This is a genomic window from Psychrobacillus sp. NPDC096623 (assembly GCF_044762655.1).
Classification (GTDB): Bacteria; Bacillota; Bacilli; order Bacillales_A; family Planococcaceae; genus Psychrobacillus.
Genome location: NZ_JBIWER010000006.1, coordinates 115,343 through 173,013 on the forward strand (window position 1 = coordinate 115,343; position 57,671 = coordinate 173,013).

General features: G+C 37.3%; 59 protein-coding genes and 1 other annotated feature (2 of these 60 running past the window's edge). Of the genes, 25 read left to right on the forward strand and 34 right to left on the reverse strand.

Annotation, left to right across the window (positions count from 1 at the left end; genetic code table 11):
* The 3 genes from ACIQX2_RS15690 to ACIQX2_RS15700 form a co-directional block, all read right to left on the reverse strand.
* Positions 1-109, reverse strand: the 5' portion of a protein-coding gene (locus tag ACIQX2_RS15690; RefSeq protein ID WP_402852417.1) for a muconate cycloisomerase family protein. Its footprint begins 1,004 nt before the window's first position; only the first 109 of its 1,113 coding nucleotides appear in the window; it begins with the start codon at positions 107-109; its stop codon lies beyond the left edge, outside the window.
* A gap of 71 nt (positions 110-180) precedes the next feature.
* Complete coding sequence (locus tag ACIQX2_RS15695) at positions 181-1,839, reverse strand: SLC13 family permease (RefSeq protein ID WP_402852420.1); 1,659 nt, start codon at positions 1,837-1,839, stop codon at positions 181-183.
* Positions 1,840-2,027: 188 nt separating this feature from the next.
* A complete protein-coding gene (locus tag ACIQX2_RS15700; protein WP_402852421.1) occupies positions 2,028-2,798 on the reverse strand; it encodes a dioxygenase family protein in 771 nt (256 codons plus the stop codon).
* Between the two features lie 195 nt (positions 2,799-2,993).
* On the opposite strand from ACIQX2_RS15700, the gene ACIQX2_RS15705 reads away from it, so the two are divergent.
* The 6 genes from ACIQX2_RS15705 to ACIQX2_RS15730 all read left to right on the forward strand — a co-directional run bounded on the left by ACIQX2_RS15705 (position 2,994) and on the right by ACIQX2_RS15730 (position 8,196).
* Positions 2,994-3,797, forward strand: a complete 804-nt coding sequence (locus ACIQX2_RS15705) for an IclR family transcriptional regulator (RefSeq protein ID WP_402852424.1) — start codon at positions 2,994-2,996, stop codon at positions 3,795-3,797.
* A gap of 121 nt (positions 3,798-3,918) precedes the next feature.
* A complete protein-coding gene (locus ACIQX2_RS15710; RefSeq protein WP_402852427.1) occupies positions 3,919-4,752 on the forward strand; it encodes an alpha/beta fold hydrolase in 834 nt (277 codons plus the stop codon).
* A 192-nt stretch (positions 4,753-4,944) separates the two neighbouring features.
* Positions 4,945-5,661 carry a carboxymuconolactone decarboxylase family protein gene (locus tag ACIQX2_RS15715; RefSeq protein WP_402852430.1) on the forward strand — a complete coding sequence of 239 codons (717 nt, stop codon included), beginning with the start codon at positions 4,945-4,947 and terminating at the stop codon, positions 5,659-5,661.
* A 14-nt stretch (positions 5,662-5,675) separates the two neighbouring features.
* Positions 5,676-6,362 (forward strand): CoA transferase subunit A, encoded by a 687-nt coding sequence (locus ACIQX2_RS15720; protein ID WP_402852433.1) that lies wholly within the window; start codon positions 5,676-5,678, stop codon positions 6,360-6,362.
* Positions 6,355-6,990 carry a 3-oxoacid CoA-transferase subunit B gene (locus ACIQX2_RS15725; RefSeq protein ID WP_402852436.1) on the forward strand — a complete coding sequence of 212 codons (636 nt, stop codon included), beginning with the start codon at positions 6,355-6,357 and terminating at the stop codon, positions 6,988-6,990. The genes ACIQX2_RS15720 and ACIQX2_RS15725 overlap by 8 nt, the downstream gene beginning before the upstream one ends.
* A gap of 12 nt (positions 6,991-7,002) precedes the next feature.
* Positions 7,003-8,196 (forward strand): thiolase family protein, encoded by a 1,194-nt coding sequence (locus ACIQX2_RS15730; RefSeq protein ID WP_402852439.1) that lies wholly within the window; start codon positions 7,003-7,005, stop codon positions 8,194-8,196.
* A gap of 64 nt (positions 8,197-8,260) precedes the next feature.
* Here the strand turns inward: ACIQX2_RS15730 and ACIQX2_RS15735 are convergent, their stop codons facing one another.
* Positions 8,261-8,581 (reverse strand): DUF3870 domain-containing protein, encoded by a 321-nt coding sequence (locus ACIQX2_RS15735; RefSeq protein WP_402852441.1) that lies wholly within the window; start codon positions 8,579-8,581, stop codon positions 8,261-8,263.
* Positions 8,582-8,734: 153 nt separating this feature from the next.
* Between ACIQX2_RS15735 and ACIQX2_RS15740 the strand changes: the two genes are divergently transcribed.
* From ACIQX2_RS15740 to ACIQX2_RS15760, 5 genes are all read left to right on the forward strand, one after another.
* A complete protein-coding gene (locus ACIQX2_RS15740; protein ID WP_402852444.1) occupies positions 8,735-10,069 on the forward strand; it encodes a short-chain fatty acid transporter in 1,335 nt (444 codons plus the stop codon).
* 61 nt (positions 10,070-10,130) lie between these two features.
* Positions 10,131-10,733 (forward strand): carboxymuconolactone decarboxylase family protein, encoded by a 603-nt coding sequence (locus ACIQX2_RS15745; protein ID WP_402852447.1) that lies wholly within the window; start codon positions 10,131-10,133, stop codon positions 10,731-10,733.
* A gap of 13 nt (positions 10,734-10,746) precedes the next feature.
* Positions 10,747-11,634, forward strand: a complete 888-nt coding sequence (locus tag ACIQX2_RS15750) for a 3-hydroxyacyl-CoA dehydrogenase NAD-binding domain-containing protein (protein WP_402852450.1) — start codon at positions 10,747-10,749, stop codon at positions 11,632-11,634.
* Positions 11,635-12,678 carry a zinc-dependent alcohol dehydrogenase gene (locus ACIQX2_RS15755; protein ID WP_402852453.1) on the forward strand — a complete coding sequence of 348 codons (1,044 nt, stop codon included), beginning with the start codon at positions 11,635-11,637 and terminating at the stop codon, positions 12,676-12,678.
* Between the two features lie 12 nt (positions 12,679-12,690).
* Positions 12,691-13,371: a cyclase family protein gene (locus tag ACIQX2_RS15760; protein ID WP_402852456.1), complete on the forward strand. Its 681-nt coding sequence runs from the start codon at positions 12,691-12,693 to the stop codon at positions 13,369-13,371.
* A 124-nt stretch (positions 13,372-13,495) separates the two neighbouring features.
* Here the strand turns inward: ACIQX2_RS15760 and gltS are convergent, their stop codons facing one another.
* Entirely contained in the window at positions 13,496-14,680 is a 1,185-nt protein-coding gene (gene gltS, locus ACIQX2_RS15765) for a sodium/glutamate symporter (protein WP_402852459.1), read from the reverse strand.
* Between the two features lie 10 nt (positions 14,681-14,690).
* Complete coding sequence (gene hutG, locus ACIQX2_RS15770; RefSeq protein WP_402852462.1) at positions 14,691-15,620, reverse strand: formimidoylglutamase; 930 nt, start codon at positions 15,618-15,620, stop codon at positions 14,691-14,693.
* 117 nt (positions 15,621-15,737) lie between these two features.
* Here hutG and ACIQX2_RS15775 point away from each other — a divergent pair, with 117 nt between their 5' ends.
* Positions 15,738-16,616: a LysR family transcriptional regulator gene (locus ACIQX2_RS15775; RefSeq protein ID WP_402852464.1), complete on the forward strand. Its 879-nt coding sequence runs from the start codon at positions 15,738-15,740 to the stop codon at positions 16,614-16,616.
* 79 nt (positions 16,617-16,695) lie between these two features.
* Here the strand turns inward: ACIQX2_RS15775 and ACIQX2_RS15780 are convergent, their stop codons facing one another.
* Positions 16,696-17,400, reverse strand: coding sequence for a DUF421 domain-containing protein (locus ACIQX2_RS15780; protein ID WP_402852466.1), 705 nt, complete (start codon positions 17,398-17,400; stop codon positions 16,696-16,698).
* Between the two features lie 150 nt (positions 17,401-17,550).
* On the opposite strand from ACIQX2_RS15780, the gene ACIQX2_RS15785 reads away from it, so the two are divergent.
* On the forward strand, positions 17,551-17,955 hold the full coding sequence (locus ACIQX2_RS15785; RefSeq protein WP_402852469.1) for a pyrimidine dimer DNA glycosylase/endonuclease V: 405 nt from the start codon (positions 17,551-17,553) through the stop codon (positions 17,953-17,955).
* A gap of 452 nt (positions 17,956-18,407) precedes the next feature.
* On the opposite strand, the gene splB is transcribed toward ACIQX2_RS15785, so the two are convergent.
* From splB to ACIQX2_RS15835, 10 genes are all read right to left on the reverse strand, one after another.
* A complete protein-coding gene (gene splB / locus ACIQX2_RS15790; RefSeq protein WP_402852471.1) occupies positions 18,408-19,436 on the reverse strand; it encodes a spore photoproduct lyase in 1,029 nt (342 codons plus the stop codon).
* A gap of 1,249 nt (positions 19,437-20,685) precedes the next feature.
* Positions 20,686-21,417: an MBL fold metallo-hydrolase gene (locus ACIQX2_RS15795; RefSeq protein ID WP_402852473.1), complete on the reverse strand. Its 732-nt coding sequence runs from the start codon at positions 21,415-21,417 to the stop codon at positions 20,686-20,688.
* A gap of 30 nt (positions 21,418-21,447) precedes the next feature.
* On the reverse strand, positions 21,448-22,122 hold the full coding sequence (locus ACIQX2_RS15800; protein WP_402852475.1) for an ankyrin repeat domain-containing protein: 675 nt from the start codon (positions 22,120-22,122) through the stop codon (positions 21,448-21,450).
* Between the two features lie 128 nt (positions 22,123-22,250).
* The gene (locus tag ACIQX2_RS15805; protein ID WP_402852478.1) at positions 22,251-23,408 is read right to left on the reverse strand and encodes a TerD family protein; all 1,158 of its coding nucleotides are present in this window, start codon (positions 23,406-23,408) and stop codon (positions 22,251-22,253) included.
* 378 nt (positions 23,409-23,786) lie between these two features.
* Positions 23,787-24,710 (reverse strand): NAD(P)-binding domain-containing protein, encoded by a 924-nt coding sequence (locus ACIQX2_RS15810; RefSeq protein ID WP_402852481.1) that lies wholly within the window; start codon positions 24,708-24,710, stop codon positions 23,787-23,789.
* 64 nt (positions 24,711-24,774) lie between these two features.
* Positions 24,775-26,283 carry a tripartite tricarboxylate transporter permease gene (locus tag ACIQX2_RS15815; protein ID WP_402852484.1) on the reverse strand — a complete coding sequence of 503 codons (1,509 nt, stop codon included), beginning with the start codon at positions 26,281-26,283 and terminating at the stop codon, positions 24,775-24,777.
* 9 nt (positions 26,284-26,292) lie between these two features.
* Positions 26,293-26,742: a tripartite tricarboxylate transporter TctB family protein gene (locus tag ACIQX2_RS15820; protein WP_402852487.1), complete on the reverse strand. Its 450-nt coding sequence runs from the start codon at positions 26,740-26,742 to the stop codon at positions 26,293-26,295.
* 74 nt (positions 26,743-26,816) lie between these two features.
* Entirely contained in the window at positions 26,817-27,860 is a 1,044-nt protein-coding gene (locus ACIQX2_RS15825) for a tripartite tricarboxylate transporter substrate binding protein (protein WP_402852490.1), read from the reverse strand.
* A gap of 48 nt (positions 27,861-27,908) precedes the next feature.
* Positions 27,909-28,583 (reverse strand): RraA family protein, encoded by a 675-nt coding sequence (locus ACIQX2_RS15830; RefSeq protein WP_402852492.1) that lies wholly within the window; start codon positions 28,581-28,583, stop codon positions 27,909-27,911.
* A 33-nt stretch (positions 28,584-28,616) separates the two neighbouring features.
* Positions 28,617-29,585 carry a 2-hydroxyacid dehydrogenase gene (locus ACIQX2_RS15835; RefSeq protein ID WP_402852495.1) on the reverse strand — a complete coding sequence of 323 codons (969 nt, stop codon included), beginning with the start codon at positions 29,583-29,585 and terminating at the stop codon, positions 28,617-28,619.
* Positions 29,586-29,715: 130 nt separating this feature from the next.
* Here ACIQX2_RS15835 and ACIQX2_RS15840 point away from each other — a divergent pair, with 130 nt between their 5' ends.
* From ACIQX2_RS15840 to ACIQX2_RS15860, 5 genes are all read left to right on the forward strand, one after another.
* Positions 29,716-30,594: a LysR family transcriptional regulator gene (locus tag ACIQX2_RS15840; protein ID WP_402852498.1), complete on the forward strand. Its 879-nt coding sequence runs from the start codon at positions 29,716-29,718 to the stop codon at positions 30,592-30,594.
* Positions 30,595-30,610: 16 nt separating this feature from the next.
* Positions 30,611-30,775 carry a glycerate kinase gene (locus ACIQX2_RS15845; protein WP_402852764.1) on the forward strand — a complete coding sequence of 55 codons (165 nt, stop codon included), beginning with the start codon at positions 30,611-30,613 and terminating at the stop codon, positions 30,773-30,775.
* Positions 30,776-30,888: 113 nt separating this feature from the next.
* Positions 30,889-31,161 carry a YciI family protein gene (locus tag ACIQX2_RS15850; protein ID WP_402852501.1) on the forward strand — a complete coding sequence of 91 codons (273 nt, stop codon included), beginning with the start codon at positions 30,889-30,891 and terminating at the stop codon, positions 31,159-31,161.
* Positions 31,162-31,728: 567 nt separating this feature from the next.
* On the forward strand, positions 31,729-32,754 hold the full coding sequence (locus ACIQX2_RS15855; protein WP_402852504.1) for a tripartite tricarboxylate transporter substrate binding protein: 1,026 nt from the start codon (positions 31,729-31,731) through the stop codon (positions 32,752-32,754).
* A 113-nt stretch (positions 32,755-32,867) separates the two neighbouring features.
* Positions 32,868-33,650: a class I SAM-dependent methyltransferase gene (locus tag ACIQX2_RS15860; protein ID WP_402852507.1), complete on the forward strand. Its 783-nt coding sequence runs from the start codon at positions 32,868-32,870 to the stop codon at positions 33,648-33,650.
* Between the two features lie 93 nt (positions 33,651-33,743).
* Here the strand turns inward: ACIQX2_RS15860 and ACIQX2_RS15865 are convergent, their stop codons facing one another.
* On the reverse strand, positions 33,744-34,445 hold the full coding sequence (locus ACIQX2_RS15865; protein WP_402852509.1) for a response regulator: 702 nt from the start codon (positions 34,443-34,445) through the stop codon (positions 33,744-33,746).
* Positions 34,446-34,459: 14 nt separating this feature from the next.
* Positions 34,460-36,049 (reverse strand): ATP-binding protein, encoded by a 1,590-nt coding sequence (locus ACIQX2_RS15870; RefSeq protein ID WP_402852512.1) that lies wholly within the window; start codon positions 36,047-36,049, stop codon positions 34,460-34,462.
* Positions 36,050-36,589: 540 nt separating this feature from the next.
* Here ACIQX2_RS15870 and ACIQX2_RS15875 point away from each other — a divergent pair.
* Complete coding sequence (locus ACIQX2_RS15875; RefSeq protein ID WP_402852515.1) at positions 36,590-36,916, forward strand: phosphoribosyl-ATP pyrophosphohydrolase; 327 nt, start codon at positions 36,590-36,592, stop codon at positions 36,914-36,916.
* The gene (locus ACIQX2_RS15880) at positions 36,909-37,067 is read left to right on the forward strand and encodes a phospholipase D-like domain-containing protein (RefSeq protein ID WP_402852518.1); all 159 of its coding nucleotides are present in this window, start codon (positions 36,909-36,911) and stop codon (positions 37,065-37,067) included. The genes ACIQX2_RS15875 and ACIQX2_RS15880 overlap by 8 nt, the downstream gene beginning before the upstream one ends.
* A gap of 121 nt (positions 37,068-37,188) precedes the next feature.
* Here ACIQX2_RS15880 and ACIQX2_RS15885 read toward each other — a convergent pair whose 3' ends face one another.
* The 3 genes from ACIQX2_RS15885 to ACIQX2_RS15895 form a co-directional block, all read right to left on the reverse strand.
* Positions 37,189-38,217, reverse strand: a complete 1,029-nt coding sequence (locus ACIQX2_RS15885; protein ID WP_402852521.1) for an McrC family protein — start codon at positions 38,215-38,217, stop codon at positions 37,189-37,191.
* 1 nt (position 38,218) lies between these two features.
* On the reverse strand, positions 38,219-40,768 hold the full coding sequence (locus tag ACIQX2_RS15890; RefSeq protein WP_402852524.1) for an AAA family ATPase: 2,550 nt from the start codon (positions 40,766-40,768) through the stop codon (positions 38,219-38,221).
* Between the two features lie 181 nt (positions 40,769-40,949).
* Positions 40,950-41,660 carry a nuclease-related domain-containing protein gene (locus tag ACIQX2_RS15895; protein WP_402852527.1) on the reverse strand — a complete coding sequence of 237 codons (711 nt, stop codon included), beginning with the start codon at positions 41,658-41,660 and terminating at the stop codon, positions 40,950-40,952.
* A 437-nt stretch (positions 41,661-42,097) separates the two neighbouring features.
* Here ACIQX2_RS15895 and ACIQX2_RS15900 point away from each other — a divergent pair, with 437 nt between their 5' ends.
* On the forward strand, positions 42,098-42,868 hold the full coding sequence (locus ACIQX2_RS15900; protein ID WP_402852530.1) for an NRDE family protein: 771 nt from the start codon (positions 42,098-42,100) through the stop codon (positions 42,866-42,868).
* Positions 42,869-42,960: 92 nt separating this feature from the next.
* Positions 42,961-43,213: a binding site (T-box leader), on the forward strand.
* A 70-nt stretch (positions 43,214-43,283) separates the two neighbouring features.
* Entirely contained in the window at positions 43,284-44,609 is a 1,326-nt protein-coding gene (brnQ, locus tag ACIQX2_RS15905) for a branched-chain amino acid transport system II carrier protein (protein WP_402852533.1), read from the forward strand.
* 50 nt (positions 44,610-44,659) lie between these two features.
* On the opposite strand, the gene ACIQX2_RS15910 is transcribed toward brnQ, so the two are convergent.
* The 4 genes from ACIQX2_RS15910 to ACIQX2_RS15925 all read right to left on the reverse strand — a co-directional run bounded on the left by ACIQX2_RS15910 (position 44,660) and on the right by ACIQX2_RS15925 (position 47,555).
* Complete coding sequence (locus tag ACIQX2_RS15910) at positions 44,660-45,205, reverse strand: histidine phosphatase family protein (protein WP_402852536.1); 546 nt, start codon at positions 45,203-45,205, stop codon at positions 44,660-44,662.
* Positions 45,206-45,453: 248 nt separating this feature from the next.
* Complete coding sequence (locus ACIQX2_RS15915; RefSeq protein WP_402852539.1) at positions 45,454-45,612, reverse strand: hypothetical protein; 159 nt, start codon at positions 45,610-45,612, stop codon at positions 45,454-45,456.
* A 177-nt stretch (positions 45,613-45,789) separates the two neighbouring features.
* Entirely contained in the window at positions 45,790-46,623 is an 834-nt protein-coding gene (locus tag ACIQX2_RS15920; protein ID WP_402852542.1) for an alpha/beta fold hydrolase, read from the reverse strand.
* A gap of 182 nt (positions 46,624-46,805) precedes the next feature.
* On the reverse strand, positions 46,806-47,555 hold the full coding sequence (locus ACIQX2_RS15925) for an SDR family NAD(P)-dependent oxidoreductase (RefSeq protein ID WP_402852545.1): 750 nt from the start codon (positions 47,553-47,555) through the stop codon (positions 46,806-46,808).
* A gap of 115 nt (positions 47,556-47,670) precedes the next feature.
* Here ACIQX2_RS15925 and ACIQX2_RS15930 point away from each other — a divergent pair, with 115 nt between their 5' ends.
* Entirely contained in the window at positions 47,671-48,303 is a 633-nt protein-coding gene (locus ACIQX2_RS15930; protein ID WP_402852548.1) for a TetR/AcrR family transcriptional regulator, read from the forward strand.
* A 36-nt stretch (positions 48,304-48,339) separates the two neighbouring features.
* Positions 48,340-48,873: a dihydrofolate reductase family protein gene (locus ACIQX2_RS15935; RefSeq protein ID WP_402852551.1), complete on the forward strand. Its 534-nt coding sequence runs from the start codon at positions 48,340-48,342 to the stop codon at positions 48,871-48,873.
* A 51-nt stretch (positions 48,874-48,924) separates the two neighbouring features.
* Here the strand turns inward: ACIQX2_RS15935 and ACIQX2_RS15940 are convergent, their stop codons facing one another.
* From ACIQX2_RS15940 to ACIQX2_RS15975, 8 genes are all read right to left on the reverse strand, one after another.
* Entirely contained in the window at positions 48,925-49,557 is a 633-nt protein-coding gene (locus tag ACIQX2_RS15940) for a LysE/ArgO family amino acid transporter (protein ID WP_402852554.1), read from the reverse strand.
* Positions 49,558-49,568: 11 nt separating this feature from the next.
* The gene (locus ACIQX2_RS15945; protein ID WP_402852557.1) at positions 49,569-50,009 is read right to left on the reverse strand and encodes an Lrp/AsnC family transcriptional regulator; all 441 of its coding nucleotides are present in this window, start codon (positions 50,007-50,009) and stop codon (positions 49,569-49,571) included.
* A gap of 238 nt (positions 50,010-50,247) precedes the next feature.
* Positions 50,248-51,075: a carbohydrate ABC transporter permease gene (locus ACIQX2_RS15950; protein WP_402852559.1), complete on the reverse strand. Its 828-nt coding sequence runs from the start codon at positions 51,073-51,075 to the stop codon at positions 50,248-50,250.
* A 17-nt stretch (positions 51,076-51,092) separates the two neighbouring features.
* On the reverse strand, positions 51,093-51,935 hold the full coding sequence (locus ACIQX2_RS15955; RefSeq protein WP_402852767.1) for a carbohydrate ABC transporter permease: 843 nt from the start codon (positions 51,933-51,935) through the stop codon (positions 51,093-51,095).
* 243 nt (positions 51,936-52,178) lie between these two features.
* On the reverse strand, positions 52,179-53,444 hold the full coding sequence (locus ACIQX2_RS15960; protein WP_402852562.1) for an ABC transporter substrate-binding protein: 1,266 nt from the start codon (positions 53,442-53,444) through the stop codon (positions 52,179-52,181).
* A gap of 63 nt (positions 53,445-53,507) precedes the next feature.
* Positions 53,508-55,592, reverse strand: a complete 2,085-nt coding sequence (locus ACIQX2_RS15965) for an amylo-alpha-1,6-glucosidase (protein ID WP_402852565.1) — start codon at positions 55,590-55,592, stop codon at positions 53,508-53,510.
* Positions 55,593-55,713: 121 nt separating this feature from the next.
* A complete protein-coding gene (locus tag ACIQX2_RS15970; RefSeq protein ID WP_402852568.1) occupies positions 55,714-56,739 on the reverse strand; it encodes a LacI family DNA-binding transcriptional regulator in 1,026 nt (341 codons plus the stop codon).
* Positions 56,740-57,038: 299 nt separating this feature from the next.
* On the reverse strand, positions 57,039-57,281 hold the full coding sequence (locus ACIQX2_RS15975; protein ID WP_402852571.1) for a hypothetical protein: 243 nt from the start codon (positions 57,279-57,281) through the stop codon (positions 57,039-57,041).
* A gap of 247 nt (positions 57,282-57,528) precedes the next feature.
* Here ACIQX2_RS15975 and ACIQX2_RS15980 point away from each other — a divergent pair, with 247 nt between their 5' ends.
* Positions 57,529-57,671 carry the 5' end (the start) of a methyl-accepting chemotaxis protein gene (locus ACIQX2_RS15980; protein ID WP_402852574.1) on the forward strand. The gene runs 1,594 nt beyond the window's last position, so the window shows 143 of its 1,737 coding nt (coding positions 1-143); it begins with the start codon at positions 57,529-57,531; its stop codon lies beyond the right edge, outside the window.

The following is a 57,671-nucleotide window of genomic DNA, read 5'->3' on the forward strand; positions in this document are numbered from 1 at the left end:
TCACACAGCCAACGACAACGGATTGTGAAACAATTGTATGCATTGCCAATTGGTGAGGACGAATTGTCGGTAAATCTAAAATATACACATCAAATGAACGTATTTTCATGTTCAACACTCCTTATTATCTCAATAAAATTAGCTTCTTTTTCACACAAACTTCCTAAATTAAGTTACAAATTATTTTAACGCATCTGGATATTCGAATTGGTTGATGCCAAATACTAACGGAAGTACGAAATACACGAACAACACAATTAAAGCAAAAGCTAGAACTGTAAGTCCTGTGCCTTTTCGCAGCATATCCATCATTGTAATTTTACCAGTAGCAAAAATTATCGCATTTGACGGTGTACCGATAGGCAGCATGAATGCAAATCCAGCACCCATCGCTACTGCAGTCATCAGTGGTAAAGGATGCACGTCAACTGCCAAAGCTAATGCAGCTGTTATTGGAAGAAGAATAGTCACAGTTGCTGTATTAGGTGTCATTTGGGTCATTCCAATACCTAATAACGTTGTAACAGCAAGTATTAGGATATACGAAGTCCCTTCAAGCAATAGCAATTGGCTACCAATCCAACTCGCAAGGTCTGTCCCATTAAAGCCTGCAGCAAGCGCAAGTCCACCACCTACCAAAAGTAGAACGCCCCAAGGCATATTTTTTAGCGATTCACCTCCGAGAAGACGTTCACCCGGTTTATTTGGGGATGGGATAAGATGCAGTAGAACTGTAGCTACCATTGCAATCATCGTGTCACTTAATCCCGGAATGATATCGCTCCAAAGGAATGTTCTCGTCATCCACATAAAGGCTGTAACACAAAAAATCGCTAGTACCACTTTTTCTTCATAAGACCATTTACCTAGTTCTTTTTGTCGGTCAAACACAAACTGACGACCATTTTTTATTTTTTTTACCTTCATCGGATAAGCAATTTTAGTAATATAAAAAATCGAGAACAGCATTAACAATGTTATTAAAGGGAATGCAAATATAAAGAATTGTGCAAAGGAAATTTCTATACCTAATAGTTCTCCTGCAAGGCCCGCTAATACAAGGTTCGTCGGAGTTCCAATTAAGGTCGCACTTCCTCCAATTGTTCCACCAAAACCGATTGCAAAGATAATTGATTTTGTAAATTTTGTTTCTTCATCTATTGAATGCACATTATCTTCTTTCATCAGTGTTACAACTTTAGCAATAATGGCTGTACCAATTGGAAGCATTAGCATAACTGTCGCCATGTTTGATACCCACATCGAAATGAAACCCGTTGCTAGCATAAATCCGAGCACTAGTCCTGATGTACTTGTTCCCACTAAGCTAAGAACAGAAATAGCAATACGCTCATGGAGATTCCAACGTTCCAGTGCCAAGGCAAGCGCAAACCCTCCAATGAATAAGAAAATGAGAGAATTTCCATAACTAGACGCTGCCACACTTTCTGGAAGTGCCCCCATCACTGGTAGTAAAACAAGCGGCATTAGCGATGTAATTCCTAGTGGGATTGACTCTAAGATCCACCATACTGCCATCCATACTGTTATCGCTAGCACAGCTCGCCCTTCTTCACTTAACCCCGGTAGAGGCAATAGATAAAACGTTAATAGAAATAGGAGAGGTCCTAAAAGGAGTCCTACTAACTGTGTTGTACTATAAGAATTCTTTCGTTTATTTTTTACTTGAGTATTAGTTGTCGTTTTTTCAACTGGCATATCACCAACTGCCACCCCAGCATTGCTGTGATTTCGTAGACTAGCCATTGTCACCAAATCTTTTGTTTGTTTATGTGAATTCCACATACTCTGATTTAATTTCTTAAATACCTGTTTCATATTTTCCTCCCAATCCTATGTAACTTTTTAATCTCATTTTTTTATGAAAACTTCATGGATTTTCTTGAATATCCTTACGCTCGCTCTACCAAAAACATTATGTAGCGACTTTTACAAGTCCCCTACAATTTGAGATTCTATAAATATAAAAGCCGTCAAGATAACTCGACAGCTATTAAATGCACGAATTATTTAGTTCGCATGATGAAGTTTAACGTTGCTTCTTTATGGTCACCTTTGTCAATTAATTTTGTTGTAAGTGATGAGCGAACCCCACTTGCAACATCTGTTTCTAACCATTTATCGCCTTCAAAGAAAACTTGCGTGATTAATGTTTCGTGACCCTCGTGCTCAAACTTAATATGAATATGTGCAGGACGGTACGCATGGTAACCCGCTGCAAATGTAAATTCTCCAGTTGGACCATTCGTTGGAATTTGGTATGGAATCGGAACAATTGACTCTACTTCGAAATCTCCATTTTCATCTGTGTAAAATTGACCACGTAGATTGAAGTCAGGTGCAGTAGAATCATAGTTTGAGTACAGTCCATCTGCATCATCTTGCCACCACTCTACTTTTGTCTTTCCAATTGAACCATTAACAGAGCTTACATTACCGAAGAATTTCAGTTTGTCTCCTGGTTCATTTTCACGTTGTGGAATAACAACTTTAGATCCCTCTAGTAAAGGGGAATTCTCTTCATAGTAAGGTCCTAATAACGATGGTTCTGTACCTGGAGAGTTTTTATATTTTGCCTCTAAAACATAGCTTTCTACGAATACATCTAGGAACAAAGGAATTTCTCCGCTTCTGCCTAAGCGATCAGCCCAATGAACAAAATTCGTATACTCTTCATGATTGAATTGTTGCTCATCCAAGAAAGCTTTCATATGTTTCACAAAACCTTCGTACGCTTCTAATACACGTTTGTTCACTACTTTTGTTTCTACTGTCATTTTCATGTCCCCCTCAAATTTAGTAAATAATAACTCCATAACCCAATTTGTAAACGCATACATTTCATACTAAAAAAATATAAACCTATCAAACTTCATGAAAATAATACTTGCTAAAAGAAATTATTTTATGTACGATATACGTACATAAATCCTTTATTCGTACAAATTCATCTTAACAAGGGGGTAATATTTTTGTCAACAGAAAAATTAGACAATTTCAAAGAGTCAGGTGACTATATTCAATCATTAGATCGAGGACTCCAGGTAATTCAAGCCTTCTCCCAAAATAACAAAACTTTAACGATTAGCGATGTTTCTAAAATAACAGGTCTTAGTAGGCCAACTGCTCGCAGAATTTTACTGACACTAGAACATCTTGGCTTTGCGGAAGCAAATAATGGGCTATTCTCCCTTACCGCTCGCACACTTTCACTTGGCTATGCGTATTTATCATCTAATAACAAATGGAGTATCGCACACCCGTTCATGCGAGATTTTGTCCACAAAACTGGAGAATCCTGCTCCATTTCGATATTAGATGGCACTGACATTATTTACGTCGCACGTGTATCCACAAAGCGAATTATGTCCATCAACCTAGATGTTGGATCTAGATTACCAGCGTATGCAACATCGATGGGACATGTATTACTCGCTAATTTATCGAAAGACGAGCTAGAGAAATACCTAAACAATTTAAATCTCGAAAAATTTACAGATAATACGATTCTCGATAAAGACCAATTACGCACGATATTAGAAGACGTTCGCACAAACAACTGGGGTGGTGTAGACCAACAGTTTGAAGAGGGTCTCCGTTCTATCGCAGCTCCAATTCGAGATGCAAATGGTAAAGTAATTGCAGCCATCAACTGCTCGACCCATGCAGGCAGAATTTCAAAAGAAGTACTTATAAAAGAATTTCTCCCTATACTACAAGAAAACGCTACGAGGATTAGCGAAGCAATGAATATTGTTAATAGCTCTAACAACTAAAAAATAGTAACCTGCTAATTTGAAATAAGAAATTTGTTTCCCTTTAGGAAATAATTATTTTGACATTTTTAGAAAGAACGTGTACAACTTACTCTATACTTTGTACAAAAGGAGGATACATATGGAATATCGTTCAATTGAAGTTAATGATGGTACGATGGCTTATGCAGACTATGAAGGAACACAGGGTGTAATCATAGGTATTCATGGCTTAACAGGAAATAGTAAACAATTACATTACTACGCTGAATTACTGAAGGGTGAGTACCGATTTATATCTGTTGATTTAAGAGGTCGCGGAAATAGCTCGGAGGCACCAGAAAATACAGGAATCGAACAGCATACACAGGATATTATCCAATTAATCGATGCACTAAATATACAAAATCCGATATTAATGGGTTACTCTATGGGTGGATTCATCATGGCAAATGTTGCGAATAAACGTGACGATGTGAAAGGTGTCATTTTACTGGATGGTGCTGCAACATGCACGGATCATCAACGACAAATTGTTGAGCCTTCTCTTGGTCGTATTAGTAAACATTATGAAACAGCAGAAGCATACTTGGAAGAAATTAAGAGAATCTATAGCAATCTTGGTGTAGTTTGGGATGAGCACATGGAAAGCGTTGGTCGCTATGAAATCGCTGAAGTAGATGGTCATTGGGAAAACAAGTCGGATGAAACAAAAATCCGTCAAGACTTTCAAAGCTTCTATGATTACAAGCCAGCAGAAGTGTTTGCAAACGTCGAATGCCCCGTGCTACTCGTCCATTCAACTGGCGGAATCGGTACGATGCCAGCGTTATTTTTAGCTGAATCGTATATTGAAACACAGCAATACGCAAAAAATATTCATAAAATCACATCCGACAGCAATCACTACACACTTGTTTTCGAAGAACGTAGCGATGTAAACCCGATAATAAAGGATTTTGTAAAAAAATTATAAAAAAGGGTTGAAATTTGTCGAATTTTATGTGAATATTAATTTACCATAAAAGGAATGCCTATCAGGTGGCTACGGAGAAATAACCTTTCTTTGTTTTCCCCACCTGACTGTTGGCCACGCTACTCATCAAAGACACTGTTGTGTTTATGAGCTAGTGTGGCCTTTTTATTTTACAAAAAGGAGCGAAAAATTATGTCTACTGGATTAGATTACTTTAAGAAAGTTTACGATGTTGTACCAGGTTGGGTTCAAAAAATGCATGAATATAACCCTGCAATGCTAGATCATTACACTGCATTACGTGGAGCAGCAATGGCGGAAGGCGTACTTTCAGTTAAAGAAAAAGATATATTACTAGTTGGCATTAACTCTTCACGCCATTATGCACGAAGCATGGTTTATCATACAAAGGGTGCAATTGATGGTGGTGCTACGCTGGAAGAATTGGCTGAGTATTTACTTGTAGCTTATAACTACGGCGGAGAAAAAGCATTACAAATTGGTCTTCAATCGTTTGAATATGCGCTAGAGCTAACTGGCACAAAAGCGGAAAAAATTTCACACGATGCAAAAGCAGTAGATATTGTACGTTATTATGCACAATTTGCTTCCACAGACGCTAGCAAAAACTACTACGAACAGCTTATTTCTCTTTTTGTGGATGATAATGAAAACGCTTTATCAGAAAAATTATTAGAAACAAACGTAGTCGACGAACAAATGAAATACATTTTAATGACCGGTATTTACACTACTGTGTTAAAAAATGAAGAAACAGATTACTGGGCAAAAAAAGCACGTGGAAAAGGCGTTGATGAGCCTCGCTTAGCTGAACTTGGATACATTTGTCTTTTAACAGCAGGGATCCCCTCTTGGTTTGAAATTAGTGACGCACTTATTGAAAAATAACGGAGTGAAAAAATATGAAAATTTATAATTCAGCGGAAGAAGCACTAGAATGTGTCCAATCCGGTCAAACAATAATGGTTGGCGGATTTGGTCTCGTAGGCGGTCCACTGACATTAATTGATACGTTAGTAGAACTTGAAGTGAAAGACTTAACAATTATTAGTAATAACCTAGGTGAGCAAGGAAAAGGCTTAGGAAAATTATTAGAACAAAAGAAAGTAAAAAAAGCGATAGGCTCTTATTTTACTGGAAATCGAGATGTAGGCGATGCATTCCAGCGTGGCGAGATTGAGATTGAGTTATTGCCTCAAGGTACATTAGCAGAATCTATTCGAGCTGGTGGCGCTGGGATTGCTGGGTATTATACGAAAACTTCTTTTGGCACTAATTTGGCTAAAGGTAAAGAAACCAAAATGTTTAAAGGCGAAGAATATGTTCTTGAGGAAGCATTACAAGCAGACGTAGCCATTATTCGTGCCTATAAAGCAGATACATTAGGCAATCTTGTGTATTACAAAACAGCACGTAACTTCAACCCTCTTATGGCAACAGCTGCTAAAACAGTTATTGTCGAAGTGGAAGAAATAGTGGAAGCGGGCGAACTGAAAAGTGATGAAATCGCTACACCCCACCTGTTCGTTGATCGCGTTATCCTTGCGAAAAAGATTTTGACAAAGGAAGGTGTCATCGAACATGGCTAATCCAATTCAAGAAGCTATTGCTAAACGTGCTGCTCAGGAATTAGAGCAAGGACAAATTGTTAACCTAGGCATTGGAATCCCAACACTTGTGGCAAACTACGTGGAACATAACCATGTTTACTTACACACCGAAAATGGAATGCTTGGTGTCGAGGATGTTACGGAGGAGGATATTGATCCAAATATCGTCAATGCAGGAAAATTTGCAGTTGGCGAAGCTATTGGTGCCTCTTACTTTGATAGCGCCGCATCATTTGCAATGATTCGTGGTGGTCACGTCGACGTTGCAATCCTAGGAGTTCTTCAAGTGGATGAACAGGCACGTATTGCCAACTGGGCTGTACCAGGAAAAAACATTATCGGTGTAGGTGGCGCGATGGATTTACTAGTTGGTGCTCGCAAGGTCATTGTCACGACGACTCATACATCTAAAGATGGAAAAAGTAAAATATTGAAGGAATGTAATTACCCTATTACTTCCACACGTAGTGTAGATACCATTATTACGGATTTAGCAGTTTTTAAATACATCGAAGGTCAATTACATTTAGTTGAATTAATGCCTGGGGTCGATTTAGAAACAGTAGAAGCTAATACAGAATCTACATTTATAAATAGCTTGAAATGAGGAGGAATCACCATGAAGGAAGTAGTAATTGTAGAAGGCGTTCGTACGGCAATTGGAAAGCTCGGCGGCTCTCTTATGACTCAGACTGCTGATTATTTAGGTGCTGCTGTTATAAAAGAACTACTCGCCCGCACACAAATTGACCCAAGTGAAGTGGATGAAGTTATTTTAGGTCAAGCAAAACAAAGTGCTGATCAGTCTAACGTTGCTCGCCTCGCTTCTTTACGTGCGGACATTCCAATTGAAGTGCCTGGTTATACGGTACATCGTCAATGTGGTTCTGGTCTACAATCTATTAATAATGCCGCACAACAGATTGCACTTGGCCTGAGTGATGTAATTATCGCAGGCGGGACAGAATCGATGAGTACAGCACCTTACTATATTCGAAATGCCAGATACGGACTAAATGTAGGAAATAGCCAAATATTAGATCCGAATACGGAAAGCCAACCTGGCTCTCAACCAGAGTCATATGGTCTAAAAACAATGGGTGAAACAGCAGAAAACCTAGCGGAGAAATACTCCATTTCTCGTGAGGCTCAGGATGCATTTGCCTATCAAAGTCAATTACGCACGGAAAATGCTATTAAAAATGGCTACTTTGAAAAACAAATTGTACCTTATGAGATTAAAACACGCAAAACAACAGAAGTATTCAAGGTCGATGAACATCCACGTCTGACACCTGTAGAAAAGCTTGCTACGTTAAAGCCTGTTTTCCGCGAGGGCGGATCTGTAACTGCTGCTAACGCTAGTGGTCGTAATGACGGAGCTGCAGCCCTTTTAGTAATGTCAAAAGAAAAGGCAGAAGAGCTAGGGTTACAGCCAAAGGTTAAAATCATAGCGCAAGCTGCTGCTGGTGTTGACCCTTCTATTATGGGGATTGGACCTGTTCCAGCAACTAAAAAAGCATTAAAACAAGCAGGTCTTTCTATCGAAGACATCGATGTGATTGAACTAAACGAAGCCTTCGCTTCCCAATCACTAGCCGTTATCGAAGAACTAGGATTAGACCAAAGCAAAGTAAATCCTAACGGTGGAGCTATTGCAATGGGACATCCAATTGGGGCAACTGGTGCTATTTTAATGACAAAGCTTATCCATGAATTAGAGCGCACAGGCAAGCGTTATGGATTAGTTACGCTATGTATCGCCGGTGGACTTGGGATAACAACAATTGTTGAAAATTGCCAATCAAAATAAAAGAAAATTCTCCTAAGAGAATTTTCTTTTATTAACTGATAATGTAACCGCTTTTATATGAAGATTACTTTGCTATTTTTTCTAGATATCTTTTCTGCGCAGATTTTAAAGCCACTATAACTGCTCCACTTGAAGGTGCTAAATAATGCTCTTCAATACGTTCGATCAAAATATTAATATCGGCTGTAAAGTCAAAATCTATTAACATGCGCTTAAAGAAATTTTGTGCTAACTCTGTTATGAATGTAAATTCGGCATCAACTATTTTATGTGTTAGTTTATCGATTTCAAGCACAATACCTGCGTGCTTATAGGTTTCGTACATGGCTGTACCTTGTGGTGCTTTTGCATATGCAGTCACTAATAAGGTATTTAATTGTTGCATAAATAGAACCTCCGTTAATTTAAACTAGATACATTTTAGCATAGTTATTCTGAAAAATAGGCATTGTCATACAAATAAGATTTAATTTTTCAAATCACAAAAATATATATGGAAGTAATTGTTGCAAAGGTAACAATTCTAGAGGGGATTAATATGGAGAGATTAACTAATTTTTTCACATCTATTATGAGAAAGTATTTGCCAGATCCATTCGTATTTGCGATTGGATTAACCATTTTAACATTTATCTTAGCACTAATAATTGAGGATATTTCATTCCTCAATTTAACAACTTCTTGGGGTGATGGTTTTTGGAACCTTTTAGCCTTCACTACACAAATGGCTGTCATTTTAGCAATGGGTTATGTACTAGCAACAGCACCAATTACGGATCGCTTCTTGAATAAGATTGCGACTTATGTACATACACCTAAGGCAGCGATTATTGTTGCTACCTTGGTAGGTGGATTTGGTAGTTACTTGAACTGGGGATTCGGACTAGTTATCGGTGGAATAATCGCCAAAAAATTAGCATTAAAAGTTAAAGGTGTTCATTACCCTTTAATTATCGCAGCTGCTTATTCTGGTTTCACGTTTTATGGATTAGGTCTTTCTGCTTCTATTCCAATTTTAATCTCCACACCTGGACACTTTTTAGAGGAAAGTATGGGACTTATCGCTTTATCTGAAACTATTTTTAGTTTACCAATGATTCTAACAACTATTTTCTTATTCATCACATTACCGCTTTTCAATGCAATGCTTCATCCGAAAGACCCGAAAAATGTGAAAGAAATTGATCCTGCTTTACACTCAGATACGAAAAAATTAAAAATAAATGTGTTGGAAGAAGAAAATACACTCGCTAACAAACTAAATAATAGCCGTTTACTTTCTTATCTAATTGGTACTTTAGGTATTATTTACGTAGTAATACATTTTTCTAGTGGGAAGTCATTAGACTTAAATATTCTTAACTTTATGATCTTATTCCTAGGGATTATTTTACTTGGTACTCCTGCAAAATATACCGAGCATTTATCAGATGGTATTAAAACTGTCTCTGGGATTATTCTTCAATTCCCATTCTATGCTGGTATTATGGCAATCATGGCTGCATCGGGCTTAGTAGATACGATTTCAAAAGTATTTGTAGATATCTCTACTCAGCATTCATTACCGTTTTGGGGCTTGATTAGTTCTTTCTTCATTAACTTCTTTGCACCATCTGCAGGCGGTCACTGGGCAGTACAAGGTCCTTTCATGATTGAAGCAGCGAAAGAATTGGGAACTTCACTTGGAGAGACTTCGATGTCCGTTATGCTTGGGAATGCTTGGAATGATTTAGTACAACCATTCTGGATTTTACCAGCATTAGCACTATCTCGTTTAAAACTAAAAGACATCATGGGCTTCCTAGTAATGATTATGTTCTATGTAGGAATTATTTATATCGTTGCTACATTAGCTTGGGCTTACTTAGTATAAAAAATTCAAAGGGTCATTGTTTTCATAACAATGGCTCTTTCAATTAGATGGAGGTTTCATCATGCACACTTTGCTAAACGATTCTTATCTATCTAAAAAAGATAAGTCTTTGCTGTTAGTTGGTCTATTTGCTGCTCGTCGTGAGGAACAGGCAATGCTACACTTTACGGAAATGGCTGTTGAGGCAGGCAATACCGTCAATGAAATTGCGGAACTAATTTCTGCTGCCATTATTTCTCGTGGAATCCCAACTTGGTTATCCGGCATCGAGGCTATTACGAGGGCGATTGAACTAACAGGAAAAACGGAAACTACAAAAGAGCCACAAAATATATCTGCTTTTTTAACTCAAGAAGAGTGTGTAAGCTATTATCAATCAGAATTTGAACAGCTTCCAAAATGGATATCCTATTTAATCGATTTTGCACCAGATGCATTACTAAAGTATAGCAATTTACGCACTACTTCCCTGCGTGACGGAGCTGTTTCTCGTTTCTTAAAGGAATTACTTTTATACGCAATTAACATTTGCGATCATTATCCAAAAGGTATTGATATCCATAAAGCGAATGCGATTCAAATGGGCGCAACAGATGATGTACTACAAGATCTTAGAACTATATGTATTTATGCAGTAGGTGTTCAAGCTGTACTGAAATATTAAGGAGATGAATCATTTGCAGCATGTATGCATAATTGGTGGTGGTTTTATGGGGACTGCCCTAGCTAAGTATTTTTTGGACGCTCATATCAAAGTATCGCTATACGAAGGTTTTATAGCACGTCGTCAGGAATTAATGGCAGATGAAGCTTTTCAAAAAGTAATTTTTTTGGAATCTATTGAGGATTGTAAGGAAGTAGACTTTATAATCGAGGCAATCACGGAAAACTTACAAGTAAAGCAACAGCTATTCGAAAGCATAGAAGAGCACTTCCCTACTTCTACTACCTTTTGCACAAACACATCCAGTTATTTAATCAGTTCTATCGCGGAAAATGTAAAACAAAAGGAACGAGTGATTGGCACACATTTCTTTTCACCAGCACATATCACTCCTTTAGTAGAAGTTATTCCAAGTGCATTTACAGATGAGCATCATATTCAAAAAACGATGTCCTTTCTTCAATCTATAAATAAAAAGCCTGTACTGCTTAAAAAAGAAATTCAAGGATTTGTGGCAAATCGACTTCAAAGTGCGCTATCACGTGAAGCGATGTCTCTTGTTCAAAAGGGCATTGTCTCACCCGAAGAACTTGATTTCATAGCTAAATGGAGCCTAGGTATTCGACTAGCCAATACCGGCCCTCTTGAACAGCGAGATATTAACGGGATCGATACGCATATGGCTATTGTGAATTACGTTTATCCAACGCTTGAAAATGGCATCGAACCATTATCCATTCATGAACAACTTATAGAAAACAAACGATTTGGCATGAAGACAAATGAAGGTTTTTATGATTGGTCCACAATCGACAAAAAACAATACCTAGCCCAGAAAGATGATATCTTACTAAATGTTATAAAGGCTGTTTCAGCTAAGGATGAAGAGGTGGATAAATAAATGCATAACAAAGTACTTGTAAAAAATTCATCGGCTCAAAAGGATATTAAATTTGAGACTTTCGAAATACCTACATTAAAACCTCATCAAAGCTTATTGAAAGTAAATGCTGTGGGAATTTGTGGCAGTGATTTACATATGTATGATGGGCATGGAGGCTATGATTGGGTAACCTATCCCCTTGTGTTAGGGCATGAAGTAACTGGTAAAGTCGTTGCAGTGGCTGAAGGTGAAATCCCTTCACAGCGGATGGTCATTAACCCATATAAAAGCTGTGGCGTATGTGAATTCTGCCTTGCAGGTGATAGTAACCGCTGTGATTTCGATGATTATAAATATATAAAAACACCAACGGAAGCATTACGTTATGGCTTTCGCGAACCGGGTGGAATGGCAGAATACATGATTGTGGACAATAAAAACCTAATCCCAATCCAGGATGAAGTAACGGATGAGGTTGCTGCAATCTCAGAAGCTTTAGCAGTCAGTTATACTGCTATTGTAAAAGTAGAAAATTTTGCACAAAAATCAATTCTAGTAGTTGGTCCAGGACCGATTGGCTTAGGGGCAGCAGCTATCTTAGTCGGATTTGGTAATCCACAAGTGGTGATGTTAGGTACTACTGATGATAAAGATCGTCTTCAGCTTGCCAAAGATATAGGAGTTTCTGCAGTTTATGAAAATGTAGAGGATATTCCACATGAACAATTCAAAGGTTTTGATGCTATTATTGACTGTTCAGGACATCCGACTATTCCAAATACAGCACTTCGCCTTTTAAAACGAGGTGGAGAACTTATTTTAGTTGGTATTAATCCTGCTAATTTTTCTGTTCCAATGGATCAAATCGTTCGTGGTGAAATCAGTATTAAAGGTAGCTACGGTATTACCCAATCAAATTATGAAGCCGTTTTATCACTTGCAGCAGATGCTCGATTCCCTTTCCAAAAACTAATCGCACAAACAGTGCCATTCAATAATTGCCTGGAAGGATTTGAAAGTGCGTTAAACAAAGCCTCAGGGAAAGTCGTTATTAAAATGTAAGGAGGAATTTTTATGAAACTAATTGATTTATCTTTAGAAATTTACGATGGACTTCGCTCTTATACTTCACATCCTCCAATAGCTATTGCAGAGGAATCTACTTTTGAAAACTCTGGACATCGTTATGTGGCTCCCTGTGAAGGTTTTGAATCTCGTATGCTGAAAATGTCCGATCATAGTGGCACGCATATTGATGCACCGTTACATTTTATGCGCGACGGTGAATCTACTGCTGAAATGGATCTATCTAAAGCTTACGGGGAAGCTGTACTATTAGATGTGTCCGATTTTAAAGATCCTTTTCAGGCGGTAACACGTGAAATGTTAAAAGAAGCTGAAAAACGGCAAGGTATTACTGTTCAACCTAATGATATTGTCCTCACTCGCACTCGTAAACTTCCATGGGGAGAAGGCTCATTTTATGAAGAGCATGCCTTTGCACCTTGTGCTGGTGATTGGCTCCTAGAAAAACAAGTAAAATGTGTGGGATTAGATTTGGCCAATATCGACATTCACGACAATATGATGCGTGAAGTACATTTAAAGCTATTAAGTGTACCTATTTATATAGTAGAAAACCTAGTCAATCTTCATCAGCTTCCTTTAAATGAACGCTTCACTTTCATGGCACTACCACTCAATCTAAAAAATGCAACGGCTTCACCTGTACGAGCTGTAGCGTTTATAAAGTAATATGTTCCCTATGTAGCTAACCAACATGACTGTTTCTTACATATTGTTAAAATAAAAAAGCGCAAACACTTGAATTTCAAGAGTCTGCGCTTTTTGAATTCTATTTTCTGTTAATGCCTTTAATCTATTTAAAAAGGTTAATAGTCGTAATTATAATTGGCATACCGAAAACGTCAATTAAGAACGCTCCTACAATCGGAACAATTAAGAACGCTTTACGTGAAGGACCAAATTTAGAAACAACAGCAGACATATTTGCCATTGCGTTTGGCGTCGCCCCAAGTCCATGACCTAGGAAACCCGACACCATAATTGCTGCATCGTAGTTTTTTCCGAGTAAACGGAAAAGCACGAACACCGCGAATAATACGATGAATACTACTTGAACTAATACGATGATAAATAACGGTAAGGCTAGGTTTGCGATTTCCCATAGTTTTATACTCATCAATGCCATTGATAGGAAGATACCTAGGGAAATATCGCCGATTAAATTGATTTCTTTCATGTTAATCAATTCTGGCTTAAAACGGTCTGCTATATTACGAACAATTACTGCTACGAACATGGCACCCACATAACCAGGTAATACAAATCCAGTCAAAGTAGAGAACCATTCGCCTGCGTATGTTCCAGCAGCCATACAGAAAGTGATTAAGAAAACTTGCATCATGAACGATTTCTCTGTAATCGGATGTTGTGACTTTTCAACATATGCTTCTGTTTCCTCAGAAGATGGCTTCAAGTCAAATTTGCGAATTAAATATTGAATTACTGGACCCCCAACTAATCCACCGGCTACTAGTCCACAGGTAGCTGCAGCCATTCCTATTGATACTGCAGAAGGGACACCTAAGCCTTCAATTGTCTCACCAAAAGCGGCAGCTGCACCATGTCCCCCTTCCATGGAAACAGCTCCAGCCATCACCCCGATTAAAGGATGAAGATCCATCACTTTTGCTAAAGAAACACCTATTACATTTTGCATTAAAGCTAAGAATCCACATGCTAGCCAATAGATTACTAACAATTTTCCACCTAACTTAACAAGTTTGAAACTAGCTCCGAGCCCAATAGTTGTAAAGAATGTGATCATGAAAATGGATTGTAGTGATGTGTCTAATGTAATTTCGAATATGCCAAAACCTTTTGAAACCGTTACCAAAATAGCGAATAGTAAACCACCTACAACAGGAGCTGGAATACAAAAACGATTTAAAAAACCTACCCTTTTAACTAAAAAGGACCCTACTAAAAATAATGTTACTGCTAGACATAGTGTTGTAATTTGATTTAACTCCATATACATCCCCCTTTGCTTATTTAAAACTATTCATAATTACTTCATTAATAAAGTAAGCCCCTAACTTTGCTGTTTGATTGTTTATATCAAGTGACGGGTTAACCTCACAGATGCTGAAACTTACTGTATTTTTATGCGAGACCATCTGACGTAAAATATCGCGAACCTTTAAAGCGGATAAACCAAACGGCGATGGTGCACTGACGCCTGGAGCCTCTGAGGCATTTAAGACATCCATACATAAAGTAACCAGCACTACATCATGTGCATCCATGAAATCATTTAAATCTTTGGTGAACTGAGAAGAATCCAATTGTTCATCTAAAAAGTACTGCACATTATAGTGATCAGCTGTATCGAATAACGCCGTCGTGTTGCCATATTGTTGGATGCCACATACGAAATAGTGTGCGTTTGGATCCTCGTCTAAAATTTGCTTAAACATGGTGCCAGAAGAGGTTTGTTTGTCATAAGAACGCATATCAAAGTGCGCATCGATATTAAGTAAACCTATGGAAGCATCTGGACCTGCTGCTTTACGCACCCCTAAATATTGTCCGTATAACGTTTCATGTCCACCACCAAGTATGATAGCCCTTCCATTTGTTAAGATATCAGAAACTTTATCTCCCAGTTCCTGTTGTGCTTGCTCTAACTCATGGCCTTCACATACGACATCCCCAAAGTCGATAAGCGAATCTACATGAACTTGATTGCGCCAAGGCAATGATGATAACTGCTTGCGTAACTCAAGCGGAGCATCCTTTGCACCAACACGCCCATTGTTACGTCGGACACCTTCATCGCAAGAAAAACCTATTAATCCAACTATTCCTTGCTTTGCCGTGGGTTCCGTTTGAACAATTTGGTGATAACGAAAGTAAGTCGTATCCGTCTCATGATCAATGCGACCTTGCCAAATACTCGAATCAGTTTTTATATACAATATGTTCGACTCCTTATAAACTGAAAATTCATATTTCCATTATATTTATTTTCATTTATAATAACAAATACTATTTTTTTATATTATAATAGTTAAAAACTATAAATGAGGTGTAGCATGGATTTACGGAGGATGTATTACTTCAATGCAACGGTAAAATATCGAAGTTTCTCAAGGGCTGCAAAAGCCTTACATATATCACAGCCTTCACTAAGCAATGCGATAAAAACTCTCGAAATAGAAATTAATGCACCACTTATAGAGCGTACAACTAAACAATTTCAATTAACGGAACTAGGACAGCAATTCTATGAACGTTCGAAAAGTTTACTTGCTCAATTTGAAGTAATGGATACTGAGTTGAAAGAGTTAGCAAAAGGCGAACAGTTAGAAATTCGATTAGGTATGATTGAGTCAGCTAATTACTGGTTTTCACAAGTAATTACTGCATACAAAAAACAATACCCACATAACCAGATTACATTAATGGACACACTGTACAATCAAACCGTCCGTCAAGCACTATTAGATTTAAATGTGCACGCTGTTATTACGAATCAACATATTATAGATCTTGAAATAAAAAGTGAATTATTATATACCGAACCGTATTTCGTGTTAATCAAAAGAGATCACCCTTTCGCTACGAAGGAGAAAATATCGCTAGTAGACTTTGCAGAAGAATCCTTAATAATAGGTATGCCAGAATTTCAAACGAGCGCACAAATATTAAAAGCGTTTGAACAGGAAAATGTCACACCGCATATTCAATATAAAATAGAAAGATTTGAAATGATAAAAGTATTAGTAGATGAAGGACTAGGAATTGCCATCCTACCTGAACAATATGTCACACATCATTTATCAGATCGCCTACTAGCACGCCGAGTACACAGTCAGTTTCTCAATCGGAATGTATACTTAAGTACCATGAAAGACCGCACATTTCCAGAGAGCATACTAAAGCTATTTGAACTCATAAAGACAATGCACTGAATGGAAACAGAAAAAAACAAACGCGTCAGGGAATCCCTGTGGACGTTTGTTTTTTTAAAATGAAATCGGAACAAATTATTCACTTATACAAGAAAACCTTTAAATTTTCTTTCTTATCAATGGTAGCAAGCAAAACGTTTTTTATTTCGGTCTGGTACTGCATTTTTAAGTTAGAAACTACCCATTCCTCATCCCTATTAATTTGCTTTAACTCCTTTAATTCAATTTTTCCATCCTTGATGATTAGCTTCGGCAAATCAAATGGCTCAGTTGCCAATTGGTAGTTAGCAGGAGTAAGTGCATTATATTGTGGATCTAAGAATACGGAAATTTTTCCGTCTGCCTCCCAGATGGCCAATGCCACTTTCTTTACATCCTCAACTTTTTCCTCCCGTAGCTCTTCTAATAAAATATCTATAGATATTCTCGCTTTTTTAAGTCCTTTATAAATTATTTCTCCATCCTTTACTAGGTTAATTGGCGGAGCGGTAATTAACCTTCTAAACCAAGGCCATTTAAGAATTAAATATACACCGCCAAGATATAAGGAAACTAGTACAATTGTTGAAATAACAGAACCTTTTAGTCCAAGATTCTCATCAGACAATGGGTGTGCAATAATATTGCCAATAACTAAAGCTATAACAAAATCTAGGAGTCTTAATTGGGAGATGGCACGTTGACCCATAACTTTTGCAACAATCACTAAAAAGATAAATGCAACAACAGCCCGAAGAATCCACTCAATCGTAGTAAGTGTTTCCTGGCTTTGAAAAAAATCCATTGGACACATCCTTTTCTCACAAAAACTACTACTTAGTTTGCACGGATGTCATTTTATTAATCATTGGTCGGTAGTATTATAAAAAAACGACTTAATGGTAGGAAGCAAACATTAATACCTGCAATTGCCGTACAATAGGTGGACAAGGAGATGATTTATTTGCGTTTATGGCATCAAAGTATACTAGTCGTTTTACCGAAATCTCAGCTATTAGCACAATGGCGTGAGTTAAATAGTATTTTTGCAAAGGAAGACCGACATATTTTGATAAACTATATTTACGACTATCCAAAAGATGATTTGTTTGCCTATACTCAGCTGGTCCTGCAGGAAATGCGTGCACGTAGTATTAATATTCGCACGGTAGACAAAATGGAGCGGTATTTCGCAGAGGGACCATTTGAGAATGTGCCACATCCATTCGCTCGTCACCATAACGATGAATATTTCGAAATCTGTTACTTTAATCTAAAGGAAAAATTTATGCGTGGACAGAAGGATTTTGACAAGGAGCGCTATGAAGCTTTAAGGAAGATGTATGAAGCGCTGGAGTGATTTGTTCGCTCCTTGCGCCAGGTACAGTGCTTCGAATCGCAAGCTACTTAGCTGAAATCGCAAGACCGACTTGGTGAATCGCAATATACTTCGAAGGAATCGCAAGGTCAGGATCGCAAATCGCAAGATGAATTGCGTTCTGGGGCGAATCGCAAATGAAGTACTACGAATCGAAAGACCGACATCGAGAATCGCAATATACTTCGCTGGAATCGCAAGTTCAGGTCCACAAATCGCAAGTCGAATCGGGTTTTCGTGCAAATCGCAAATTAAGTCCTTCGAATCGCAAGACCGTCATCGAGAATCGCAAGGTACTTCGCTGGAATCGCAAGGTCAGGACCGCAAATCGCAAGATGAATAATTTGGTGTCCCTGTGCAGCAGCCCCCTATTCCATCCATTGAAAAAACGTAAAGCCCCACTTTCCATGGGACCTTACGTTTTTTATATTCACTCAAGTAAAATATTCTAGCTTCGCATTCGGAAAGTACTTTTCCATATAGCTATATAGGTGAGATTTTATTTCATCTTCTTCGTCCTTTTGATAAATATACTTACCAATTCCGTACTTGCCCCATTTATAGCGTCTTTCTTCTTCATTTAACTCCAGTTTTGACTTTGGGTAATTCTTTTCAATTACTTTTTTCGCAGGCTTTGTAAAGCGATGTTGAATGAATTCAAATGTAATATCGTCTCTTGCATCTTTTGGTAATTCCTCATCGAGTCGTTCAAACATATGGCGATAGCCTTCCTCCCAGCCTTCATGAAGGTAAATGGGAGCAACGATAAAGCCAAGCGGGTAACCAGCTCTTGCTACTTTCCCTGCTGCCTCGATTCTTTTATCTAAAGGTGAAGTGCCGGGTTCGAAATTTTTGATGACATAGTCAGCGTTTACGCTAAATCTGAATCGCGTATTACCATTGTGCTTAGCATCCAGTAAATGATCAACAAAATGGAATTTCGTCACAAAACGTAACCTACCCAGTTCTGTTTGACCAATATGTTCAATTGCTCTTTTTAATGAATGTGTCAAATGGTCAATTCCCACAATATCGGATGTACACGCCGCTTCAAACCGGGTAATCTCCGGTGCACGTTCTTCAATGTAGCGATCAGCCGCTTCGAAAATTTCCTCCACGTTTACGTAAGTTCGAATATACGGTTTGCTGCCCATCGTCGTTTGTAAATAACAATAATGACAATGCCCCATACACCCTGTCGCAAGAGGGATTGCATATTCCGCTGAAGGCTTAGACGTATCGAATTTCAACGTTTTTCGAATACCTACGACTAAGGTAGATTTTGCGATACGATATTTTTGAGCGTCCGTCTCACCCGGCAAATCCCGAATTTGGTTGTGCGAAGTCGTAAAGCGCGTTTCAATCCCCATTTTCTCGAACTTTTCCTTCAGTTCTTTTCCAAGCGGATAATCCAGTGCATTCGGTTCAAAATAAACAAGCTGTGGTACAAAGGGTTTATTCATAATGCGAGCTACCTAATCCATAATTATTATCCATTCGATCACCTTTCCCTTTTTTTATAGCTTGTCTTAAAAGGGAGAAATTATGAAAATGGACTTAACATCAGGTAAGTGTTCAAGACACTTTTCTTGAACAATGAAAGCAAAAAAAAAACAGAAAAGAAATATTACTTAACTGTTTTCCCCCTGGATAATTTAATTAAATATCACTATTATAAATCAGAACATTCATTCTTCTTATGGTATAATAAACACACAATTGCATAGCAGGGTGGGCGGTTGGTCACTTCCTTTCAAGGAGGTGATGCCATGACCACATACGAAGTAATAAGTTTGTTAATACAGCTAAGTGCTGTAATCTTAGCAGCTTTTTCAATCGTTGTGACATTGATTATTTTCTTTGTAAAAAAGAAATAACCGTCCCCCACTGGTAAGGTATGGACGATTATTTCTAGACCGGACCAACCGCTCTTTCTGCGGTTTGCAGTTGTAGGACTGGATATTAGCGTATCCAGTCTTTTTATTGTATGATTCTATTTTCATTATATACAGAAACTTTGTTGTATTCAACATAAACGCAACGTATCTAGGAAAAGCACCGGATAATGGTTGTCTTAACTACCGCTAGAAAATGAAACTCATGACAACTACTGCTAGACTAATAGAAACTGCGATTCTTTAAATTAAAACGAAAGCAGGTGAAGCTATGAATGTTTTTCTATCAATCACGCTCCTCATCTCACTAACCATAACTGTATTCATAACAATTAAAGGATTAAAAGCAAAGACGAGCGAGAACATGATACTATATCAATCCATGCCGATATTCTTTTTATACAACTTTTTATTAATAGTAATACCACTATTTTTCAAGTTGTTTCCGGAGCCAGAAGTAGATAATACCAGTTACATTGTGGCTCTTTTATTTCCTGGGTTTAATTCACATTATGCCGGTCTCTTATTCTTTTTACTTTTTCCGACCTTCTTAATTCTTTTATTTTCTATGACGATTTTAGGTGTTAAAGGAATAGCCCAGTGGAAGGCCAAAAAAGACAAACTACTACTTGCAATTTCTATCGTTTCCACATTAAGCTTCGTAGCTATACCTTTTACGATCATCCTATATCCATTTATCACGATTTACATCGTGTGTATTAAACTGGTTAGAAGGCAGAACCAAAAAACCAGCCCTATTTAGGTGCAAAAAAGCTGATTGAACAAATAGCTCTAAGAGCATTCATTCGATCAGCTTTTATAATTCTATTAGCATTCCTGTCTCTGCTAACTCAATACTTTCATTGCCCTGTTTTTTTGCACTAACTACTAAATCGTTTAAATCACCGAAGTGTGGAAGATGTGTTAATAACACTCTTTTCGCTTTTGATTGATACGCTAATATTCCTGCATGCTCCGACGTCATATGTCCCGAACCTGCTCCGTCCATTCCTTCGTACAAACTACATTCCGTAATGAGCAAATCGCTATCAGCTGCAAATGAAACTAAATCTTCTGTAAAGCTAGAATCCGACGTAAACACAATGCTTTTTCCGGCACATTCAATTTTTATGCTATACGTTACTACTGGATGAATATTCTTCATAAATGTACAGGTGAATGGTCCGATTTCCAACTGACTCTTTTCGTTAAATGAAATAAATCGGGAGTAAGCAACAGCCTCCACCTGCTTTTGCATCCCCTCGTCTGCTGGACCATAAACAGATAATTCTTCGGTTGTTCTACTTAACTGTGTATTCACCAATCTTGAGAATAAATACGCTCCAATATCACTGAAATGATCATAATGATAATGTGTAAGAACGACATGATTTATATCATTTAAATCGATATAATTTTGTAATTCTGATAAGACACCACTCCCACAATCCATTAATAACGAAAAACCCTCATGTGTTAATAAATAGCCCGAACAAGGACCATTCTTTTTAGGAAACCCTCCCCACATACCAATCACTCTACATTCCATACACGTTACACCTTCTATCTTTTGTGTGCATTATTTTGCTCCAGCTTCCAACAAAATTGCTTCAATCTCTTTAAATCCTTTTTCCTTAGCATGCGCTAGCGGCGTGACGCCATCCTTATCCGCAATATTTACATCTGCACCGTGCTCGATTAATAAACGAATCGTTTGCTGCTGTTTTTCCGAACCATCGTTTAAAATAATTGCTTCAAGTAAAGCAGTCCACCCTAAATTGTTTATATGATTGACGTCCGTCTTTGTATTGGTCAAAAGCTCTTCGACTATCTCTACATATCCATGCTCCGAGGCTGGGATAATCGCAACACCGCCGTAACGATTCGTAATGGTTGGGTCAGCTCCAGCTGCAATCAATAGCTTCAAGATGTCCATATATCCTTCTGCCCCAGCATACAAAAACGGATTATTTAGCATATCATCCTGAATATCCACATTAGCCCCAGCATCGACTAAGAGATTAACCATTTCTGCATCATTCGCATATGTAGCAATCATGATTGCTGTTCTACCCTGTTCATCCTGTGCATTTATATCGACACTTTCCTCCAGTAACCCTCTAACTGCATCAAGATCTTTTGCTTCCACTGCCTCAAACAAATGCTTATTCATCGTCTCATCCTCTCCTCCATTCATAGCTATACAGCCTTGGAGGATAATAATGATTCCGACTAATAAAAGAAGTTTTTTCATAGTATCCTCCTGTTCTTCCTATTATCATATTACTCTTCTATAATGCACACAATAATCTAATAAAGGATCACCTAAAATGTGAACAGTAAAAAACTTTTATTATTTATAAATCAATCGATGTTCCTTATTTATTTAAACTCTACTACTCCACGATCCATCTCAAATAAACCATCAACATATAGCTCTGGTGAGCGTTCAGAACCAGATTTTGAATACCTTTCGACATGACTAACATTAATATTATCAGCATCTGTAAAATCAATATGCGCAATCGCTACCCAATAAGCAAAATGGTTTTTCTCATATAATGGGCTAGTGATCCGTTGACCCAGTTGGTTATCCACAACAGCTTGCGCCTTCATACTTTTAAAACTTCCAAAGCCGTTGCTAATTGCACTATAAGCCGCAAACAATACATATTTCAATTTGGAAGGATCGTGAATAACAATCGTTTCTTTCCCCGCCACTCGACTATCACCATCGAGCGTAATAAATGGCTCACGATTCGCATTCCCCATAGAACGATAGTACACTTTTCCAGTATCCCCGTTCTTCAATACATAAAAGCAATACAAATCTAAATCCTTTTTTGGATTCGCCCACTCCAAAGTCGCTACAATTTTATTCGACTTAGCAATTGATATGGATTCTTTTTTCTTAAGATTTATATTCATCTTCTCTAGGTTTGGCTTAGCTTTAATCGGCTCTTCTTTCGGAGGAGGAGCAGGCTCATTTTGTTTACTACCCGCGCTTTCTTCAATCTCTAAACCATAATTTAGACATAATGCCTCCAATCCTCCATTAAATCCGCTACCGATTACACTAAATTTCCACTGTCCTTGATGCCTATACAGCTCACCAACAACTATCGCTGTTTCCTGCTGTAAGTCATCACCAAACGAATAAGTGTATAAAACATTTCCTGTTACAGCGTCTTTTATAAGAAGCTCTAATTTGTCTATTTCTTGAAAACGCAAATTTTGAGCGTCCCCTTCATGAATAGTTAAGGCAATAGCTATTTTTTCAATTGTATCTGGCACTGCATTTAATTGAATAGTAATTGAACCATCTAAGGCTGTTTGTTTTGCATATGTAACTGATTTATCTGGACTTTGTGGTTGCCCATAAAAGATAAAATGTTCGTCTTTTGCACAGCGATTCCCTGCCTGCAATAGGAAGGAAGAAATATCTAACTCCATTTGTTTTTTCGGTGTTGACCATCGTACAAAGCATTCGAGCTGAGTTATATTTTCTAATTTAACCTTCTGTCCACGTTGTATTTGCATGAAAACACCCCTTTGGATTAGTACCTATATTATACAAAACTTGTTATGTTTTTTCTTTACTTTCCGAAATCACAATAAGACAGCTTTCACTCTAGCGTCCCGGTGTCAGACTCAATTGTTCCTCAAATTGTGGCTGACACCGGGATGCGGGTTAACACTCACTTTCAAATAACTTCTGCTTTGATTTGCGTTGTGACTGTTCCTTTTCCTTCACTAAGGAATTCAAATTTTTAGGTAGGCATTCTCCATTCGCAGCTGCTCGACTTCTTCTTAGAGTGATTCCATTGCGTTTGCTGGAGTTGCAAAGGTTTGATTGTCCTATTCGTAAAAAGCAAATAAAGAAAGAGGCAACCTCGACGTCATCGAGATTGCCTCTTTTTATGATTTATTAAACTCAATTAATCTTTCCTTGTTAAGATATGCATCAAGGATTTCCCCAATATCTTTTGTTTGCACCAGATTATCTTCAAATTGTTTATTCACAGAGTTCTTGAAGAAAGCTAATACTCCTTCTGTAACGGCAGGCTCTAAGTTCGCATCCGTAATTATTTTTATACAATCGCTAACTTCCTTCATTCGTCTTTTTTTATGAACCATGTGGGTTTTCATTAAAACGCTGCTGAAAGTAGTAAAGTCATTGTTATCAAGTGTTTTAGAAATGCTTTCCAACACTTCTTTATCAACTCCGTAATTTCTGGCAGTAATCATCGTTTCTAAAGCCAGGGCTTCTAAACCCTTCATGAATATGCTTCTAAGCAGTTTAATGCTTGCTGATGCTCCGTTAGGCAGTTCGACTACCTGGCAGTTGAAGCCAAGCGCTGTTAGCTGCTTTTCTGTTTCAGTAGCATGATTTCCGGATAATAATAATGGCACTTTATTCTTTTCAGTTGCCACGGTCCCCATAATTGCAGCATCCACATACAAACCCTTTTTGGCCTGTATCACTTGTTCGCTCACTTGTTTATCCTGAGGAGTACTTGTTGTAAAATCTATAAAGATTTTTTGATCGTCCAGTTCATTGGAATATTCCTTTGCAACGTGGATGGATGCTGAACTGCTGACTAACGATAGAACAATATCACATGTAAGGGCTAGCTGATCTATTCGCTGGACGGGTTTTGCACCAATCTCAATAATTTTTTCTTCAATAGCTGTTTCTTTCTTTTCCAGTAAAATATCATACACGAATACGTTCACACCAGGATTGTTTTCCAACAGACCATTTGCAAATACTTGCCCTACTTCGCCAAACCCGATGATCCCGATATTTTTTTTAATGGTAGAGCCTACATTTTCCTTCATATTTTCACCGCTTTTCTTAGAAATAATTCTTAATCAATGTTTGTTTTAAATTCAACACTAATTCTTACATTTCCACATCTTCATTCACTAAACGCTTGTTCTTTAAAGAAGAAATAAGGCTTATTATGATAGCTATTATAGAAATAACCAATATGGTTCCAGAAATTGGTCGCGTAAAGAAACTTAATAACGAGCCTTCAAAAATTGTCAATGACTGGATTAAATTCTTTTCTAACAGTTCACCTAATACAAATGCCAGTATGATAGGTGCTAATGGAATTTCCGCCTTTTTAAAAAGGTAGCCCAGAATACCGAAAACAAGCATGGCCCCGACATCAAACAAACTATTATTTAGGCTATATGTCCCTACAATGATGATGATTACAATAATTGGATATAACAGTCGATAAGGAATCATCGTAATCTTGGCCCAAACATTTGCCAGTGGCAAGTTTAGTATTAATAATATGGCATTGCCGACTAGCATACTGGCAATTACTGTCCATACAAATTCAGGTTCTTTTTCAAACAATTGAGGCCCTGGGGTTAATCCGTGCATAATGAACGCCCCCAGCAATACGGCAATTGTAGGTGAGCTTGGTATACCCAGAGTAAATAAAGGGATTAATGCTCCACCACTATAAGAGTTGTTTGCAGTTTCTGGTCCTGCCACCCCTTCTAATGCACCCTTGCCGAATCGAGACGGGTCTTTCGCAATCTTTTTTTCCATTGTATAACTTAAAATAGTGGGAATAACTGAGTTTGTCCCTGGTATTAAACCGATAAAAAACCCGAGTACGCTGCCTCTTCCAATAGAGTTCATGGTTGGTTTCCATTCAGACTTTTTTGGAAATAATCCATGGACTTTCGGCGGTTTCTCTGCTTTTGATCCTAAGGTTTTCTCAGCATTCAATAAAAGTTCAGATAACCCAAATAACCCCATCGCTACAGACACGAAGTCTATTCCACTCATTAAACTCGTATGGCCAAATGCAAAACGAATGACGCCTGTATTGAGATCAGTTCCAACAAATGAAAGAGCCAATCCAAAAAGAGCGGCGATGACTCCGGTAATCATTGACTTGCCCATCAACCCTATCAGCAGGGTCAGTCCCATAAAAACAAGCGCGAAAAATTCGGGAGGGCCAAAGTTCAGTGCCACCCTAGCCAAAGCTGGCCCTATCAGGACTAATCCAATTACTGAAACAATGCCCCCAATAAATGAACCGATTGCTGATACTCCCAGAGCAACGCCGGCACGCCCTTGTTTCGCCAATGGATAGCCATCAAAAGTTGTTATCAGCGATGCTGCCTCACCAGGTGTATTGATCAATACAGACGTTATTGTCCCACCGTACATAGCACCATAATATATTCCCGCTAGCATAATAATTGCCGGAATTGGATCTAAGGAAAATGTCAGCGGCAAAAGCAGGGCTGTACCTGCAGTCGGACCTAACCCGGGCAACACACCGATAAACATCCCGAAGCTTACACCTATTACGCAAAACAGCAGATTAGACCAAGTTAAAGCTTCGCCGAGACCTGATAATAAAAATTGTAGAGATTCCATAATTACCTCCTACCAGCCATAATCGTTTACAGGCAAAGGGATTCCTAATAAATTTCCGAACAATAAAAAGACAACAAGGCTTACAGTAGTTGCCAGCCCCAGACCCCAATACCATTTATATCCACGGCTAAACAACAAAAATAGCGTAATAATACTGCTAATTACAAATCCTGCAAACGGCACCAGAACCATAAAAAGAATTAGCGAGAAAATGGTCACTAGTACATTGATGGCTCCTTCCCCTTTGGGAAATACGTCTCGTATCAAAATGATTTCTTTTTTAAATGCAACAATCAAATAAATGATTGAAAATAGAAGCAATAGTCCGCTGGTCCAGACAGGAAGCAGTCCGGGTCCAGGACCAAACTGACTTTTATATGGAAGCTGCAATGAAAACCAAAAAACAACACCACTGAATATTAGAAAAAACAATGCTATGTACACTCCAAGTTTTTTCAAATAAAATCCCCCTACGAAATTTTCTTTAATTAAATATCCCAAGGATGGAGCCCCATCCTTGGGTTTCAATCAACTTACCATCCTAATAGATCATTGATCTCTTTAATCCCATTTTCTTCTTCTTTCAAGAACTCTAAATATTCTTCCGAGTTCTGATAATCAACTTGTAAACCTGTTTCTTGTACTTTCTTGATCTGTTCTTCATTGGCAATTGCTTTTTCGAAAGCATCACGTAAGACTTTCAACACTTCTTCATCTACACCTTTAGGAGCCGCATATCCTCGTGAAGAAGATGAGAAAACTCCATCGTATCCTTCTTCAGCTAAAGTAGGAACGTCCGGCAATAGTGTCGATCTTTCATTTGACATGACACCAAGCACTTTCAATTCTTTATCATTGTATAAAGTGGTTACATCCCCGACATTTGCAAATAAAACATCTACATGTCCGCCCAATACTGCTATTACACTCTCACCGGCACCGCCATTATGGACTGCATTAAATTTAGTGCCAAGATTTTTATTGAGTTTCAATGATGCAATATGGTCATCTCCAAGGGCACCGGTTGATGTCGTTGTCACTGAATTTTCTTTTGCGTATTCAATGACATCTTCAACACTGTTAAAGCGGTCATCGTCTTTGTTGACAGCGATAACTCCAGGATCCGTGATGTGGTTCGCAATCAGTTCAAAGCTCTCTAAACTTTCATCGCGCCCTGTTGTCGGATCTAGATATCCTGTCATCAAGTTCGGTGTATTAATAAGGGCAATCGTATTCCCATCGGGTTTAGAATTCAGCAGTTGCTCCCAACCGACCCAGCCGCCTGCACCCGGTTTATTTTCAACAACTACAGGTACACCTAATTCCTTTTCAACATATTGCATCAGCAATCTCGCCCCAAGATCCGAGCTACCCCCTGCTGAATAGGAAACAATAACCTTAATAGGGCCGTCTGGAAACTTAGAAGATTCCTTTGCTACTCCTTCAGAATTGGTACAGCCGGCTACGAATAAAAACAGACCTACAATCAAAATAATAAGCATTTTTTTGCCTTGATACTTTTTGAACATACACTCATCCCCTTTTACATGATTTTTGTAGACCTTTTCACTATACATACAAACGCCTGCAATGCCTTTAATTAAATTAACAAAATCCTATTAAACTTAGTTGAATACCGTCTTTTTGGAGATCAGGGCCTCATCAACCCATGTCCGGTCCCAGTTTAAACTTTCTATTTCTTTTTTGGTTTCTTCCTCTAACTGCAATTTTTTGCGTGAATGGATTAGCAGCTGTTCAGCGTCCGCGGGATTAATGACTACAATTCCATCCTGGTCGCCCACCAGGATGTCTCCCGGATTTACAACAGCGCCTCCGCAATTGACAGGGACATTTATTTCTCCAGGCCCATCTTTATAAGGTCCTCTCGGATTTACCCCCGCTGCGTATATTGGAATATCCAAGTGTTTCAAGGCTTCTACATCTCGTACAGCACCGTCTATTATAAAACCTCCTAAGTAGCGTTTTTGCGCATACAATGCCATCAATTCCCCAATAATAGCATTCGTTAAATCCCCTTGGGCATCAACCACCAATATATCGCCTGGTTCAGCTAAATCTAGCGCTTTATGAACCAACAAATTGTCTCCAGGTCGGGTCCGAATGGTAAAAGCTTGGCCAAGCAGCGGCTTATCGTTAAATGGTCTAATAGTGGAATTCATGCAAAACATTCGGTTCATATTATCGGCGATTACAGGGACTGGCAGATTTTCAAATTGAGAAATCAGCTCTTTCGCTGGTCTCTTTACTTTTGTATTTATTCGCATGCCTATATTCGTCATTTTAAAACTCCCTCTTTCTTCAACTCATAGATTTCAATAGGACACTTCCACCAGGTTACTAGGGCGCTTCTCATTTTCTACATTTCTTATATTTTCAAAAGCTATAGCCAGCACTTTTTCCAGTGCATCTCTTGTCCCACCTGCTATATGCGGGGTAGCTAATACGTTGTCGAATTTCAGCAAGGGATTATCGGCGTTGACCGGTTCGTGTGCCCAAGTATCAATTGCAGCCCCGAGCAAACGCTTATTTTCTAAAGCGTCCGCTAAATCTCTTTCATTGATGATCCCTCCCCTGGAGACGTTCACCAGCACAGCGGTAGGTTTCATCAAACTTAATTCTTTTTTGCTTATTAAATTTTCAGTAGAGGGCAACAAAGGAATATGCAAGCTGACAATATCCGCTTTTGACAACAGCTCATCTAATGATCTGAACTGAATTTTTCTCTCGGTTTCTTCAGCAGCTGATAATCTATGTGCATCATAATAGAGAACATTCGCTCCAAACTTTTGAGAAAGTTCAGCCACTTTTTTTCCGATATGCCCTATACCAATCACACCGTGCGTTTTCCCGCTGATTTCATACATGGAGGAACGGTATTCGAACATTTTCCATTCCCCGCTTTTGGTTAGTCGATCGAGGTGATGCAGTTTTCTATACAAACTAAGGATCATCCCGAATGTGGCTTCAACGACACTTGTTGCATTCACCCCCAGAGTATTGGCGACTTTGATGCCGAGCAGGTCTGCCGCTTTCAAATCAATGTTATCTACTCCACTACCCGTTTTCTGAATTAGCTTCACTTTCTTTGCATACTGCAGTAATTTTTCAGTTATCGGATAAGAAGCTGTAACCAAGTAGTTCGCCTGTTCCAATTCCTGCAGCTGTCTAGCTTTATCCAAGTCAGTCCAATAGATTATCTGCATATCGTCACTGCTGTACTTACTTAGGATGCTCCGCACTTCTTCGGTAGCGCTTTCAAAATATATTATCCTCACATTCATCTCTTACACTCCTAAAATTTTAGAATCTTTTAAATATTAGTTAATTTCATATTAAATAGTATCTTCCACTATGTAAAATGAATTATAATACTATTAAATACCAAAAATTTTGCTATTTAGGAGGTTGAGCATGATATTTCAAAATATCGATACGTTTTTAATGGTCGCTCAATGTAAATCCCTTAGTGGGGCAGCTAAAGAACTTCACTGCGCCCAAACCACTGTCAGCCAGCGTATCAAGAATCTGGAGGACGAATTCGGCTATCAACTTTTAGAGCGAGGGAAAGGAAAAAAAGAAATAATCTTAACGCCCATGGGAGAGGAATATTATAAAATGGCTGAAGAGTGGAATCGTATACTGCATGAAGCCAGACTCATACAAGCCCGGGGAGAGAAACTTTCAATAACGACTGGCGCAGTCGACAGCATCAACAATTTCCTGTTGCCAAAGGTGATTCAGAACTTGAATAACAATCAGCTTAATCTGCAGCTAAGCATTCATACATTGCATTCTGTCCACCTGTATTCAGAAGTTGAAAAAAGGCAGCTCGATATTGCTTTTTCACTTCAAAATCGAGCACACCCAAATGTGCAGGTGGAAAAGTATTTCGAAGCTGAGATGGTGGTTCTTATTTCTATAAATAACGACAATTTCAAATCGGAAAAAATACACCCTAAAGACTTGGATTCAAATTACGAATTATTTATGCCTTTTGGGCTTGAATATCAAGCCTGGCATGCCTATTGGTGGGACCCTTTAGCGACGTCGCGGGTAAGAATAGATTGTACCCCTCTCATGATTGGCTTATTGCAGAATCCCAGCCAATGGGCAATCGTACCAAAGCACATAGCTGAAGGGGCTGCAGAAACAGGGAATTATAAATTCTATAATCTGGAGGATCCTGCACCACCTTACACTGTCTATAAACTGACACATAAAAAAGCTACAAGCCTTACGAGAAAGTCGATTGATATATTCGATAAATACTTCAAATTTGCATATGATTAAAATAAATATCTACTGAATTAAACATTTTGCTAAAGTTGTTTCTAATGAGCTTGATCTAGATATTCATAATATTGCCGGTGCCGCCGGAGGATTAGGAGCCACATTTTCAGGTTTCTTACATGCACACCTTCAATCTGAGATCGAACTAGTATTAGAAATCATTGAAAAAGCCATGGATTAAAGCCTGACGTACAACAATTTAAGATCCACAACAAATCAGCTATTGAGGTCGCTTCAAGTAGTTCTACCAACGTGAATATGTAACCCTTATCATTATGGAGAGGATGATTATAAATGAGATATTTCGCTGTTCTTTTGCCGATGTTGAATTCGGAGAAAAGCTTAGAGTACCGTGAACAACATCTTCATTATTTAGATCAAAAGCGCATTGAAGGAAAGATAATTGCCAATGGGCGATTCGCTGATGGTTCAGGGGGATTAGTCATCTATCGAGTTGCCTCATTGGAAGAAGTGGAACAAATCACTAAACAAGACCCTTATGTTCTTCAAGGAGCGAGAGGATTTGAAATTCACGAATGGGATATGGTCAGCGACGCATTAATGTAAAAAGACGTACAAAGGTGATATTGTTGCATAAAATTACGTTAATGGCCGGAAGTATTTAAGGATTTCATTGTCGTATCCCAAGTTTTAATTATTAAATAAAACTCAAAAATCCTTTCGTAAAATTACACCTTTACGAACTGTTTTAGATTTCTCATATTTAATCGTTTCTATAGTTTGTAAAACTATAGAATACTTTATGAACGTTCATGTTTTCTAACACACTTTCACGAACTCTTTGGGGTAGAATAAAAAACTCAATCAAAATTGAGTGGGGCTTTAAGTTTTGGACCATGCTTAAAAAATAAACAAGAAAATCATAACATTCACTTTTGTTTGAATTTACATAAATGTTTCTAACACAGGGTAGCTATCAATTTATTTCGGGTGCCCACATTAAACACGAATGTTTCTGACACATCGACGATAATCCTTAATTAGTTTTGTGAAAAATATGAAAATAACGAAAATTATATACATTTATATCGTAAACGTTAATAATCTATTCACATATTTATAGGGATGCTACTATTCATTATGTAAGCGTTACCAAAACCAAGGAGGGAAATTGTGAATACAAACTTTAAAAAACTAGGATTATTGTTAGCAAGCAGTGTTTTATCACTTAGTCTTGTAGCTTGTGCAAGTCCAGAAACTTCAGCAAAGAAAAGTGAAGGAAATAACTATCCCGAAAAACCATTAACCGTAATTGCTCCTTCAGGTGCAGGTGGTGGTCTTGATACAACTGCCCGAGCTTTATCGAAAGCATTGATGGAGACAGGATTAACGAAAGAATCGTTGACAGTAGAAAACAAACCCGGGGGTGGTCAAGCTGTTGGACTTGCTGATTTTATAAGTCAGGATTCTGCAGATCCTTATCGCTTGTATCTTCCTTCTGTTCCTTTACTGATAAATAACTTAAAAAAAGAAGGAAACAGTCCTTATTCTTATAAAGACTTAACACCTTTAGCGCAACTTACAAAAGATTATGGTGCCATTATTGTACCAGCTGATTCAAAATATACAGATTTGAAGTCTCTATTCGATGATTTAAAGAAAGATCCTGAATCCCTTGTTTTGGCGGGCGGCTCAGCACCTGGCTCTCAGGATCATCTCGTAGCCATGCTTCCTGCTGTAAAAGCGGATGTTGATGTTACTAAGATAAGATATGTCTCCTATGATGGTGGAGGCGAAGCAATGACTGCTCTAATTGGTGGAAATGCCGATATTCTTGCTACTGATATTTCTGGTGCTGGAGAATTTTTAAAAGCAGGGAAAATACGTGTGCTTGGTGTTTCTTCTTCCGAAAGATTGAAAGGAACTTATGCGGAAATACCGACATATAAAGAAGCTGGAATAGATGCTGAATTTACAATTTGGCGTGGTCTTTTCGGACCAAAAGATATGCCGCAATATGCTGTAGACTATTGGAACAAAACATTAACGGAATTAACAAAAACGGAAGAATGGAAGGAAGTTCTTGAAACGAATGGCTGGGAAGATGGCTATAAAAACAAGGAAGAATTCCAAACATTCTTAGAAGAACAAGAAGTTTTAGTACAAGAAATACTTGAATCATTAAATATGCAAAAATAACTTTTCTTTTGCACTTTCTAAGTAAGTTCAACATTTGATATGGGAAGAGGGTGCTCCTCTTCTCATTTTCTAATTGGCAAGCTTAACATCTATTTTAAAAAGGAGTATTCAAAATGAACAATCAAGTAGAGCCGATCAAAAATAAAGTGCAAGAGGTATTTAGTAAAAATGCGGAGAAGTATGTAACTAGTAGTACACATGCAAAAGGCTCCGATTTAAGCCTTATCCCTAGTTGGTTAGACCTTCCAACTAATTCGATTGTACTCGATATCGCGACAGGTGGTGGGCATGTGGTTAAAGCGGTAGCCCCATATGCATCACAAGTTTTTGCCACCGATTTAACATACCAAATGTTAGAGGTAGCTAAGCGCCACTTGAATCAGACAGAGTCAAATATTTCTTATGTAATTGCAGATGCAGAATCTCTACCATTTTTAGAAAACACATTTGATGCAGTCACTTGTAGAATTGCACCTCACCATTTCCCTCATCCCGACAAATTTGTAAAAGAAGTGGCAAGAGTGTTAAAACAGGGTGGAAGATTTTTACTTATTGACAACATTGCGCCTGAAGAAAAGGAATTAGACGAATTCGTTAACATTCTTGAGAAGTTACGCGATGAAAGTCATAACCGTAGTTGCTCTGTAAACGAATGGAAAACATGGTTGGAGGAAGCAGATTTAACTTTGTTAAAGGCTGAAGCACGTAAGAAAACTTTTGATTATCCTGATTGGGTAAGGCGTACAACGATGTCGGAGGAACAAGTCAAAAGAGTAGACTCACATCTGCTCCTCGCTAACGATAGGATCATTAACTATTTTTCAATCGAAATCTCATATGACAGTATTCAATCGATTACAATTGATGAATGGATGGCGTTAGCGATAAAAAAATAGAACTAGGAAAGAAGTACTGAATCTCGGATGGGTAACTCGTCCGAAACTTCCAGTATATTCTTTCCTAGTTTTTCTAATGTTTTATGTACAAGTTTACTTTTTACGATACCTTCTCTCAGGTCGGCCAATTGTTCCAAACATCACTTCTACCTCCAACTCACTATTGGACACTAAATACTCCAAATAACGTCTGACAGTAGAGTGACTCGCCCCAATTTTTTTGGCCAATTCTTCCGCATTCGTGCTAACACTCATTTCCTTTAATTTCTGTTTTACTTGTTTAAGGGTATGCTTATCTATGCCTTTTGGTAAGTCGTTCGTTTTAGTTTCCATTAGAATCGGTTCTTCACTTTTCTTCATTCTAAAAAAAGTATTTACGTCATCTTGTTGTACTGTTTCCAAGCTAGACAATTTCATCCTCGTTTTTTTATAATGCTCAAGTGTTTCCATGAACTTATCAAGCATAATTGGTTTCATCAAGTAACTGAATGCCCCACCCCTTATAGCTTCTTTTACGGTATGCACATCATTTGCTGCTGTAATCATGATCACATCAACATCTCTACACTTTTTTCTAATCTCCCACAATAGATCGGTTCCTTTTATATCTGGAAGAAATACATCTAGTAATATGAGGTCTGGGGTAAATACATTAAGTAGCTCTAATGCCTGTTTACCGGAACCTGTAGTAGCTACGACTTGAAAACCCTGTACTTTTTGAGTAAATTTTTTATAAATCATTGTTGCTGTCTCATCATCTTCAATAATTAGCACCTGAATTATTTTATTTGACATATAACCTCACCCTCTCACTTTTTAGGTATAGAAATGGTAAATCGGGCACCACCTGAATCACTAGTAGTTATATAAATTTGTCCTTGAAGGAGGTTTATTGTATTTTTAACAATTGCCAGTCCAAGACCGTGATTTTCCCCTTCTTTTGTAGTGAAACCCTCTTCGAAAATCTTTTCTAGCCATTCTTCTTGAACGCCTTCCCCGTTATCTTCTATATCAAAAATGATGTCGCTTCCAAAGTCGGTAAATGACACTTTTACATATGCTTTATCCCCTTTGGCCTTGCTTGCTGATTCCATTGCATTATCTATTAAATTACCAAGCACCGTTAATAGTAATTTTGTATTTAAAGAAGGAGGAATTTGTTTCAAGTTACTGTGTTTATCAATTTCAAATTCAACCTTTAACTCTTTTGATCTATTAATTTTTCCAAGAAGACAAGCGGCTATAAAAGGATCTTTTACAGAAGCAGATAGGAAAATCACTATATCCTGCCTCTCTTTAACTTCTTCGGAAATAAGTTTCCTTACTTCCTCATATTCCTCTAGCGTTATTAGTCCATAGATCGTATTTAGCTTGTTTAAATATTCATGATTTTGAGCACGCATATTGTCAGATATACCCTTTATTGTTGACAGTTCATCTATTATTTCTTCAATCTCCGATACAGGCCTAATCGTTAATACAGCCCCGCTTGCCTGTTCCTTCAGCAAAATTGGAGCAGCATCTACCATATATAGCTGATGCCCAAATAGAAAGTTTTGATTGACTGAGCTTTGTTTAGTTTGAAGAATTGTATCAATCATCTTAATTAACCGGATGTTAATAATTTTCCCACCGGTTTCTATTTGATCATCTCTTAGCATTTCTCGTGCCCGCTTATTCATAGACGTTATTTCGTATCGTTTGTTTACCGCAATTGTAGCGTCACGTATAAATTCAATCGTTGCTTCTTTTTCTTTAAATAAAAAGGAAATTTCTTCTGGCTCTAGATTGAAAATTAGTTTTTTTACCCTTCTTGCAATAATGACAGCTCCTATGAAACCAATTAATACAATGAATATCGAAAACCCAAATAATTTGAAACGGTATTCTTCCACTCTTCTATGTGATTCAGAATTTAAAAAACCAACCGAGGAAACCCCTATGATATTTTTGTCCCTATCAAAAATAGGTGTTTTCGCTTTAATAGCCGAGCCCGAAATTCCAGTTCCTTCATATATAATAGAAGCTCCTTCTTCAAAAACTTGACGATTACTTGTCCCCATCTGTTTTCCAATATTTTCAATCAAATGATGGGAGTATCGAATATTTTCTTTATTTCCAATGACCACGTAGCCCGCTCCAGTTGATTTACGAATTTCCTCTGCAATCGGCTGGATAGTCAAGGAAGGATTGGGATCATCGAATGCCTCTATAATTTCTTCTTTTTGAGCAACCATTTTTGCTACAGTCATCGCCTGATTCCCTAGTGATTTTTCCGTTATGTTTTCTATCATGGAAGAAAATATAGCGCTTACAGAAAACACCGTTAGAATAACCACAATTGATATAAGCCCGCTTATTTGGGTTAATAACTTTGGTTGTTTATATTTCCTCCTCACAGATTAGCCCTGCTTTCCTATATACCTTCTATGTACCAGTTACTTCTATTTATCATTGTTCAACTTTCCGAGCACAAACAATAGTTTTAAAAAACGCAGACTCTCATAAGCGGAGTCTGCATTTCTATTGCTCCCTGTGTAACGAGGGCGATAAATCACCGTCCCTCCACAAAGGTTCGACGGCTATCTCTGACCCAAGACCGACCGCACTTTTGCCGTTATCAGTTGTAGGACTGAATATTAGCGTATCCCGCCCTTTTTTATGTTCAAATTATGTCTTCACTAATTAAAATATGATTTTAATACATTATACTTAAATTATTAGCTTTATAACAGTTTTATTTACAGAACTTTCACAATACACTTGATAATTACATTATTTTAGTGTTTGCGTCTCCAGTACTCTTAATTGAGTAGTCTTTTTAGAATTTATGCGATCCCAACTACAACTAGAGAGACACCAGTTAAACTACTTCCCTATCACTCTCCTTTCAAATAATCCCAATTTTCTCTATAATAAAAGAAAAAGGAGTATGTCCAATGCCAGTTTACAACAAATTAGTACGCGACCTAATACCACAAGTCATCGAAAACGCAGGCAGCAAATTCACTACCCGCACACTAGATCCTTCCGAACACTTAACAGAAATTAAGAAAAAACTATATGAAGAAGTACAGGAATTCCAAGAAACGATGAACCACCAAGATGCATTAGAAGAACTAGCAGACATTTTGGAGCTAATCCACGCTGCCCTTCCTATTCATGAAGCAACTTATGAAGATCTAGAGAAAATTCGCATCGCGAAGAAAGAAAAACGTGGTGGATTTGAAGAAGGAATATATTTGATAGAGGTGGAGGATGAATAAGTTACGACTTATTACGTCGAATTTAAATCTGGATTTAACAAAGCTGTCTGCGGATGCAACTAGTATTTACTGGGTAACCGCATTCGCGATGAAATCAGGTGTTAAGTTAGTGCTCCCATCATTAAAGGAAGCACTAGCTAGAAATACATGACCAGGTAGAAATTTGAGAATTAGTAAAAGTTACCAGGTCTCTTACAGCTTAGACACTATCCTGAATTACTCTAGAACCTGGTACTGTAAAATTATTTATAAAACTAAATCTAGTGTATTAATCACACATTACTTAAACCTATCAATCTCTCATATATCCTCTTCCATGATTCATCCAAATTCACCGTCATGACTTTCATAGTGACACGTTCATTCCATTGATAGGTTTCATCTACATCTACTCCATTGTATGGATAAATCAGTACTCCTTGAACATCTATATCCTCACTTTGGTGCATCAGGTAAGTAAACAGTTGGTACATGTTATGGCTATGCAAAGATGCTTTCCCATGGAATTCTTGGAATACATTTTTGTAGAATTTAGCATCCATGACAATCTTTTTTGGTTCTCGTTTGTGTATCAATGAGATATCTGTTCTCATCGATGGCAGCAATGCGGTATTCCCTTCAAGTTTCCACTGCATTTGCTCTACTTTTACCCGATACTCTTTCTGCTCTATACTGTAAAAATGGAACAAGAATTTTTCAAATAATTGGTTCATCGAAGTCTCATTGAGTTGTGCCGAAAATAAGCTCCAATTTCCTTGCTTATGGGATAGTAATGTCAGTTCATGCAGTAATCTTGCAATATGAATCATTCGTTTGTAATGAACGGTATGGCGATGAAAATGACTTTTGGAAAACACCTCTTTTGTAAGGGCTACTTCATCCACATCCACAAGATATTCGATCAACTGAAAACTACGCCGGCGGGTCTCATCTTTGATGTACCGATTTTTGCTTAACATTACTAACGTTGCCTTCATCATTTGATTGAACAAAATATCTGGAGAGTACTCATCTTTTTCACAAACCATGAGTGGTTTTCTTGCCATAAGGTAACCTAGCGATTCATTGATCAGTATCTTGCCACCGAGTCTATTTGTATGTTCTTCTCGTGTTACGTAACTTCTTAGTAGGCCTCTTCTATTCAGAGAATCAACTTCTGCTAAGAAACGTTTGGCTAAAAAATCATATGTTATGAGATCTTCATCAACATCATTCAAACTATCCACAAATTCCGGCATTTCATTCACATAACTTAGTAAGCAAAACAAATTACGTATTGGTACTTTAAACGTTTGTTCCATGTCATATACCCTCTAACAATGTCTTAACTATTTCTGGACGATCAAAGAAATACTCCTCTAATAATGGTTGGACTTCATATTGCAGAATTCCATTAAACCAAACGGTCTCATCCATTCCTTCAGGTATAGATGTAAAAAATGAATGTCCTATAGTATAGCCACTACCTAATTGAAAATCACTTGAAATTTCTTCATTCCATTTTTCAACTGCATTTAAAATTCTTACTACTAACTCTGAGGAAACACCCTCTTTTAGCATAGCTTCCTTCCACTTTTCGTTGAAAGAAGGCTCTAAGGAAACGAAAGCAAATCTGCGACGTAATGCAACATCAAGTTGAGCAAGTGAACGATCGGCTGTATTCATTGTTCCGATTAGGTAGACATTACTTGGAACAGTAAATTGTTTTTTGGAATATCCCATTGTAACAAAATCATCTCGCTTATCTCTTTCAATTAGCATGAACAATTCGCCAAAAATCTTTGATAAGTTTCCACGGTTAATTTCATCGATAATGAAATAATAATCCTTTTCCGGGTTCTTCCATGCTTTCTCACAGAATTCATAAAATATACCATGCTGGAGAGAAAATCCATTGTTATCTGGGCGGAAACCCATTACAAAATCCTCATATGAATAGTTTTGGTGGAACTGCACCATTTCAACACGAGATTCGTCCCTTTCTCCCATCAAAGAATATGCAAGTCTCTTCGAAACAAATGTCTTCCCTACACCAGGAGGTCCCTGTAGAATGATATTTTTCTTATAATGAAGCAAGTTTGTAATTGTGTCATACTTTTTATGCTCAAAGAATACTTCTCTAAGAAAATCTTCTTTTGTATAAACAGGGAATTCTATTTCAACTTTATCTTCCATAATAATTTCCAAAGCAGCTTTTAAATTTGGTTTTAGCTTCCATACGAAAAATTGATTATCATATTCGCCTTCGAATAGTACATTCCAATAGACGTTGTTTCCATTATCTCTTAGATTAGGTTGTATATCCGTAGCCTCTAATACTCTTTTTGCTAATTGAACCACTGGCATATTAAAGGATGAATGATGTCTGTCTAAAGCAACAGAAAGTTGTGTCGCGGAAGCTTCTCCACCAAGCTCAACCATCTTTTTAAGATAAACTAAGTCAGACTCCAAGAAAATTTCATCATTTTGAATAAGCTCAAGCCAAGTATTTGTACTAGTTTCTGTTTCTGGTATATACTCTTCACCATTCTGAGTTACTGTATCAGGTTCACTCTTCACGGCTTCTTCCATCTTCTTTTTAAAACGATTGAAATTGAATTCTTCTATATTAAATATTTTTTCAACTGTTCCAACTCCACGTTTCGGATGCTGATCGCCATGCAATAAACCATAGCGAATCTTTTCCTCATCAATAGAGACAAAAAACTGAGGTGCAATTCGATGGCTTGAATACCTTTCTTCATATACAGCTAACCAACACTCAGACCCTCCGAAGTGTTGATTCCAATTAAAGCCGTTTAGAACTTTTCTTTCAACGAATTTTAGTCCGTTAAACGCTTCGAATCGTTGAATAGCCTCATGTATCTTCCGTTGTTCTTCCTTCACTCTCAACTTTTTATCAATGTAAAATAACTCAAATAGAATAGTGAAGTTAGTCCATGATTTTAATATGTTGGTTTCATATTTTACACTTACTCTTTCTTTTATATCTTCCAGTTCAGGAACGCTTAAAGAGCCCTCTTCCATTAACTTATCTAATACGATGAAACGGATTTGTTTTACTTTTTCTTCATTCCGATATTTTTCACGATAAGTCGATAACATTTCGGGACTGATTTTAGAAATAGAATCCAGCATCTCCTCTGGATGCCCTTTAAAATAGTGGATTTTCTTTGCTAGATCAAACAAATATTCAACAGCACTTTCGACTTTGATTTCATCAAATTGCGTGCTACAGAAAAAGTAATCTTGTATATCAAGCATAGTAAGTTTTGGATATTTATCTTTTAGACTTTCTAGTGTAATTTCACACATGGTAAAATACATATCATAATTTGCCTGAACGGAACTTAACTTTTCTTCTATTCCAAAAGATTTCTTCAAGTCTTTGAACACTTCTTCTTTATAAAGCGGATACTGTTTATAGTTATATGCTGCAAGCAAATATCCAAACAACGGTGCCCCTAAAGAAATTTTCGGATCAAATGCCTTACCAGCTTCTCTAAACTTCTCAATTCTTTCAATGATCCGAAAATCGGCATCATATAGTTGATTTAACAATTCTGCTACTTCAGTCGGTCTCGCATCTGCAAACTTTACTAAATCACCCGTATTACTCCAATGAACAAAACTCCCTGATTGCGGATTCTCTTTCTGTATTTTCTTCACTATATCTACAACGTTAAATTCAGTGATTTCAAGACCAACCAAAAATTCATTCACTCTCGATAAAATTTCTAACTTATATGACTCATCATATGTAGCGGTCTTTTTAAAATCCAAATACCTACGAAATGAAATATCTATGTAATTATCCTTTAGTAACGCTTTTTTTAATAACGATTGCTCCAATTAACACACTCCATTTCTTCTAAGTTATTATTCTATTTTCTACATGACTAGAAAAGATCAAAAAGCTTATGGAAGCATACAAAAACCTCCTTATTTACCCCCATTGCCTTTTTTCTTTATAGGTACCTAGAGAAAGTATCTTATTAGGTTGTCCTTGCTTTATTCCAAGCATTTTTTTCTTTTAGCGAGAAAACTTCTCTTTAATCTTTTCAGTATGTTGCTCTTTCACCGATTTATCTACCTTTTGATACTGTGATAGGAAATTATAAATTTTGTCGATGTAAGTGGCTTCCAGAGTGTTAGGGGAGCTTTGAATTTGTTGCTCCATTAATTTAGATAAATGATTACGTTTGATAACATAGGTATCTTTTGCTTCGCCGATGACTTTCTTCAGCTCACATCTTTCGCTGAATACAATGACAGATGTAAATTGTGCAGTTTCAATGGAAGGCAACAAAGCTTTCAGCGCTTTTATATGACCATTATTTTGCATGATAGGATTGTAAAAGGAAAACTTCTGTCCATTCGGAAAGGTTTGCATCCACTTTTGTGACTTTTCATCCCCGAAAATCCAGCCGCTATAATTTTTCGACTCGATCACGTAGATGCCGGTTTCATGAAGGTAGACCAAATCGATTTCAGTAGTTTGTTCTTTGCCGTTGGGAATGTAGATATTGAACAATGCTTTATGGTACCCCGGTAATTTTGCCAATTTACCGTAGGATGAGAATTCACCGTAATTACCTTTATTGAACATGGTAGAGAATAGGCCATTTCCGGTCTGTTCCTTATAAATAGAAATGACTGACTTCTGCTTGGGTTTGTCCGCGGGCTTACCTGCTGCAGCAGGGCTAAGTAAATATTCTACACGGCGGATTATTTTTTTAAACAAACGCGCACAACCTTTCGTATATTCTTTCTTAAATACGTTGATGACAGCTCAAATTGAAAATACATTACTTCAATAATTTATTCCTTCTATTTGAAAGAACACTAATATCTACCATTCTATTTAACTTAATATTATCACAATATTTAACTTTTTTACTGGACTTTCTTTATACAAATTGTATTTTTGCTTAAAAAATTCTTACCAACAAGATTAGTTCACACTAATAAGTAGTAAAAGAAAAATTGATACGAGGTTGAGGGAAGCCACCGTATACCACTGGTTAATGAATTTACCTAAATAATTTTGTTCCCTGTTTCAAAGTAACTTAATAATCAAAAAGGGGTCGCTATTTTAGTGACAACTTAGAGAATATAATAATGCTTTACATTATCTTTTAAGATAATATTAGTAAAAAGCTAGTTAAAGGAGTAATGGGAATGTGTTTAGTTAATTTTCATTTTCAGGATCATCCGTTTTATAAACTGATCGTGGTGGCCAATCGGGATGAGTTCTATGAGAGACCTACTGAGGCTGCTGGTTTTTGGGAGGATTATCCGAATATTTTGGGTGGTCGTGATTTGATGCATATGGGGACTTGGCTTGGCATGACGAGAGATGGTCGCTTTGCGGCATTGACGAATTATCGGGACCCCAATGAAGCACATGGACCATTTTCTCGTGGAGATATTGTGCGTGACTTTTTAGCTAATGATGATGCTCCAGTAGATTTTATTCAAAAACTTTCAAACCATAAAGAAAATTACGGTGGTTATAATGTCATTGTTGGTGATGGAAATCAATTGCTCCACTACAATAATGTTTTAGATCAAATGAATGAGATTACTCCTGGCACGCATAGTTTGAGCAATCACACATTGAATACTCCTTGGCCTAAGGTTGCAAAGGGCAAGAAGAGATTAAGTGAGTTTGTTCAATCCTGTCCTAGTGAAGTAGCCATAGATTCTCTGTTTGATATCATCTCGGATCAAACCATGGCGGAGGATGGAGAACTACCTGAAACCGGAGTCGGTTTAGAGATGGAGAGATTGTTGTCTCCTTTGTTTATTAAGAGCCCTAACTATGGCACACGTTCATCCACCGTTTTACTAATTGATAAAGAAAATCATGCTACATTTGTGGAGCGAACTTTTCAGAATGGAGACTTCCAAGTAGAAAATCGTTTTGCTTTCAAGATTGGTGAAATATAGGACTATCTATTCCTTCATGACTACTCACGCGAATAACACTTTTCTATGTATATTGACAATTCACTTTTCTGTTGGTAAGCTAATAAACAAATCCAAATTCGTTGAAGAGAATAAGTACGAATGGTCACTTAATCTTTAGAGAGTCGACGCTTGCTGAAAGTCGATGTTTAAGTCCTTTTCTGAAATCATCTCTGAGAAGCAAAATTGAACTTCTTGTAAATTTTGCCGGTTTATCCTCCGTTACCTTGGGATCACGTATGTTAGTACGTTGGCTGAGTGCTGGAATTTTTGTGAAAGACAAATTTCCGGAATTAGGGTGGTATCGCGAGTAATCTCGTCCCTTTCTATAGGGGCGAGTTTTTTTTGTGCCTTTTTTTCACTGAATATGGATCAATCTATTAAAGGAGTGAACGAAATGAATAAATCTAGAACGCTATTTGTAGGATTAATGTTATTTTCGATGTTTTTTGGGGCTGGTAATCTAATTTTCCCTCCATTTTTAGGTGTTAATGCTGGCACAAACTTTCCACTCGCAATTGCTGGATTTATCGTAACTGCGGTGGGTCTTCCACTACTTGTGTTAACTGCACTCTCTTTTGTTAAAGGCGGGGCTCGTACGCTAGCTGGTCGTATCCACCCTATTTTCGGATTAGTTTTTACGGTTATTGTGTATTTATCGATTGGACCGTTTCTGGGTATTCCCCGGAATGCTACACTTGCTTACGAAATGGGGTTAAAACCGTTTATCGCTGATTCTTCTGTTGCTTTATTTGGTTTTACAGCTGTGTTTTTTCTTCTTGTATTTTTAGTTAGTTTAAACCAAAGCAAAATGGTGGACCTTATGGGGAAAATTATTACGCCTCTTTTATTGCTAAGTATGATCGTATTAGTCGTGACAGGATTTAAGCAATTAAAAAATGGTTCGTTAGCTCCTTCGACACTAGAATATGAACAGAGTCCATTTTTGAAAGGATTTTTGGAAGGTTACAACACAATGGATGCCCTTGCCGCTCTTGCATTTGGAATTGTCATTTTGACTACGTTGAAGCAGCAAGGTGTTTCAGACGGTAAAATGATGCGAAGAGAAATGCTTAAAGCAGGGTTATTAGCTGGGGTCTTACTCGCAGTTGTGTACTGTTCTCTTGGATACATTGGAGTAGAAATGGCTGGAGTGGGTTCATTTGAAAACGGTAGTGTGCTCCTTACGGCAGCTTCTTCCTTGCTGTTTGGTCAATGGGGAAATTTGTTGCTAGGAATTATTTTTGTACTAGCTTGCTTCACTACTTGCGTAGGTTTAGTTTCGGCTTGTGGGAATTATTTTCATTCGTTATTGCCGAAAGCAAGCTATAAGAAAATTGCTTTGTTTTTTACATTCATTAGTTTCGGGTTGGCCAATTTTGGACTAAACACCATTTTATCTGTAAGTGTCCCATTTTTAGTAGCTACCTATTCCCTTACAATAGTGTTAATCGTATTATCTTTTTTTCACCCGCTATTTGGGGGTTCGTCCTATGTCTACGTCGGAGCAATTACGTTAACTGGAATAGTCGCTGTATATGATGGGCTAAAAGCATTTGGATTCAAATTTGGAATCTTTGATACCTGTATGGGCTATCTTCCATTCGCAGAGCTTGGTCTCGGATGGATTGTTCCTTCACTTGTAGGAACTGCAATTGGATATGGATTATATGTAATGAAAAGAAATCCCATGATCATCCAGAAACAAACTTTAGAGAAATAGCAGATTCTCCCTGTGTCACACACAGGGAGCAATTTTTAAGTGACCTTATTCTAGCTATCTAATTTACTCCAGTCAGCTAAAGATAATTTACTTACCACTTCATAACCGTTTCCCGTCCCTTTAGGCTTTATAATAGCTGTCTCCATATCAGCTAATTGACCTAAACCGACCCCCTCTGGGAAACTGTGAGCAACAATTACATTATTTTTTCCCTCTTCTGGAATTGTCTCTAAAACAGAACTAAGATTATTTAATATTCTTTGGCTATCACTAATAGGTAAGTTGCCACTCAACCTATATACCTCAAACCAAAAAGGATTAACATGAACGTTGCCGCTTCCAAATGCTAACTGCGCTGTTTCTATTGCTCTACAAAAAGGACTTACGGAAACTGGGGATTTAATCGGTATTTGTAAGTATTGAAGAATTTCTCCATAGTAAATAGCCTGCCTACGTCCCATTTCAGAAAGGTTTCTTTGCGTTAAACAGTCTTGAAAGTTTAAATTAGGTAAATCGTTTCCGACAGTCGCTTCGCCATGCTTTGTATAGAATATAAAACCTCCTTTTCTAAGGGAATTAAGTAATGGTCTATTCAAAGCATCTTCTCCTTTTATTTATTCATCCTAGGTTAAAATGTATGTTTTTTAACATAGGGTTATTAGGTTATTATCCAATAAAAAAACAAACAGGAATAATTAAACCTTTTCCTGTTTGCTTAGATTCTTGCACTCGAAATTAGAAAGAGCTTGTGAAAGTGACACCTTCACTTACACAAGCTCCTTTCTCTTACTATTTTCATGTTCTCTCCCCGTGTTAGGCACATGGAGTCAGTATATTTCTAGACTTATCTTCCACCGCGTTCATCTACATGATGATCGTTTTGACCATCTTTCACTTGAAGTTCTTCTTTCTGTTTTTCACTTAACTCATTCGGCTTTCCTTGCTCAACAGTTAGATCTTTTGAATTGGAGGTTTCCTTTTCATGATTGGACTCTTTTTTCATCAGATTCACCTTCCTTATATTCTTTCTATTATCTCTTTTCCCTAAAAGAGTTATTTCTAACATTTTTCTATACAAACTTAATGCAAACAATAAAAAACAGCCCTTTGCGTAAGCATATGGCTGTATAGTTAATCTCTATTTATTTTGTATTAAGAAACATATTAATTCGTGGATTCCTCAGAGGGAAGTTTTTTCATACAAAAACCGATCTACCAGCTCGTTAAATTGCTTACTATGCTCCCAGAACATCAAGTGTCCGCCGAGTACTTCTATAGAGGATTTCGGAGAAACGTTTTGCGTAAATTCAACTGCAGTAGCTGACCAATGTTCTGCAACAATCGTCAATGTTGGTACTGTTTCACTAGCTGTTCTCGCTTCTTCGCGATAATCAGAGAACATGCCCGAGGCAAATAAATTGGCGGCAATATAATAGGGCGTTTTTAAGGATTGCTCTACTAGCCAATTTAACTCGTCCTCGCTTACATCACGTTGCACCATGACGCTTGTTGTATATGCCTTCATAAATTCCCGTTGACCTGCTGGATTACGTAAGTATGTGTTATAGATGGCCCCAATATCATTAAGGGGACCCTCCACCCAATCTTCTAAATCGTTTGTCGACAATGCCTTTGGTGACATGTCAATAAAAATAAGTGATTTTACATTATCATAGCCGTTCTGTTTAAGATACTCCCAAACTGTTAAGCACCCGAATGACCAGCCTGCCAGTGTCACATTCTTTAATTGTAATGCATGTAGTACCTTGGCCAAATCCGTTCCGTGTGTTACATAATCATTTCCTTGTAACGTAATCGATGAGCGACCATGACTTCTTGGATCGATTACAATGACTCGATTTGTTTTGGCGAAATGTTCGACTTGATGGGTAAACACTTCGGTTGTAAATGTAAAGCCAGGGATGAAAACAATAGGATCTCCACTTCCTACATCTTGAACATATAATTCTACACCAGGATCTACTTCCACATACTTTCTTTCCGACACTGTCATATACTAGCCCCCTTATATTAAGAGCAGCAATAATAAAATTCTTGTCCACTCTTCGTTATCTACAGCCTATTCGAACAATGTGATAAAAATTCCATTTCCACATTCACTACCTACGCTCCTGTGTCACACAAAAAAGAGCTTGCAAAAGTGACTTTATCACTCTCACAAGCTCTTTTCTCTTATTATTTCGCTGTCACTCCACCATCTACCGGTAACTCAATACCTGTAATATGGTTTGCTTCGTCTGATGCTAGGAACAATACTGCAGTTGCTACTTCTTCTGCTTTTCCAAGGTTCGGAAGGGCAATTTGAGATAAGAAATAGTTCTTGAAATCTGGATGTTCCATATGTGGCGCACTCATTGGTGTGACGATATATCCTGGGTGTACGGAGTTAACACGGATATTTTTCTTACCGTAGTCAACAGCTGCTGCTTTCGTTATTGAACGAACAGCACCTTTAGAGGCTGTATAAGCTCCCGCTCCAGCCATCCCAGTTAATGCAGAGATGGAAGAAATGTTCACGATTGAACCACCTTCGTTTTTCTCCATCAAAGGAATCGCAAGTTGTATACCAAGCATCGTACCGTTGATGTTGATGGCATATGTACGTGCCCAGTCTTCTTCTGTCTGTTCCATGAAATCCTTCGCTAATGAGATTCCTGCATTGTTTACTAAGATGTCTAATTTGCCAAATGATTCAATTGTTTTGTTATAAACGTTTTCCCAATCTTCTTTAGATGCAACATTGTGCTTGATAGCAATCGCTTCTCCACCAGCTTCTTTAATCTGCGCGACTACTGCTTCTACTGCTTCAAAGTTAATGTCTGTTGCAACAACTTTCGCACCCTCTTTTGCAAAAATAAGTGCTTCTGCTTCTCCCATTCCGCTACCTGCTCCTGTAATTACCGCTACTTTGCCTGTTAATCTCATTTTATTCACCTCATGATTATATTTTGATAGTCTAACTATCACTTATTTTACTCCTGAAAATAGACAGATGCAAACTTAAACGATGTATAATAAAAAATATAAAGGAGGTTATCCAATGCCACTAAGTGTTCGAGAACAAAACAAATCTACACGTTATCAACATATCGTCTCTGCAGCAGAGCGCTTATTTCTTGAACTTGGATTAGATAGCGTCCAAATGCAAGATGTAGCTAAGGAAGCTGAAGTCGGTGTTGCCACAGTTTTTAGGTACTTTCCTAAAAAAGACAAACTTATTGTAGCTGTTGCTATTCAAAACCTTGAAAGAATACTTCCTGCATTCCAAAAGATTGCAAACTCACCTAAGACGGCATATGAACGGTTGGAGGATGTGTTAAATTACTTACTCGAAGATCCAGATGAGAGTAACTCTTCCAAGTTTAGGGAAGCCTTTGAAAGCTATGCTTCCTTTACAAAAGAGTCTTTACCAGATATTGAAGACTATATCGAAATTCAAAGCCAAATTAGCAATAGCCTTAACCCGATTTTGGAAGATGCGAAAACAGATGGATCCATTCGTACAGACCTATCCATTAAAGAAACACTTATAACTATCATTAATACTTTTGGTAATTTCGTAAATAATGTCGTCTTGAAAGCACCGATTTCCTTTTTGGAAGAAGATATAGAACCACATATTCAGCAACGTGTATTGAAAGATATTCTCTTATCCTATGTACGACCTGTTTAATGCTACTTTCTCTTTCAAATTAATCAAAGGAGGCTTATGATGAATCAAAGAAAAATCGTATTGTTCATTGCAACAAGCATAGATGGTTATATTGCAACAGAGAATGACTCTTTGGAGTGGCTATTTAAGGTCGAAGGTGAAGGCGATAATGGGTATTCCGACTTCTACGAAACAGTAGATACCGTAATTATGGGCAGGCGCACGTACGACTGGCTCCTAGAACAAGAATTGGAAAGCTTCCCTTATGAGGGCAAGGAATGCTACGTCTTCTCCAGAACCATCAGTGAGGGCAATGAGAACGTCAAATTCTTCAGCGGAGATGTAGTAGACTTTACGAATCAGTTGAAAAACAAAGAAGGTAAAAATATTTGGGTAATGGGTGGTGGAGATCTAATACATTCGTTTATCAATGAAAGATTAGTGGATGAGCTTATTATTACCGTATCACCTGTGTTAATCGGAAAAGGAATTCCTTTGTTCAAAGAAATCGATTTTGAATTAGAGCTTACATTAAAAAGCATTAATCGTTTCAATCAATTCGCTGAGCTGCATTATGAAGTGAAAAGATAAAGGAAAGGACAAGACAGGGAAGCTATTTCACCTGTCTTGTCCTCTGTTTATTTAACGGGAATCTAATTGGTCCTCATTTTGTCCCCATGCAGTACGTATTCCAAAGTACACCAACGAAATTCCAACAATTACATTTAATACCTTCAGAACAAATGGGTCCAAAAAAATAGAAAGAAAGCTACCAAGTATTGAAACAAACGTAAGAAAAATGAGGGTTGCTAACACTGCACCAAGTCCAAAAGAATATATATCCTTTTGCTTTATATTTTCTTCCACGAGCTTTGTTGCAAAAACACCCACCCAAAAAAGAATCGTTAATGGATTGGAGAGAGTTAAAACAAGCGTTTTCCAAAATACAGTTTCTATACTTTGTGAAGAGAGAATGTATAAGCTTGGGATGATTGATATCCCAAAAACTCCTGCTATGCTACTTAAACCAAACACAACAAGGATTGCTGCTCCAAAGTAACGAATGATTTCTTTCAATTTCCGATACTTATTCAGCATCTTCCCTATTCCAAAAATTGCTGCAAGTATATATAAGCCATCAATAATGGCTACCCCCAGCACACCCGTTTCTGCAGCTAAAAAACCAGATGTCGCTGCAGTCTGAAATATAAAAATGCAGATTGGTCCTACAGCAATCTGCAGAAACATTCCAAATCGAAGTCCTTTCCAAATCATCTGCTATTCTCCTACCTGTTTGATATTTCTTTTAAAGTAGATAAAACAATCAATGTATTGGATTTCTGAACCCCTTGAATGGATTTTAACTTTTCACTTAAAAAAATCTCTAACTTGCCCGTATCTTCTATCAATACCTTTAACATATAATCATATTCTCCTGCCAGATGATGGCATTCAATCACTTCAGAAAACTGAATAATCGATTCTCTAAATTGTTGGATATTAGCAGCATGATCGATATTTACAAATATAATTGCTAACAATTTATATCCCATTTTTTCACGGTTTATCTTAACTGTATACTGTTCAATGACGTTTGCTTCTTCTAGTTTTTTGATCCGTTCTGATACAGCAGGTATAGACAGATTTACTTTTTTGCTAATTTCCGAAGCTGTAGCTCTTCCATTGCACTTTAAAGCCTCTAGAATTTTCGCATCAATAATATCCATATTCCACTCTTCCTTTGATATCATATTTTAAGCTATTATAATTAATTTCTTTAAATTAATAAATAACTTTTTTGTACTTCAAGAAATAATAAAGTAATTATTGGATTTACATTATTTTTTAAGTAACAATTATATAATTATAATCAATGCCTTAATTATTTTAGGCCATTTCTATCCTATCGTGTATGAAATAAGCAAAAAAACAACCTTGGCATTGATATCCAAGGTTGTTTTTGAATTACTTATCTCCCGTAAAAGAAATGCCTTTCATAAAATACTTATTAAAGAAGGCATAGATAATGAGTACTGGCAAGGTAAAAACCATTGATGCAGCCATAATATAGTTCCAGTAGCTTATATATTGACCCTTAAAGCTATTTAGACCTAAGGGCAAAGTGTATAATTCAGGACTTGATAAAATAATGAGTGGCTTCATAAAGTCATTCCAAGAACCCATGAATACAAAAATGGCTTGTGCCGCAAGTGCTGGAGTTGCCATCGGAAGAACGATTCTAAAAAAGGTTCCAAACTTCCCTAAACCATCTATTTCTGCTGCTTCTTCTAATTCCTTTGGAAAATTAATAAAGAATTGTCTCATCATAAAAATAAAAGTAGCATTCACCATTGCAGGAATAATCATACCCTGATAAGAGTTCAACCATCCTATTTCCTTTAAGATTAAGTAGTTTGGGATCAGTGTCACCTGACCAGGTATCATTATTACTGCAAGGATAATAATAAATAAGGCTTTTTTTCCAGGGAAACTAAGTCTAGCAAGAGCATACCCCGCCATTGAGTTAAAAAGTATATTTAATCCAGTAACTGATACTGCAATAAATACACTATTAAATAACCAACGGGGAAAAAGCTCTTGCTCGATAAAAATTGTTTTATAATTTTCAAGTGTAAAGTTTTTTGGTATCAGATTGATCGTACCGCTTACAATTTCCTCTAATGTCTTAAACGAAGAGGATAGAGCCCATAAAAATGGAATAATCGTTACGATTGCATAGATGATTAGGATTGTATAAAGAATCCCTTTCCCGAATCCGATTTTTTTCCTCATGTTTACTCCGCCTCCTCTTAATAAAGAGATTCTTCTTTAGAGAATTTCCGTTGAATTAATGTTGCGACCAGGATGACAATCGCAAGGGCAAACGCTAAAGCAGCTGCATAGCCCATTGTTCCTAAATTTTTAAACGCATATTGATAAATGAGTAATACGACTGTTAAGGTCGAATTGTTTGGTCCACCAGATCCTCCAGAGAAAATATAAGACTGATCAAATAATTGAAATGTACCGATGATTCCCATGATCACAACAAAGGAAGTCACTGGTCTTAGATTAGGAACCGTAATATAAAAGAACTTTTGAATCGCACTTGCTCCGTCTAAATCTGCTGCTTCATAGAGAGAATCCGGAATCCCTTGTAAGGCAGCAAGGTAAATCACCATAAAGAATGGCGCAGTTGACCATATATTCATGATCATAATGGCATTTAATGCAACTGCAGGGTCACCTATCCAGTTATAGGTAGGTAAGCCTATCACATCTAATACTTTATTAATTAATCCATTTTGATTGTACATCCACATAAATATCAGGGTTAATACAGCCGAAGAAGTCAAAGTTGGTAAAAAGTAAACAATACGGAAAAACTTTTCCCCCTTCATCCCTGCATTTAAAGACGCAGCTAAAACCATAGCTAAAAAGGTCTGTGTTGGAACAACAATAACCACATATTTAAATGTGTTCCATAAAGCGATTTGCGCCCGGCTGTCATCTAATATTTTCGTAAAATTATCCATTCCAACAAAATCAAAGGATGCTGTACCTAGTAATTGAACCTTATGAAAAGACAAGAAGATCGCATAAAAAATTGGTCCAACGAGAAATAATAAGAGAACAAACAAGGTCGGTGACATAAATAAATACCCTTGCCCCGCTTCACGTAATTTTTTTCGATTTATCAATTCCTCAACTCCTTTAACATCGATTTCCTTTTTTCTTACTTAGGTCGCTAAATGGAGGGTTCTACAATTTCATTGAGTCCCCAAAACTTTCTATCTCAACTCTTTCTAACGACCTTTTTAAAAAATCGACACAAAGAATTGAATAGTTTTAAGAGAAGAGGAGGGAAAATTCCCATCCTCTCTATTTTATGCTTTTTATTGATTGTCAATTTCTTTATTAGCTGTTTCTTGTGCCTCAGCTAATGCTTCATTTAGCGGTCTTTCGCCCAGGTAAGCACTGACAAATTGATTGTTGAAGTTAGTTAAAATGATCGGAAGGTTGACACCTTTTGTCCAAACAGTTGCATATGGAGCTCCTGCAACAAGAGAACCACGTAATTCATCTTGATCATAGCCCAGTTTTTCTGCTACAGACTTACGAGATGGTAACTCAAAGCCTTTAGAAGTCCAAGTCTCCATTCCTTCTTTTCCAGTTAAATAGGTAATTAACTCAGCTGCTGCTGCTTTCTTCTCTGATGCTGCATTCATTACATAGGCTACAGTAAACGCCATTGTTCCTTTTTCTCCATCTATTGTTGGAACTTCAGCTGTTCCAAATTCAATATCAGGGAAAGTGTTTTCAATATAAGGTATTGCCCAGTTTCCTTCGATAACCATGGCAGCTTTACCTTGACCAAACATTTCACCTGTCCACCCTGCTCCTACCTGATTTGATTGCGCAGCTGTTTTATCCACTAAAGCTTGATCAACGTATGGTTGTAATGCTTCAACTACTTTTGCATCCGCATAGTTTGCCTTATCATCGACTACTACCTCGCCACCCTTAGATTCAGCAATAAACATTGTACGAGCTAGCTCTGGGTTTTGACCAAATCCATAAACATCTTGCCCTTTTGTAAGAGCTTTGGAAACTTCTCTTAACTCATCCCAAGTCGTTGGAACTTGGACGCCCGCTTCTTCAAACATTTTCTTATTATAGAATAGTGCTAAAGTAGAATAGCCTTTAGGGTATCCGTAAGTCACACCATCTTTTTGGAAAGCTTCTAGTAAAGGTTTTTCAAAGTCTTCTACATCAAAATCATCTGGTGTGTGATCCTCAAGAGGTTCGAGTACACCTGTTTCGATTAGACCTGGGGCTTCAAATGCATCCAAATAAAATACATCAGGACCTTCACCGCCAATAAGACGTGTTTTAATCACATCCATATATTGGTCTGCAATGACTTCATGTTTTACCTTAATGTTTGGATGACTCGTTTCAAAATCAACCAATACTTGCTTTAACAATTCTGCTTCTTCAGGAGAAGACCCCCACCCAGCAAGGGTAATCTCTACTTGTTCAGCTCCATCCTTTGCAGGTTTACTTGCAGTTCCTTCTTCTTTATCGCTACAACCTGTTAAAGCACCTGCTATTAGCATTGTAGATAAACCTAAAGTTGCTATCCATTTTTTTCTGGACATCTTTCAATTTCCCCTCTCTATTTTCAAAAATTATCTAACAAACGAAGTCACCTTCGTGAAAGATCAAGCGATAACAATTTCATAACCAGTTGTATTTTCAATTATTTCTAATCCTTCAAGGGTGACGCTTAAAGATAATTGCCCGTCTCCAATTGAAAGATTGCTAACTTCAAGTTTGTTCATTTTACTTAATAGTTTTGGTGATAGGACAATCTGCTTTTTTAAACTATTAGGAAATAGTCCAAGAATGGATTGAATGAAGAGAAGTGGTGTACCAGCTGCCCATGCTTGTGGAGAACAGGCTACAGGATATTTGACCGCTTTTCCAATTGCTTTTTCATACCCACAGAATAGTTCCGGTAGACGGTCATATTCAAAATGAGCAGAAGCATCAATTAACCCTTCCATCACCATATTCGCCTCTTTACTCTTCTTAAGCTTACTCATACCTAAAATAATTAAGCTATTGTCATGTGGCCAAATGCTTCCATCATGGTAACTCATTGGATTATAGCCTGCTTCTTCAGACCCCATCGTACGAATTCCATATCCAGAAAACATTTTGGATGAAACTAGCATATCTATAACTGAATGAACTCTCTCTGCAGGTAGCATTTCAGAGAAAAGCAGATGGCCAGGGTTTGATGTAATCGTGCCTACTTGCTTTTTATTCCCATCCAAAGCGATGGCATAGTAGTTTACATCATCCATCCAAAATTCTTCCTCAAATTTTTCTTTTAACTTATTCGCTTGTTCCCTTAAAGCAGTTGATTTTTCTTGTTCTCCAATATGTTCAAAAATTTCTGCTAATCCCATTTTTGCTTGGTATACATATCCTTGTACTTCACTCAAAGCTATTGGTGTTTTCGCATATTCACCATCTCGATGTACGATAGAGTCACCAGAGTCTTTCCACCCCTGATTCGCCATTCCCTTACTAGATTCTTGATGGTATTCCACAAACAAATCCCCATCACGGTCTCCATATTGGTCAATCCAGCTTAAGGCATCTTCAATACTTTTGTTCATGGTAGTAACAATTTGTAAGTCACCAGTCCATCGAACATATTCTGTTAGTAATATTAGGAACAGTGGAGTGGCATCAATGGTACCGTAGTATGGTGTAAATGGAATTTGGTTCGTGTTAGCAAGTTCACCATATCGAATTTCATGCATGATTTTGCCTGGTTGCTCATCTCGCCATGGATCCTCTTTAGTCCCTTGTCTACTAGCCATTGTAAGTAGGGTTCCTTTTGCCACTTCCGAATTAAAAGGAAGCATTTGTAATGCCGCTATCAAACTATCACGTCCAAACGGAACTCCAAACCAAGGTAAACCTGCAACAGGAAACTTGCCATATCCTAAATCCGTTAATAATACACGAAGATCAGCAATCCCTCGGTCAATTAATCGTTGTAAAGGCTCATAATCTGTCTTAGCTTTAGTAGTTGTGTTCTCCCAACTCTTATAGGAATGTTTAAGTTTAGCCAACGCTTCATGTAGCATCAATGGCTCATTCATTTGTTCCGTTCCTATTTTCGGTTGGATCATAAAGACAACCGTTTCTTCTTGAAGATGAGATAACTTAAAGTCAAAGAAAACGCTTCCAAGTTCATCCACTATTTTTTCTTTTTTATCCCATGTAATAACTGTCGCACGTTTAAGTGAGTCAGAACCTTCATAGTGAAACTTTAAAGTTTTGGAAGAAACCGTTTGACCTGTTCGTTTACCAATCTCTCCATTTTGGAATCCTCTGACGATAAACATATCAGAAAAATCCACATCGAAATGAAGACTTAGATTAAATTGAACTGCCTTTGGGAAATAATTTTTAACGTTAATAGATTCATATAAAACATCATCATATATGAATCTCGTTCTTTCTATTTGTACTGATTCTCGCCAAAGAATTAACTCTCCGTCTTTTTCCATATGTGGGTTGGTAAGTAAAATTTTCGCCATATAATTTTCAGCTGCATCGGAAGCTAGTAAAATTGGATCCTCCCCGTTAATCTTCAAGTGTAAATTACTTAAAAACCTTGTATCCTTCGTATATAGCCCTAGACCATACGGATGGTTTTTTACAATATTTCCATTTGTATCAGTAAGTAAAAACAAATCATTTTCTTTGATAACTCTGTAATCCATAAGTACCTCCTAGTTGTTACTTCTCCCATATAATTATTAGGTGGGGATTTAATTTCCATTTTTCCGAAACGTTTCGGATTTAAAATAAAAGGAAAAGTGTATGATATAGAATCATGCTCGTTTATCTTTTCCTCGAAGTATCACGAACCTTAAGCTCAGTAGGTAAGGTAATAATATGAGCTTTGTCTTCGTTTTCCAATATATTAATAAGTAATTTAGCTGCTTCATAACCTAACGCTACCTTATTTTGAGCAATCGTAGATAGCGCTGGAGTAATGTGTTCTGCTAGCAATATGTCATCATAGCCAACGATTGAAAGGTCTTCAGGTACTCTTCGGTTTAGTCTTTTAGCAGCTTTCATAACTCCCATCGCCATTAAATCACTAGCGCAAAAAAACGCTGAAATCTCAGGATAAAGATTTAATAACTTAATAGCCTGCTCTTCAGCTTTCTCTTCATCAAAGTCACCATTAACAACCCAGTTAAGATTAACCTTGCTTCCGTGTTCTTCTAAGGCTTGAAAATACCCTTCTAGTCTTTGTTTGCTAACAAATGCATATTCGTGACCATTCATCATAGCAATATTTTGATGATTAAGTTCCAGAAGATGTTGGACCCCTTTTTTAGCTCCAAGAATATTATCTGTAGTAACATAACCAACGGTACTAGATTCAATGGGAATATCGATAAGAACACAAGGGATTTCACTATCAACAACTTCTCTTAAATAAGAATCATCGGTTCTTATCCCAGATATAATGACTCCGTCCACTTTACGCTCTCGACAAAGCTGAGAGTAGGTCTTTTCCCGCTGTTTTGTTGAAGTCGTACTGAAAATAATAAGATCATAATCTGTCTCACCAATATACTGGTTTAAGCCGATTAATACTTCAAAAGTAAAGTTATCCTTAATACTCCCTTTGTTTATCCCAGATATTAACAAACCAATTGTTTTTGATTTATTCATAACAAGACTTCTAGCAAGAGTATTCGGACTGTAATTTAATTCTTTTGCAATTTCTTGTATTTTTTTACGTGTTTTTTCACTCACATCAGAGTATCCATTTAATGCTCTAGATACAGTTGTTACCGACACTCCAGCGGCTTTTGCAATATCTTTTATCGTGGTCATTGACAAATCCTCCAAAACGTTTCGGATACTTGTTGATTGAATTTTACAATAATTCGAAAGCGTTTTCAACATAAATATTTTTATGGGCATATTTCCAACAAATGCATATTTGACATTATATACAGTATGTTATTCGATAGTATGCAGGGTGCATTCCTTTTCCTCTTTTATTTTTTTGTTTCGGTATATTCCGAGGATCATATTTTCTTGCCCTTCAAAAGATCTTCAACGGATGGAAGCACTTTTTCTAGAGGCTCTTCAGACTCTTGAGTCGAATGCCACAAATTTTCTAACCTATCCCAAAAGAAAAAGTATCAGCTTTTATCAAAACCTGATACTTTTTTTGTCTTATCTTTTCTGTGATATTCGGATATTTGAGTCACACGAACTCCTCTAGTATTCAGTTCATGGTAAATCCCTCTACTATCTGTAAATGAAATATAGGCATCCCGCTCTTTTTGAATTAGATCTTCCGCTTTCTCTTGAGAATCTGCAAAGACGAACCTTCTAATATAATGCTCTTCATCAAAAAAGTAAGTTACTTTGAATTCTTTCATGCCTTGCCCCTCCTGTCCTATCCTTTCCATCAGTATAACTTGGTTTCAGTCAGTCTAAACTTCTGGAAAAGCTGTATGTACCTTATGTCAGAAACAACTATGAACAATGTGAGATTACACTCTCATCAAACAACTGGTTACATGAGGGGATAAGGTAAGACAAAATAATTAATCTCCCAAAGTTCTATATATAAATCTATCCAATCATAAGCCGATATATATAAATAGATAGATAGGGGGATCCATTTTGAAAGCACGTAAATTAAGTTCGAAAATTATTTTATTCTTAGGAATAGCAATCTTAGCACTACTTATTTTATTTCTTACTTTTTTATACTTCACAACAAAATCTACAGTGGAACAAACCATTCGGGCTCAAGGTATCCAAAC

Coding starts and splice junctions, on each gene's coding strand:
- ACIQX2_RS15695 (WP_402852420.1), bottom strand. CDS start 1,839: ATGAAACAGGTATTTAAGAAATTAAATCAGAGTATGTGGAATTCACAT.
- ACIQX2_RS15700 (WP_402852421.1), bottom strand. CDS start 2,798: ATGACAGTAGAAACAAAAGTAGTGAACAAACGTGTATTAGAAGCGTAC.
- ACIQX2_RS15710 (WP_402852427.1), top strand. CDS start 3,919: ATGGAATATCGTTCAATTGAAGTTAATGATGGTACGATGGCTTATGCA.
- ACIQX2_RS15715 (WP_402852430.1), top strand. CDS start 4,945: ATGTCTACTGGATTAGATTACTTTAAGAAAGTTTACGATGTTGTACCA.
- ACIQX2_RS15720 (WP_402852433.1), top strand. CDS start 5,676: ATGAAAATTTATAATTCAGCGGAAGAAGCACTAGAATGTGTCCAATCC.
- ACIQX2_RS15725 (WP_402852436.1), top strand. CDS start 6,355: ATGGCTAATCCAATTCAAGAAGCTATTGCTAAACGTGCTGCTCAGGAA.
- ACIQX2_RS15730 (WP_402852439.1), top strand. CDS start 7,003: ATGAAGGAAGTAGTAATTGTAGAAGGCGTTCGTACGGCAATTGGAAAG.
- ACIQX2_RS15735 (WP_402852441.1), bottom strand. CDS start 8,581: ATGCAACAATTAAATACCTTATTAGTGACTGCATATGCAAAAGCACCA.
- ACIQX2_RS15740 (WP_402852444.1), top strand. CDS start 8,735: ATGGAGAGATTAACTAATTTTTTCACATCTATTATGAGAAAGTATTTG.
- ACIQX2_RS15745 (WP_402852447.1), top strand. CDS start 10,131: ATGCACACTTTGCTAAACGATTCTTATCTATCTAAAAAAGATAAGTCT.
- ACIQX2_RS15755 (WP_402852453.1), top strand. CDS start 11,635: ATGCATAACAAAGTACTTGTAAAAAATTCATCGGCTCAAAAGGATATT.
- ACIQX2_RS15760 (WP_402852456.1), top strand. CDS start 12,691: ATGAAACTAATTGATTTATCTTTAGAAATTTACGATGGACTTCGCTCT.
- gltS (WP_402852459.1), bottom strand. CDS start 14,680: ATGTATATGGAGTTAAATCAAATTACAACACTATGTCTAGCAGTAACA.
- ACIQX2_RS15775 (WP_402852464.1), top strand. CDS start 15,738: ATGGATTTACGGAGGATGTATTACTTCAATGCAACGGTAAAATATCGA.
- ACIQX2_RS15780 (WP_402852466.1), bottom strand. CDS start 17,400: ATGGATTTTTTTCAAAGCCAGGAAACACTTACTACGATTGAGTGGATT.
- ACIQX2_RS15785 (WP_402852469.1), top strand. CDS start 17,551: ATGATTTATTTGCGTTTATGGCATCAAAGTATACTAGTCGTTTTACCG.
- splB (WP_402852471.1), bottom strand. CDS start 19,436: ATGAATAAACCCTTTGTACCACAGCTTGTTTATTTTGAACCGAATGCA.
- ACIQX2_RS15795 (WP_402852473.1), bottom strand. CDS start 21,417: ATGGAATGTAGAGTGATTGGTATGTGGGGAGGGTTTCCTAAAAAGAAT.
- ACIQX2_RS15800 (WP_402852475.1), bottom strand. CDS start 22,122: ATGAAAAAACTTCTTTTATTAGTCGGAATCATTATTATCCTCCAAGGC.
- ACIQX2_RS15805 (WP_402852478.1), bottom strand. CDS start 23,408: ATGCAAATACAACGTGGACAGAAGGTTAAATTAGAAAATATAACTCAG.
- ACIQX2_RS15810 (WP_402852481.1), bottom strand. CDS start 24,710: ATGAAGGAAAATGTAGGCTCTACCATTAAAAAAAATATCGGGATCATC.
- ACIQX2_RS15815 (WP_402852484.1), bottom strand. CDS start 26,283: ATGGAATCTCTACAATTTTTATTATCAGGTCTCGGCGAAGCTTTAACT.
- ACIQX2_RS15825 (WP_402852490.1), bottom strand. CDS start 27,860: ATGTATAGTGAAAAGGTCTACAAAAATCATGTAAAAGGGGATGAGTGT.
- ACIQX2_RS15830 (WP_402852492.1), bottom strand. CDS start 28,583: ATGACGAATATAGGCATGCGAATAAATACAAAAGTAAAGAGACCAGCG.
- ACIQX2_RS15835 (WP_402852495.1), bottom strand. CDS start 29,585: ATGAATGTGAGGATAATATATTTTGAAAGCGCTACCGAAGAAGTGCGG.
- ACIQX2_RS15840 (WP_402852498.1), top strand. CDS start 29,716: ATGATATTTCAAAATATCGATACGTTTTTAATGGTCGCTCAATGTAAA.
- ACIQX2_RS15850 (WP_402852501.1), top strand. CDS start 30,889: ATGAGATATTTCGCTGTTCTTTTGCCGATGTTGAATTCGGAGAAAAGC.
- ACIQX2_RS15860 (WP_402852507.1), top strand. CDS start 32,868: ATGAACAATCAAGTAGAGCCGATCAAAAATAAAGTGCAAGAGGTATTT.
- ACIQX2_RS15865 (WP_402852509.1), bottom strand. CDS start 34,445: ATGTCAAATAAAATAATTCAGGTGCTAATTATTGAAGATGATGAGACA.
- ACIQX2_RS15875 (WP_402852515.1), top strand. CDS start 36,590: ATGCCAGTTTACAACAAATTAGTACGCGACCTAATACCACAAGTCATC.
- ACIQX2_RS15880 (WP_402852518.1), top strand. CDS start 36,909: ATGAATAAGTTACGACTTATTACGTCGAATTTAAATCTGGATTTAACA.
- ACIQX2_RS15885 (WP_402852521.1), bottom strand. CDS start 38,217: ATGGAACAAACGTTTAAAGTACCAATACGTAATTTGTTTTGCTTACTA.
- ACIQX2_RS15900 (WP_402852530.1), top strand. CDS start 42,098: ATGTGTTTAGTTAATTTTCATTTTCAGGATCATCCGTTTTATAAACTG.
- brnQ (WP_402852533.1), top strand. CDS start 43,284: ATGAATAAATCTAGAACGCTATTTGTAGGATTAATGTTATTTTCGATG.
- ACIQX2_RS15915 (WP_402852539.1), bottom strand. CDS start 45,612: ATGAAAAAAGAGTCCAATCATGAAAAGGAAACCTCCAATTCAAAAGAT.
- ACIQX2_RS15920 (WP_402852542.1), bottom strand. CDS start 46,623: ATGACAGTGTCGGAAAGAAAGTATGTGGAAGTAGATCCTGGTGTAGAA.
- ACIQX2_RS15925 (WP_402852545.1), bottom strand. CDS start 47,555: ATGAGATTAACAGGCAAAGTAGCGGTAATTACAGGAGCAGGTAGCGGA.
- ACIQX2_RS15930 (WP_402852548.1), top strand. CDS start 47,671: ATGCCACTAAGTGTTCGAGAACAAAACAAATCTACACGTTATCAACAT.
- ACIQX2_RS15935 (WP_402852551.1), top strand. CDS start 48,340: ATGATGAATCAAAGAAAAATCGTATTGTTCATTGCAACAAGCATAGAT.
- ACIQX2_RS15940 (WP_402852554.1), bottom strand. CDS start 49,557: ATGATTTGGAAAGGACTTCGATTTGGAATGTTTCTGCAGATTGCTGTA.
- ACIQX2_RS15945 (WP_402852557.1), bottom strand. CDS start 50,009: ATGGATATTATTGATGCGAAAATTCTAGAGGCTTTAAAGTGCAATGGA.
- ACIQX2_RS15950 (WP_402852559.1), bottom strand. CDS start 51,075: ATGAGGAAAAAAATCGGATTCGGGAAAGGGATTCTTTATACAATCCTA.
- ACIQX2_RS15955 (WP_402852767.1), bottom strand. CDS start 51,935: ATGTCACCGACCTTGTTTGTTCTCTTATTATTTCTCGTTGGACCAATT.
- ACIQX2_RS15960 (WP_402852562.1), bottom strand. CDS start 53,444: ATGTCCAGAAAAAAATGGATAGCAACTTTAGGTTTATCTACAATGCTA.
- ACIQX2_RS15965 (WP_402852565.1), bottom strand. CDS start 55,592: ATGGATTACAGAGTTATCAAAGAAAATGATTTGTTTTTACTTACTGAT.
- ACIQX2_RS15975 (WP_402852571.1), bottom strand. CDS start 57,281: ATGAAAGAATTCAAAGTAACTTACTTTTTTGATGAAGAGCATTATATT.